The 57671-nt window shown below is 41.5% G+C and carries 53 protein-coding genes (1 of these 53 running past the window's edge); 36 read left to right on the forward strand and 17 right to left on the reverse strand.

Going from position 1 to position 57671, the window contains the following annotated elements; translation table 11 throughout:
* Positions 1-242 precede the first annotated feature (242 nt).
* The 3 genes from yfiR to yfiB are packed head-to-tail and all read left to right on the forward strand — an operon-like array spanning position 243 to position 2472.
* Positions 243-755, forward strand: a complete 513-nt coding sequence (gene yfiR / locus F902_RS03160) for a regulatory sequestration protein YfiR (protein ID WP_478226938.1) — start codon at positions 243-245, stop codon at positions 753-755.
* 5 nt (positions 756-760) lie between these two features.
* On the forward strand, positions 761-1984 hold the full coding sequence (gene dgcN / locus F902_RS03165; RefSeq protein ID WP_005201070.1) for a diguanylate cyclase DgcN/YfiN: 1224 nt from the start codon (positions 761-763) through the stop codon (positions 1982-1984).
* 8 nt (positions 1985-1992) lie between these two features.
* On the forward strand, positions 1993-2472 hold the full coding sequence (yfiB, locus tag F902_RS03170) for an outer membrane lipoprotein YfiB (RefSeq protein WP_004804266.1): 480 nt from the start codon (positions 1993-1995) through the stop codon (positions 2470-2472).
* A gap of 50 nt (positions 2473-2522) precedes the next feature.
* On the opposite strand, the gene F902_RS03175 is transcribed toward yfiB, so the two are convergent.
* Complete coding sequence (locus F902_RS03175; RefSeq protein WP_005201073.1) at positions 2523-3533, reverse strand: metallophosphoesterase; 1011 nt, start codon at positions 3531-3533, stop codon at positions 2523-2525.
* Positions 3534-3702: 169 nt separating this feature from the next.
* On the opposite strand from F902_RS03175, the gene F902_RS03180 reads away from it, so the two are divergent.
* Positions 3703-5265 carry a phospholipase D family protein gene (locus F902_RS03180; RefSeq protein WP_017401946.1) on the forward strand — a complete coding sequence of 521 codons (1563 nt, stop codon included), beginning with the start codon at positions 3703-3705 and terminating at the stop codon, positions 5263-5265.
* Here F902_RS03180 and F902_RS03185 read toward each other — a convergent pair.
* Complete coding sequence (locus F902_RS03185) at positions 5258-6088, reverse strand: lysophospholipid acyltransferase family protein (protein WP_005201075.1); 831 nt, start codon at positions 6086-6088, stop codon at positions 5258-5260. The genes F902_RS03180 and F902_RS03185 overlap by 8 nt on opposite strands.
* 190 nt (positions 6089-6278) lie before the next feature.
* Between F902_RS03185 and F902_RS22580 the strand changes: the two genes are divergently transcribed.
* The 6 genes from F902_RS22580 (at position 6279) to F902_RS03210 (ending at position 10128) form a co-directional block, all read left to right on the forward strand.
* Entirely contained in the window at positions 6279-6419 is a 141-nt protein-coding gene (locus F902_RS22580) for a hypothetical protein (RefSeq protein ID WP_004804260.1), read from the forward strand.
* 74 nt (positions 6420-6493) lie between these two features.
* Positions 6494-7837, forward strand: coding sequence for a ribosome rescue GTPase HflX (hflX, locus tag F902_RS03190; RefSeq protein WP_005201076.1), 1344 nt, complete (start codon positions 6494-6496; stop codon positions 7835-7837).
* Positions 7838-7880: 43 nt separating this feature from the next.
* A complete protein-coding gene (locus F902_RS03195) occupies positions 7881-8243 on the forward strand; it encodes a hypothetical protein (protein WP_005201085.1) in 363 nt (120 codons plus the stop codon).
* 11 nt (positions 8244-8254) lie between these two features.
* Positions 8255-8923: an LrgB family protein gene (locus tag F902_RS03200; RefSeq protein WP_005201086.1), complete on the forward strand. Its 669-nt coding sequence runs from the start codon at positions 8255-8257 to the stop codon at positions 8921-8923.
* A gap of 87 nt (positions 8924-9010) precedes the next feature.
* Positions 9011-9454: a DUF2147 domain-containing protein gene (locus F902_RS03205; RefSeq protein WP_017401947.1), complete on the forward strand. Its 444-nt coding sequence runs from the start codon at positions 9011-9013 to the stop codon at positions 9452-9454.
* A gap of 224 nt (positions 9455-9678) precedes the next feature.
* A complete protein-coding gene (locus F902_RS03210) occupies positions 9679-10128 on the forward strand; it encodes a DUF2147 domain-containing protein (RefSeq protein ID WP_004804251.1) in 450 nt (149 codons plus the stop codon).
* A gap of 68 nt (positions 10129-10196) precedes the next feature.
* Here the strand turns inward: F902_RS03210 and F902_RS03215 are convergent, their stop codons facing one another.
* Positions 10197-12380, reverse strand: a complete 2184-nt coding sequence (locus F902_RS03215) for a carboxy terminal-processing peptidase (RefSeq protein ID WP_005201088.1) — start codon at positions 12378-12380, stop codon at positions 10197-10199.
* Between the two features lie 249 nt (positions 12381-12629).
* Here F902_RS03215 and nagZ point away from each other — a divergent pair, with 249 nt between their 5' ends.
* Together nagZ and F902_RS03225 are read left to right on the forward strand one after the other, a co-directional pair.
* Positions 12630-13652: a beta-N-acetylhexosaminidase gene (gene nagZ, locus F902_RS03220; protein WP_005201090.1), complete on the forward strand. Its 1023-nt coding sequence runs from the start codon at positions 12630-12632 to the stop codon at positions 13650-13652.
* Positions 13653-13932: 280 nt separating this feature from the next.
* Entirely contained in the window at positions 13933-14775 is an 843-nt protein-coding gene (locus F902_RS03225; protein ID WP_005201091.1) for a class I SAM-dependent methyltransferase, read from the forward strand.
* A 60-nt stretch (positions 14776-14835) separates the two neighbouring features.
* Here the strand turns inward: F902_RS03225 and F902_RS03230 are convergent, their stop codons facing one another.
* Positions 14836-16146 (reverse strand): alpha/beta fold hydrolase, encoded by a 1311-nt coding sequence (locus F902_RS03230; protein WP_005201098.1) that lies wholly within the window; start codon positions 16144-16146, stop codon positions 14836-14838.
* 354 nt (positions 16147-16500) lie between these two features.
* Between F902_RS03230 and F902_RS03235 the strand changes: the two genes are divergently transcribed.
* The 3 genes from F902_RS03235 (at position 16501) to pta (ending at position 21403) form a co-directional block, all read left to right on the forward strand.
* The gene (locus tag F902_RS03235) at positions 16501-17766 is read left to right on the forward strand and encodes a glutamate-5-semialdehyde dehydrogenase (protein ID WP_005201100.1); all 1266 of its coding nucleotides are present in this window, start codon (positions 16501-16503) and stop codon (positions 17764-17766) included.
* A gap of 296 nt (positions 17767-18062) precedes the next feature.
* Positions 18063-19238: an acetate/propionate family kinase gene (locus F902_RS03240; protein WP_005201101.1), complete on the forward strand. Its 1176-nt coding sequence runs from the start codon at positions 18063-18065 to the stop codon at positions 19236-19238.
* A gap of 29 nt (positions 19239-19267) precedes the next feature.
* Positions 19268-21403, forward strand: a complete 2136-nt coding sequence (pta, locus tag F902_RS03245) for a phosphate acetyltransferase (protein ID WP_005201102.1) — start codon at positions 19268-19270, stop codon at positions 21401-21403.
* A 54-nt stretch (positions 21404-21457) separates the two neighbouring features.
* Here pta and F902_RS03250 read toward each other — a convergent pair whose 3' ends face one another.
* Both F902_RS03250 and F902_RS03255 read right to left on the reverse strand, forming a co-directional pair.
* Positions 21458-22066: a class I SAM-dependent methyltransferase gene (locus tag F902_RS03250; RefSeq protein WP_005201103.1), complete on the reverse strand. Its 609-nt coding sequence runs from the start codon at positions 22064-22066 to the stop codon at positions 21458-21460.
* A 33-nt stretch (positions 22067-22099) separates the two neighbouring features.
* Entirely contained in the window at positions 22100-23014 is a 915-nt protein-coding gene (locus F902_RS03255; RefSeq protein ID WP_005201105.1) for a DMT family transporter, read from the reverse strand.
* 183 nt (positions 23015-23197) lie between these two features.
* Between F902_RS03255 and F902_RS03260 the strand changes: the two genes are divergently transcribed.
* The 3 genes from F902_RS03260 (at position 23198) to F902_RS03270 (ending at position 26383) form a co-directional block, all read left to right on the forward strand.
* Positions 23198-24058, forward strand: coding sequence for an AraC family transcriptional regulator (locus tag F902_RS03260; protein ID WP_005201106.1), 861 nt, complete (start codon positions 23198-23200; stop codon positions 24056-24058).
* A gap of 148 nt (positions 24059-24206) precedes the next feature.
* The gene (locus F902_RS03265) at positions 24207-25733 is read left to right on the forward strand and encodes a fumarate hydratase (RefSeq protein WP_004657827.1); all 1527 of its coding nucleotides are present in this window, start codon (positions 24207-24209) and stop codon (positions 25731-25733) included.
* Positions 25734-25840: 107 nt separating this feature from the next.
* Positions 25841-26383, forward strand: coding sequence for a DUF2059 domain-containing protein (locus F902_RS03270; protein WP_005201108.1), 543 nt, complete (start codon positions 25841-25843; stop codon positions 26381-26383).
* Positions 26384-26397: 14 nt separating this feature from the next.
* Here the strand turns inward: F902_RS03270 and F902_RS03275 are convergent, their stop codons facing one another.
* From F902_RS03275 to tig, 4 genes are all read right to left on the reverse strand, one after another.
* Positions 26398-27114, reverse strand: a complete 717-nt coding sequence (locus tag F902_RS03275; RefSeq protein WP_005201110.1) for a DUF2846 domain-containing protein — start codon at positions 27112-27114, stop codon at positions 26398-26400.
* Positions 27115-27267: 153 nt separating this feature from the next.
* Positions 27268-28578 carry an ATP-dependent Clp protease ATP-binding subunit ClpX gene (gene clpX / locus F902_RS03280; RefSeq protein ID WP_005185075.1) on the reverse strand — a complete coding sequence of 437 codons (1311 nt, stop codon included), beginning with the start codon at positions 28576-28578 and terminating at the stop codon, positions 27268-27270.
* A 42-nt stretch (positions 28579-28620) separates the two neighbouring features.
* Positions 28621-29226: an ATP-dependent Clp endopeptidase proteolytic subunit ClpP gene (gene clpP, locus F902_RS03285; protein ID WP_004775790.1), complete on the reverse strand. Its 606-nt coding sequence runs from the start codon at positions 29224-29226 to the stop codon at positions 28621-28623.
* A gap of 352 nt (positions 29227-29578) precedes the next feature.
* Positions 29579-30910, reverse strand: coding sequence for a trigger factor (gene tig, locus F902_RS03290; protein WP_004804222.1), 1332 nt, complete (start codon positions 30908-30910; stop codon positions 29579-29581).
* Positions 30911-31158: 248 nt separating this feature from the next.
* Here tig and F902_RS03295 point away from each other — a divergent pair, with 248 nt between their 5' ends.
* From F902_RS03295 to rdgB, 10 genes are all read left to right on the forward strand, one after another.
* Entirely contained in the window at positions 31159-33363 is a 2205-nt protein-coding gene (locus F902_RS03295; protein WP_004804220.1) for a TonB-dependent receptor domain-containing protein, read from the forward strand.
* 272 nt (positions 33364-33635) lie between these two features.
* The gene (locus F902_RS03300; RefSeq protein WP_005201112.1) at positions 33636-35930 is read left to right on the forward strand and encodes a TonB-dependent receptor; all 2295 of its coding nucleotides are present in this window, start codon (positions 33636-33638) and stop codon (positions 35928-35930) included.
* A gap of 105 nt (positions 35931-36035) precedes the next feature.
* A complete protein-coding gene (locus tag F902_RS03305; protein ID WP_005201113.1) occupies positions 36036-36719 on the forward strand; it encodes a Fe2+-dependent dioxygenase in 684 nt (227 codons plus the stop codon).
* Positions 36720-37176: 457 nt separating this feature from the next.
* Positions 37177-38874 (forward strand): 2-isopropylmalate synthase, encoded by a 1698-nt coding sequence (gene leuA / locus F902_RS03310; RefSeq protein WP_004804214.1) that lies wholly within the window; start codon positions 37177-37179, stop codon positions 38872-38874.
* Between the two features lie 126 nt (positions 38875-39000).
* Complete coding sequence (gene metX, locus F902_RS03315) at positions 39001-40161, forward strand: homoserine O-succinyltransferase MetX (protein ID WP_005201115.1); 1161 nt, start codon at positions 39001-39003, stop codon at positions 40159-40161.
* Positions 40161-40754 carry a methionine biosynthesis protein MetW gene (gene metW / locus F902_RS03320; protein WP_004804210.1) on the forward strand — a complete coding sequence of 198 codons (594 nt, stop codon included), beginning with the start codon at positions 40161-40163 and terminating at the stop codon, positions 40752-40754. The genes metX and metW overlap by 1 nt, the downstream gene beginning before the upstream one ends.
* Positions 40751-41338 carry a tetratricopeptide repeat protein gene (locus F902_RS03325; protein ID WP_004804208.1) on the forward strand — a complete coding sequence of 196 codons (588 nt, stop codon included), beginning with the start codon at positions 40751-40753 and terminating at the stop codon, positions 41336-41338. Before metW ends, F902_RS03325 begins: the two co-directional genes overlap by 4 nt.
* 155 nt (positions 41339-41493) lie before the next feature.
* Positions 41494-42075, forward strand: a complete 582-nt coding sequence (locus F902_RS03330) for a class I SAM-dependent methyltransferase (protein ID WP_005201117.1) — start codon at positions 41494-41496, stop codon at positions 42073-42075.
* Between the two features lies 1 nt (position 42076).
* Positions 42077-42517, forward strand: coding sequence for a hypothetical protein (locus F902_RS03335; protein WP_017402427.1), 441 nt, complete (start codon positions 42077-42079; stop codon positions 42515-42517).
* A 76-nt stretch (positions 42518-42593) separates the two neighbouring features.
* On the forward strand, positions 42594-43217 hold the full coding sequence (gene rdgB / locus F902_RS03340; RefSeq protein ID WP_005201121.1) for an RdgB/HAM1 family non-canonical purine NTP pyrophosphatase: 624 nt from the start codon (positions 42594-42596) through the stop codon (positions 43215-43217).
* A gap of 17 nt (positions 43218-43234) precedes the next feature.
* On the opposite strand, the gene F902_RS03345 is transcribed toward rdgB, so the two are convergent.
* Positions 43235-44122, reverse strand: coding sequence for an AEC family transporter (locus tag F902_RS03345; protein ID WP_005201124.1), 888 nt, complete (start codon positions 44120-44122; stop codon positions 43235-43237).
* Positions 44123-44274: 152 nt separating this feature from the next.
* Here F902_RS03345 and tatA point away from each other — a divergent pair, with 152 nt between their 5' ends.
* From tatA to F902_RS03365, 4 genes are all read left to right on the forward strand, one after another.
* A complete protein-coding gene (gene tatA, locus F902_RS03350) occupies positions 44275-44490 on the forward strand; it encodes a Sec-independent protein translocase subunit TatA (RefSeq protein ID WP_004678519.1) in 216 nt (71 codons plus the stop codon).
* A gap of 12 nt (positions 44491-44502) precedes the next feature.
* Complete coding sequence (gene tatB / locus F902_RS03355) at positions 44503-44943, forward strand: Sec-independent protein translocase protein TatB (protein ID WP_005201127.1); 441 nt, start codon at positions 44503-44505, stop codon at positions 44941-44943.
* Positions 44940-45704 (forward strand): twin-arginine translocase subunit TatC, encoded by a 765-nt coding sequence (tatC, locus tag F902_RS03360; protein WP_004804196.1) that lies wholly within the window; start codon positions 44940-44942, stop codon positions 45702-45704. Before tatB ends, tatC begins: the two co-directional genes overlap by 4 nt.
* A 183-nt stretch (positions 45705-45887) precedes the next feature.
* Positions 45888-47873, forward strand: a complete 1986-nt coding sequence (locus tag F902_RS03365) for a PhoX family protein (RefSeq protein WP_005201129.1) — start codon at positions 45888-45890, stop codon at positions 47871-47873.
* Positions 47874-48102: 229 nt separating this feature from the next.
* Here F902_RS03365 and F902_RS03370 read toward each other — a convergent pair whose 3' ends face one another.
* From F902_RS03370 to F902_RS03385, 4 genes are all read right to left on the reverse strand, one after another.
* Complete coding sequence (locus F902_RS03370; RefSeq protein ID WP_005201132.1) at positions 48103-48753, reverse strand: hypothetical protein; 651 nt, start codon at positions 48751-48753, stop codon at positions 48103-48105.
* 78 nt (positions 48754-48831) lie between these two features.
* Positions 48832-50367 (reverse strand): alkaline phosphatase, encoded by a 1536-nt coding sequence (locus tag F902_RS03375; RefSeq protein ID WP_005201133.1) that lies wholly within the window; start codon positions 50365-50367, stop codon positions 48832-48834.
* 20 nt (positions 50368-50387) lie between these two features.
* Entirely contained in the window at positions 50388-51980 is a 1593-nt protein-coding gene (locus tag F902_RS03380; protein WP_005201135.1) for an alkaline phosphatase, read from the reverse strand.
* Between the two features lie 142 nt (positions 51981-52122).
* On the reverse strand, positions 52123-52905 hold the full coding sequence (locus tag F902_RS03385; protein ID WP_005201137.1) for an NRDE family protein: 783 nt from the start codon (positions 52903-52905) through the stop codon (positions 52123-52125).
* A gap of 110 nt (positions 52906-53015) precedes the next feature.
* Between F902_RS03385 and lgt the strand changes: the two genes are divergently transcribed.
* On the forward strand, positions 53016-53828 hold the full coding sequence (lgt, locus tag F902_RS03390) for a prolipoprotein diacylglyceryl transferase (protein WP_005201138.1): 813 nt from the start codon (positions 53016-53018) through the stop codon (positions 53826-53828).
* Positions 53829-53933: 105 nt separating this feature from the next.
* Positions 53934-54308: a hypothetical protein gene (locus tag F902_RS03395; RefSeq protein ID WP_005201139.1), complete on the forward strand. Its 375-nt coding sequence runs from the start codon at positions 53934-53936 to the stop codon at positions 54306-54308.
* Here the strand turns inward: F902_RS03395 and wrbA are convergent.
* Complete coding sequence (gene wrbA / locus F902_RS03400; protein WP_005201140.1) at positions 54305-54904, reverse strand: NAD(P)H:quinone oxidoreductase; 600 nt, start codon at positions 54902-54904, stop codon at positions 54305-54307. The genes F902_RS03395 and wrbA overlap by 4 nt on opposite strands.
* Before the next feature lie 113 nt (positions 54905-55017).
* Here wrbA and F902_RS03405 point away from each other — a divergent pair, with 113 nt between their 5' ends.
* The gene (locus tag F902_RS03405; RefSeq protein ID WP_005201141.1) at positions 55018-56268 is read left to right on the forward strand and encodes a YihY family inner membrane protein; all 1251 of its coding nucleotides are present in this window, start codon (positions 55018-55020) and stop codon (positions 56266-56268) included.
* Between the two features lie 26 nt (positions 56269-56294).
* On the opposite strand, the gene F902_RS03410 is transcribed toward F902_RS03405, so the two are convergent.
* Positions 56295-57200 carry a DMT family transporter gene (locus F902_RS03410; protein ID WP_005201142.1) on the reverse strand — a complete coding sequence of 302 codons (906 nt, stop codon included), beginning with the start codon at positions 57198-57200 and terminating at the stop codon, positions 56295-56297.
* 107 nt (positions 57201-57307) lie between these two features.
* Here F902_RS03410 and F902_RS03415 point away from each other — a divergent pair, with 107 nt between their 5' ends.
* Positions 57308-57671, forward strand: the 5' portion of a protein-coding gene (locus F902_RS03415; RefSeq protein ID WP_005201145.1) for an AraC family transcriptional regulator. The gene runs 437 nt beyond the window's last position; the window shows 364 of its 801 coding nt (coding positions 1-364); it begins with the start codon at positions 57308-57310; the stop codon falls past the right edge of the window.

Consider the following 57671-nt stretch of genomic DNA (forward strand, 5'->3'; position numbering starts at 1 on the left):
TAGCCAAATCCTTGTTTCTCAACAAGTTTTTATCTGCATCACCGCCGATGGATGTGCATTCTACAGCATTTCACATCAGACACAACCCCCTTTTTTAAATTATCTTAATTTATTGCTTCGACCGCTTATTTTTTGAACTGAACAGTTACTTTTAATGCTTTTTCTTTGTGTTTAAGAACTTTTTTTAAACAATTAAGTCCAGTAGAATATGTCTCTTGCTTCACATTTTTTGGCACTTTTGATTGAAAATACGGTTTGCTGGTAAAAAGGCTCGATATTTATTGCTTGCTGCATCTTTTGCTGCGAGCCCGCTTTGCTATGCCATATCAACGCATAACTTCTATGAATTGGCCTTATCAATATTAAGTTATAGCAAATGGTCGAATACAAATCGGCCAACCATTTGTGTCATAGATAATCAAGATGCTGCGAATCAGTTCCAAAGCAATATTCGTCAGCTTGCTTATGAATATCAAGTTCAGGCAGTCAGCGCTAAAGACTTCCCGAAAACAGAATGTCATGTTGCCTATTTCACAACAACGTCACCGCAACAACAGCAAAACTTGATTCAAGCCTATCCGTCCCGATCGTTGCTTTCATTGAGCACCAATAACCCAGCCTGTGAAATTGGCAGTATTTTCTGCTTATATAACAAGAAGACCTTTTCTACATTTAAGGTAAATTTGGATGCGTTAAGTTATTCCAAAGTGCATATTGATCCTCGTGTTTTACTTTTAGCAAAGAATGCAGGGTGAACAGGATGATTTCTAATTTATATCAATCAACGTCCTTACACGCCTTATTCCGTAAGTCGCAGTTTGCGATCTTTGCAATTACTTTCGTAATTTGTTCTTTTACATTCGCCACAATTTCCATGTTCACTATGGAAACCTATGCGAAACAAAATTTACAGTTATTAAGCCAAACGGTTCTGGAACGTGTTCAACCTGCAGTGGTGTTTAGAGATAAAGGTGCAATTGATCAGATCCTTGATGATTACACCAGTGAACATGCTATCCGCAGTATTCATGTTTATGATCCACAGCAACAACTATTGGCTGAAAGTACCAAAAAAGTTGCACATACATCAGTGATGCAAGATTTAATGGATCGTTGGTTTTTGCATGATCCCGTTAAACTCATGGTAGTCCATCATAAGAAAAAAGTAGGCGAACTGGTGCTCTATGGTAGCTCCGAGAATATTTTGCACTTTTTAAAGACCATTATTATTGGTCTTGCAATTTCAATGTTCTTCATTGTGATTGCTTTATTGTGGTCGGTGAATATTACCTATCGCCAAATTATGCAAGCAATCAAGCCACTCACCCATATTGCACAATTGGTCAGTGATCAAAAGGCCTATAACTTACGCTTCCCCAACAACCATATTCACGAATTTCAAAATTTAAATACCGTATTTAATGAACTGTTAGAAGAAATCCAAATTTGGCATACTCATTTGCAAAAAGAAAATCGTCAACTGTCATTCCAAGCCCATCATGATCAACTGACGAGCTTGCCAAATCGTCATTATTTTTATCAAGAATTATTCAATATCTTCGAAAACCCGCAATATCGTCACAACTCGGCCTTATTATTTATCGATAATAACAAGTTTAAAATGATTAATGATGAGTATGGGCATTTAGCCGGTGATGCGGTTTTAAAAGAAATGGCGTCTCGTTTAAGGCTATCGGTCCGCCATGAGGATTTTATTGCGCGTTTAGGTGGTGACGAGTTTGCCATCATTCTACATGCAATCCATCACACTGATCATTTAACAACAATCGCTGAAGGCGTTCTCGCAAGTTGTGAGCAGCCTTTAGAGTTTAACGGACAAATGATTCATTTCGGTTTTAGCTTAGGGGTTGCTTTTTCTCAGTTTGCAGAGAATCCAGAGGATTTAATTATGCAAGCCGATCAAGCCATGTATAAAGCTAAAAATTTAAACCCACATTGGTTTCTTTATAAACCAGAAATTTAGGACATGTTATGCGCACTCACACCATTAAAATTTCATTTATTGCGTTGCTCTGCCTAACATTGGCTGGCTGCTTGAGTTTTGGCCCGTTGAAATATCGTCAGGTCAAAATGCTGAAGAAAGAAGGTTTCGTGCTGACAGATGAAGGCTGGACACTGGGCCTACCTGAACGTTTATTATTTGATTTTAATAAGGCAGAGATCAAACCTGAACATCAAAAAGAGATTGTTCGTTTGGCCACGCAATTAAATAAATATGACCTACAAAAATTAAAAATTGTGGGTCATACCGATGATATTGGTAATCCAGAATACAATCAGAAACTCTCTGAAGAACGTGCTCAAAGTGTTTCAACAATTTTTGTCGCTCAAGGCTTTAAGCAAAATAACCTAACTGTAGTGGGTCGCGGCTCAAGCCAACCTTTTGTAGCCAATACATCAGATGAAAACCGTGCCAGCAACCGTCGAGTGAATGTCATCATTATCCCATAAATGCTCATCACGATAAAAAAAACCGACTTTATTAAGTCGGTTTTTTTTATTTAAATCAGTTCAATGATATCAATCGTTGGTGGCACCCGAAATCGAAAAGGTACACCAACCATCCCCGTTCCCACCGTGACAAAAACATCCGCAAGTTCATGGGTATAGAAACCTTTCTTGTGTCCCAAAATTGAAACGCGTTTCATAATATAACTGGTAATCCACGGTAATTCGATCTGCCCACCATGTGTATGTCCCGACAGCATTAATGGACGCGTTGGTAACTCAGGCACCATATCTACAGTGTCGGGATTATGTGACAAAATCAACCAAGGCTTATCTTGTGGTAAATCTGGCATAAAACGCATATTCGCCTTCCCTGCCCACAAATCTCCAATCCCGATCAAACGGAACTCATCAAAATCAACAATTTTCCCTTCGATATCTATGACATTATTCTGTTCGAGTGCCTGACTTAATAATGCCTGAATTGGAGGACCTGGATATTGTTCATCATGATTACCTGGTACCGAATAAACAGGTGCCTGAATTTGCTTTAAAACCTCAAGCTCCTGTATCAAGCGATTTTCAGGTTCATAGGTCCAATCACCAGCAACCACAACCAAATCAGGTTGCGCTTGATTGAGTTTCTTTACAATGCTTTTTAATTGTCGCTCATGTCCTGAAAATAAACCCACATGCATATCAGCAACTAAAGCGACTTTAATCGGTCGGGTAAATTCACGTTCTGAATTGAGTCGATACTGATGATGTTGAACATGAATTTTGTGTGGCTCAATAAAACGCGCATAGATCAACACACTGCTGAGTAAAAATACAAATCCTGCTTGATGAAGGCTGTAATATTCAACCCAACCGGCATATAGACTAAAAAACCAGAGTGGGACTAATAAATAAGACAGATAAAACGCCAATAAATGTACAAAGGCTTTAAATGGATGGATGGTTTCTGTACGTGCTTGATGAACCCAAGCTTGAATCAATGCCCAAAATGCCAAAACGGCAAAAATAAGGTAAAAACCAAAAATAATAGTATCCGAATTCGACATTACAGCCCTCATTAACTTTACCTTAGGGACATACATCTCATCTTATATTTATCTTTTTCGATGAAGTGGTATACTCGAGCCCAACTTTTAATCAGTAACGATTATGACGCAATTTTCTCATTTAAATAGCAAACATACAAAGATAAGTACAAGTACTTACAATAAAAGTATGCTTGCGATTTATTGCTCAATTGCACTGACCGTTACAGGTTGTAGCACCCTACCTAAACATAAAATTGAACCTGTCATTCAAACAACCACACAAATCGACACCTCACAAACATCTTTAGCACAGGTGATTCGCCCCCTACAAGAACAGCACCCCGAGCTCACGGGTTATCACGTTTTATATGAGCCTTTAGAAGCACTTGCAGCTCGACTTCGTTTAATTGATAAAGCCGAAAAAACCTTAGATTTACAATACTATATTTGGGACAATGACAAAGTTGGGGCTTTGGCCTTGCATGCACTGATCCGTGCTGCAGATCGCGGTGTTCGCGTTCGACTATTGATTGATGATAATAATGCCAAGCATACCGAAGGTATTTTTTTAGCTTTGGCACAACATCCCAATATCGAGGTAAAACTATTCAATCCTTACCGTTTCCGAAAATATCGTGCAATTGATATGGTACTGGATCTAAAGCGCATTAACCGTCGTATGCATAATAAGAGCTTTATTGCCGACCATCAGGTGGCTTTGATTGGCGGGCGAAATATGACCAACCAATACTACAATGTCAGTGATACCTATCAGTTTTCTGACGTGGATGTGATGCTATTCGGTACCGCTGTAAATGATATTTCCAAATCATTTGATGATTACTGGAACCATGAATATGCCTACGATGTCCGAGAAGTGGTTAAACAAAGTGCTCACCGTTTAAGCTATGAGAGTCTTAAAGAGCAACTTGATGAGCACTATAAACGAATCACGGTACAAAACTATGTTGATTTAACCAGCCACTCTCAAGCCGTCGACGCACTCATGGATCGGGATATTTCACTCGATTGGGTCAAAGCAGAAGTGGTCAAAGACTCACCAGATAAAATCAAATCTAAAGCTAAAAAAGAAGAACATCTCAACTTCCAGTTAATTAACCACCTCGAACAACCCGAAAAGAATATCGATTTAATTTCTGCTTATTTTGTTCCTGAAAAGAAAGGAACAAAAATTTTAAGTGATTTGGCAAAAGATGGTATCGAAGTCAGAGTATTGACCAACTCATTTAAAGCCAATGACGTAGCAGTGGTACATGCTTTTTATGGGAAATACCGCCAAGAACTGCTGGAAAATGGCGTACAACTGTATGAGTTTTTACCTGCTTTAGATAAAAGTGATCTGGATAAACATACCGAAGATCTGGCAAAAAAAGCCAAGGTCAATATCAAAGGTTTAAGTCGTTCGAGTCTGCATGCCAAACTGATGGCACTCGATGAAAAACAGGTCTTTATTGGTTCTTTTAATTTTGACCCGCGTTCCGCTTATTTGAACACCGAGATTGGCGTATTACTGAATAGCCCGCCATTGGCACAAGCAGTGCATGCGACCATGGATCAAAACTTAAAGACTTATGCCTATCGCTTGGTTTTAGATGCCAACAAGAACATTAATTGGCAGCGAGAAACACCACAAGGTCCTTTGATCTATACCAAAGAACCGAAAATGAAATGGTGGCAAAGAGCAGGCATGAAAATGATTTCATGGTTACCAATTGAAGGGTTTATGTAGTTTCCAAGCTTTCTGGTAGCACGGATAGTACTTTTCGCTGCAAGCGCTCTAGACCTGCTCGCATTTGACGGTCCACTTCCTTGGTGAGTGTTTCTACCGTATGCCCTTCGACTGGAATGGCAGGTAATGTCATTAAATGTGCAGTGACTTGAGGCATCTCCAAAACACGTTGCACATGCTCTGCAAATGTCATTTCGCCGATAAACGGCGCAACCAAATCTAGTTCACCTTGTTGGTTCACATAGCAAATCACACAAATCTGCACAGGTCGTTGCGCTTCAATTGCAGCACCTAATAAGCGGCCATGTACTTTTTTAACTTTACTGCCATCGGTGGTGGTTGCCTCAGGAAAGAACAGTACAGGAATATCTTGTTTTAAGAATTCAGTAATTTGCTCACGAATGCGAATCGAATCACCTGAACCACGCTTAATAAATAAAGTGCCGCCGCCTTTTGCTAAGCTCCCTAAAATAGGCCATTTTTCAACTTCGGCTTTGGCCAAGAAAAAGATGCGTGCACCCGAGCCCAACACTGCTACATCTAACCAAGAAATATGGTTACTCACCCATAAGGCAGGCTCACGCGGAATGGTGCCATGAACTTGGACTTCAATATTAAAGACTTCACACAAACGACGACAGAAATACTGTACATAACGGGTATTTACTGGATTATTTGGATCTTTATATAAACCATGCCGGTAAATGAGATAGAAGCCTTCACCAATCGTCTCCAGACCTGAGGCTAATTTTTTACTGTATAAACTAAACTTCGAAAACAAACTTAAAGGTGTGTTATTTACTGTTGTTGCTTGTTGAGTCATAAATTCTTAAAACCGTACGCATGTATGCACGTGTGCATTGAATTAACTCTGTTATATCATGTCGATATTGCCTTATAGAAGTTTCCTTCATAACAAAAAACGAATGTGAGCATAAATTTTTTCAATTTTAAAAGATTTATCAGATCAAATATTATAAATAAATCGAATTTACAGATCAAAAGGTGATGTGATGAACCAGCAAAGCACGACATCTGAGCCACAAACCACTATTCCTTATGGCTATGCCTTAAGAATGTTTCTAGGGTGGTCAATTTTGTATATGGGAACATTAGTCGGATTCATAGAACTTTTACGTCGTAATGTCATATAAGTCGAGTAAGTCTTTGCCCTTTGCCTGAAGTTTATTCTAGAATAAGACTTTAAGTATAAGGATTACATAACAGCGTGGAAAATTTTGAGCAGCGTCAAAGTGGTGAACGGGCAATATTAGTCAGTGTGTCTGTTCAACTCCTCGATGATCTTGATGCTGAAGAGTTTCGATTGCTCGCTCAATCCGCAGGCGCTGAAATCCTTGAACATCTCTCAGTCCAACGTAATAAACCTGATCCGAAGTTTTTCATCGGTTTAGGTAAAGTGGATGAGATTGCAGAACTGGTCCAGACTCTCGAAGCGGAATTGGTGATTTTCGACCATTCACTCTCACCCGCGCAAGAACGTAATCTAGAACGAATTCTCAAGTGTCGAGTGATTGACCGTACTGGTTTAATTCTGGATATCTTTGCGCTCCGTGCACGTACCCATGAAGGGAAATTACAGGTTGAGTTAGCTCAACTTAAACATTTATCCACCCGTTTAATTCGAGGTTTTACGGGCAATTTAGAACAACAAAAAGGTGGTATCGGCCTACGTGGCCCTGGTGAATCACAACTAGAAACAGACCGCCGCTTGATTCGAGTGCGTATTACTCAACTCAAAGACAAACTGGTTAAAGTACAGCAAACTCGCTTACAGGGACGTGCCGCACGCCAAAAAGCTGCTATTCCAACAATTTCGCTAGTGGGATATACCAACGCGGGCAAATCGACTTTATTTAATATTTTAGCCAAAAGCGATGTCTATGCTGCCGATCAACTGTTTGCGACCCTCGATCCTACCTTACGTCGCTTAGATTGGGACGGTATTGGTACCGTTGTACTGGCAGATACCGTTGGATTCGTTCGTAACCTGCAACATGATTTGGTTGAATCGTTCAAAGCCACCTTAGAAGAAACATTAGAAGCGACCTTGCTGCTACACGTCATTGATAGCAGCAGTCCGAATATGCCTGAACAGATTGAAGCGGTAGAATCGGTACTGAAAGAAATCGGTGCAGATGCCCCGATTTTGCATGTCTACAATAAAATTGATCTCAGCGGTGATGCCGCCAAAATCATTTATAAAACATCTGACGTCCCTGATCGGGTCTATGTTTCAGCCCATGCTGGGCAAGGCCTTGAATTACTCAGTCAAGCCGTACAACAATGTCTGATGGGACAATTGCAACAGTTTGACTTAGTGCTAAAACCCGCTTACGGTAAATTACGCACACAACTTTATACGCTGAACGTGATTCAATCGGAACAGTATGATGAGCAAGGCGACCTCCATATATCCGTATGTATTGCACCACATAAACTGGAACAAATCATTAAACAAGCCCATTTACCATTAGACGAAATTCTTGGAAAAAAAGCTTCCTTATTTCAACGCCCTTTGGAAGAATTTGAAATAGATCATCCGTCCCTATAATTACGATCAGCCATCGTTCCGATAAACGAGAGTTAGAAAGAAAATGAAAAATATTGATTGGACAGCTTGGTTTGGCACGATTTTATTAATTATCGTCTATCGTGAAGGAGCTGTCGCAATCACGCAAGCTTTTGGTCATCCTGAATTGGGCAATCTGGCTGGGCTGATTAGCTTATTAGCAACATTGTTAATCTGGAGACGTTTTAGAAAAATCTCCAATCGCCTGATTGATACCAACAACAAAATCTTAAAAGAAAGTGCATTTGCTTTTCTACCGATCTGTGCAGGTTCATTAATCATGCTGGTACATATGGGCAAAGAAATTCCTGCATTTTTATTTATTCTAACTTTCAGTACATTATTGCCATTATGGATTTATGCCAAAATGGCGAAACGTTGGTTATAAGGAGCTGATCTATGTCAATGGTTATCTATGGCTTCATCATTACCTTCGTTAGTTATCTTCTTGCCAAACCACTGAATCAAAAATTCCCACAAATTCCACTGATTGTGTTTGGCATGTTTATTGTGATTGCTTTCTTGGCAATCTTCGGCATTCCTTACCAACAGTATATGGATAACGTGAATGGCGTTTTCAACCATCTACTCGGCTATGTCACGGTTGCCTTGGCAATTCCCTTAGCCGCAATGCGCTATGATGATCTACCGCTAAAATCGATGATTGGGATTTTATGCTTTGCCAGTATTAGTGCGGTTGCCCTACCAATGGGACTGGCCTATTTACTGCACATGTCTGAGCCAACGATTATGGCTTTTGCAACGCGTGCTGTGACTACTCCAATTGCCTTGAACATCGCAACCCTACTGCATGCTCCTTTGATGATGGTGACACTGATTGTGATTTTATCAGGTGTGATTGGTGCGGCATTCTCCCCTTGGATTTTAAAACATATCCATGACGAACGTGCTTCTGGTCTGGCGCTAGGTTTAGCTGCGCATGCAATTGGTACAGCTCAAGCATGGCAACGCGGTCCTGTCACAGGTCGTTATGCAGCCTTTGGCATGGCAGTAAATGGTGTATTTACAGCCATTTGGCTCCCGACCTTTATTCTATCTTTATCTTAAAATTTGCCGCAGATATCACATAAAGATTGAACTAGTTGTCATATATCCGCCATAATGTAAGCTTAAACGTTAAAAGGATTTTTAATGATGGGCAAACAATTATTAAGTGCGTTACTTTTATCTGCGGTGAGCAGTTTTACTTTTGCAGAGGATATTACGGGGCTCTGGCAAAGTATTGATGACAAGACGGGGGCGCCTAAAGCATTGGTTGAAATTCGTAAAGAAGCGAATGGAACATATGCAGGCAAAGTAGTTAAAATTACGCCACGTACAGGTTATACACCTAAAGAAACCTGTGTGGATTGTCCTGCGCCCTATACCAATAAGCCAATCATTGGTTTAGACGTAGTAACGGGTTTGAAATATAGCGAAGGCTTGAACTATACCAATGGTCGTATTCTCGATCCAAATTCAGGCAAAATTTATAGTATGAAGGCCAAACTCAGCGCCAATGGTAAGCGTTTGCACTTACGTGGTTATCTCGGTGTATCGGCATTGGGTCGTAATCAGATCTGGATTCGTGCTGAGTAAAATCAATAAAATTTAGAGCCATTATACGCACTTCTCTCTGATCAAATTGATCTCGGTTCTAGCTAAAAGCTTCTTCATATCGTGAAGAAGCTTTTTTAATTTCAACATAAAAAATAATTGAAATTTCAAATATTAAAAATATACAACCGTAAAATAATGATTGAATCTCGAATTAGAAATCCGAAATAATAGCAGGACAGCCATGGCAGCAAGGAGGCTTTAACATGAACATGTCGACAAAACTGATCTCTTCTCTCTTCTTATTTACACTCAGTCATTCTGCTTTTGCTCAAGACATTGCTGGGATTTGGCAAAGCGTTGATGATGTAACAGGTGCCCCTAAAGGACAGGTTGAAATCATACAAGAAGCCGATGGCTCCTATACGGGTAAAATTATCAAAATTACCCCACGTACAGGCTATACCCCCAAAGAATTATGTACGGGCTGCCCTGCACCTTATACCAATAAGCCAATTTTAGGTTTAAATGCGATTACCAAGCTAAAACATAAAAAGGACCTCACCTACACAGGTGGGAAAATCTTGGATCCGAACAGTGGCCGTGTCTATAGCTTGACTGCAAAACTCAGTAGCAATGGGCAACGCTTACATTTACGTGGCTATGTTGGCGTCTCTGTACTTGGCCGTAGCCAAATCTGGATTCGGGTCAATTAAGTTGATTGAATCAGTAATAAAAAAGCCCTGTGATACAGGGCTTTTTTATTAATCAAATCAAGTCAGTCTTAACGCGTTTGCAACTTCGAATAATCTAACAAGACATTCGCTGCTTCATTGATGAAGGTTTCCTCTTCAGGCAATGGTGGGCGCAAGTGTGCTTTCATTTTGGCACGAGATTCAACCAATGCATCAATAGATGCCTGATAACTTTCCCAGTTTGCATACGGCGCTAAACCTGTTGCAGTGCGGCGTTGATTTTCTGCATTCAAGGTTTGTTTCTCAAGATCAATCAACTCGGCACGGCGCTGATTAATATCGAGCACCACTTTCTTTTGATCCGAAGTTTTCTTGGCAATTGCTTTACGTGCTTCTAAATATTTAAATTGAGAATCTGCCGCAACACGTTGTTCAGATGATTGAGCCAATTTAGCAACATACGGTTGCACTGAACCTTCACGTTTGAATGGTGCTGTTGGAATGGTATCCCACTTCAAGGCATTTTTCGCTTTACGCTCACCAAACTCCTCATTGTAAATATCAACCAACTTGATATCTGGGATCACACCTTTATTTTGGGTACTACCACCAGTGATACGGTAAAACTTACGCTGCGTCAATGTTGCCTGACCATAAGCCAAAGAGTCTAATTGAACCTGTGCCGTCCCTTTACCTGTCGTGGTACTACCAATGATAATCCCACGCTCATAATCTTGAATCGCCGCAGAGTAAATCTCACTTGCAGAAGCCGATGCTAAGTTAACCAATACCGCCATTGGGCCTGCATAGATTTGCTCACCACCATCGGTATCTTCAAATACATTGACATTACCGTTGCCGTCACGGATTTGCACCACAGGACCAGACTTGATCACCTGACCGAGCATACGCGCAACTTCTTCTAGAGAACCACCTGGGTCATTACGCAAATCAACCAAGATACCTTCTACTTTTTGTGCCTTAAGTGAATCTAATGCTTTGGCTGTATCTTCAGAAACTGAACGGTATTCAGTACCTGCACGACGAGAGCGATAGTCAAAATAGAACGATGGAATTTCAATCACCCCAAACAGATGTTTTTTACCATCACGGGTGATTTCAACCGTACGTGAACGCACACCCGCATCTTCTTCTTGAATAATATCGCGGGTTAAAGTCACATTACGTGCTTGACTCATCGATGCACCCGCACCCAATAAGCGGACCACAACTTTGGTACCACGTTTACCACGAATTAACCCGACGATTTCCGAACTCGGCCAACCAATCACATCCACCATTTTCTCGCCATCTTGCGCGACACCAATGATACGATCACCTGATTTTACCTGACCCGATTTACTGGCTGGACCACCCTCAACGATGGTCTCAATTTTGGTGTAGTCTTCATTACCACGTTCAGGACGGATCGAAACACCAATTCCCTCTAATTGTAGCGTGGTCTGACGGTTCAACTCCATCGCATCAATTGGTGGGTAATAGTTACTGTGCGGATCGTAAGTCGCCAACATTGCATTCAATGTTTTCTCTAACACGTCATCACTTTTCACACGTCCAATACGCTCTAACTGACGGGTATAACGCTTGGTTAAGGTTTGCACTGGGGTTAGATCTTCAGGTCCAGTCAAATCCTGACCATTAGCTAGCGATGGGTCTGCTTTTAAAGCTTTTTGCTTCGCCTGCTCTTCTTCTTTACTAATAGTTAAATTGATCAACTGCGACACTAGCATTTGCTGCCAATGTTGTTGCTGCTCAGCCGTCGTTTTGAAATACGGTGCTTTTTCACGATCGGTATCGAGATAAACATCTTTTTGATTTAAATTCTGCGGCTTTTTCAGCTCTGCCAACATAAACTCATAAAATTGTTTCAAACGATCACGGTATTGCGCATGAATCGCGAAAGGTCCAGTTAAGTTACCCGCTTTTAACGAACTACCAAAATTCGAACCATATTTCTTTTGATATTCTTCAACTTCACCATTTAGAAATAATGAATGATCTGGATCAAGACTATCCAAATACATATTCAAAACACGGTTTGAAGTTGCTGCATCTAGGCGCATATTTAAATAATGTTGACGATCTACCAATGTGGCTAACTGACGTGCAACCAATGCCTGCTCTTGTGATGGCTTGATTACCGTTGAAACGACAGGTGCCTCAGTCGCCGCAAATGCCTCATTTATGGTATGAGAGAAAAATAAACCACCAGTCGCGATTGCAACTGCACACGCTATCATTTGAAGTTTCATAAAATTTTGGTACTTCCTTGGATATGGCAATTATTACATGCAGATGTGATTAAGATGAATATATTTCACTCAACCACTTCGCTACATGTAAAACTCATCGGTCATCATAAATAAATAACCAACAAGCACTTATCATCAATATCATGTAGTTTTATCATATTCTGTACTGACAAAATGTAGCAAATCATTGCACAATTTAGCTATCGTTTTTTTCATCAAATTTTTTATCAAAAATCAAACGGAATCCTTATGATCGGCGCGTTGATGCTGGATATTGCTGGCACAGAACTTACTCAAGAAGATATTGAACTATTACAAGCTCCGCAAGTCGGTGGCATGATTTTATTTGCACGAAATATTGAATCCCCTCAACAAGTACGTGCCTTAACCGACCATATGCGTCAAATCCGCCCAGAGATCCTTATTGCGGTGGATCAGGAAGGTGGCCGCGTACAACGTTTAAGACAAGGTTTTACCTTACTCCCAGCCATGGGACGTCTAGGTGAACATTACCTGAGCCATCCACAACAAGCGCTCGAACTGGCTGAACAATGCGGCTGGTTAATGGCAATTGAAGTCCTCGCGGTTGGTATTGATTTTAGCTTTGCGCCTGTTTTAGACCTGAATGATGTCAGTGATGTGATCGGTGACCGCGGCTTTGCCAAAAACATGCAAGACATCGTGCCACTAGCGGATGCCTTTATGCGTGGTATGAAAAAAGCAGGCATGGCAACCACGGGCAAACATTTCCCTGGCCATGGTTCAGTCAAAGCGGATTCGCATGTTGCCGCTGCAATTGACAGCCGCTCGTATCAAGAAATCTATGACAAAGACATGCAGAGCTTTATCAAGTTAATGCCTCAGCTTGATGCGCTAATGCCAGCCCATGTGATCTATGATCAAGTCGATCCAAATCCAGCAGGCTTCTCACCTTTCTGGTTACAAGAAATCTTACGTAAGCAGCTTAAATTTGATGGCGTACTATTTTCAGATGACTTGAGCATGCAGGCTGCCTGTGTTGCAGGCGGTGCGGACGCACGTATTCAAGCTGCTTTAAATGCGGGTTGTGATATGGGCTTAGTCTGCAATGACCGTGCAGCTGCATGTACCGCATTGGATGGAATCCAAACATTAGCGTTACCAAACCAAGAGCGTTTAGAACGTATGCGCGGTAAAATTCCGAATATTCAGGTTGGTACCACATTGACGTTAGACGATGAAAACTGGCACAGCGTCAGAAAAGTCATTGAAGAGTTTAAGAATTCGTTCTAACTTACTTCACATCAAAAGATGTTTTTGCCGATATACGATACTCGGTAATGTCATCCGCAACCTGCGTGATTTCAAAAAGATAGATATAGTCTGTCAATATGCTGAAATTAATCACATGCAAGGAATGAACAGGTTTTGCGGATGACAATGCCTTTGGTTACTTTGGGCGAAACCAAAGTAACTCCAGCTGAAAGCTTATCCTGATATCAGATGAGGACTCAGCAAGACACCGTTATAGATATCGTTAAAAATAAGAATTAGGGAAAAGAGTCTAGGACAGATGACACAACAACTTTCGAAACATCGCCACATTTCATTTACCGCACACTACACTGGCTACATCTGGTATCAAATGGGGATCTCACATCCAGCACTGGCAACAGCAAAAGGAAAAACGCTGGCAGCCTTAGTTCATCCAATTGAAAGCTGGGCAGAAAAATATGTCGGTGGCAGTATGCGCACCACTCTTAAACAACGCCACAGCATCTTGGATAGCCATTTAAAAGAATTAATTGAACAACACCCTAATCTTCAAGTACTAGAAATTGCATGTGGCCTATCACCACGAGGCTGGTGGTTTAGACAACATTATCCAAATATCACTTACCGTGAACTGGATTTACCCGATATGGCAGCCACCAAACAAGCTGCACTACAACAAATTGAAAGCAATGTAGATGAAGTTCTGTCTGTCGACTTATTTACCGATGCCTTTGCTGCTGCATTTGAAGTATTTGATCCGCAACGTCCATTGGTGATCATTAGTGAAGGACTCATCAATTACTTTGAAAAGCCATTATTACAACAATTGATTCAAGCCATTGCCAACTATGGTCAAGACTTTAAAGAGCTGCATTACTTAACAGACATCTATCCAGAACCTACCCAAAACAAACTGGCAACCATTATCTGGAACAGCAGCCGTTTATTAAAATGGATGTCACGCAGTGCATTTAGTTTTCATTTTAAAAACCCAGCCGAGGTCGAAAACTTCTTTCAAGAGGCAGGCTTTAATCAAGTTGAAGTCCTGCAGCCAAAGCAGTTTTTTGAACAAGCAACTTTAGAAAATACGCAGCAACACTTAGGTGACTTGGTCTGGGTGATTCAGGCGAGCAATAAATAGGTAGCATAAAAAAAGGGAAATGGTCATTGACCACTTCCCTTTTCAAATCTTCGGTTTTCATTAAGCCTGTTTTTGACGCTCAATAAAACGCGTTAAACGATCAGCAATCTCAAAACTGCCATGTTTAAACAAGATGCGCAGTCCTTGCTCAGTTGCATCAAAGTTTAAACATTCAATTTTAAACTCACCTTCTTCATCAGCTAAATGTAGAGCTAAATCACGAGGATGTTGGCTAACAAAATCAAGCTGTTCAAGATCATTAAGTTTTAAATAAACGCCAAAGAATGTGATATCGACAACGTTCACTGCCACTTCTGTCGCTAAATGACGGTGAGTCAATTTAGTCTGTGGTTGTAAAACAGCAATACGTTCCTCGCCCCGACGTTCAATTTTTTGCATTTGTTCACGCGTCATCGGGATAATACCATCCAGATTCTCGATAGATTCCCCTTTCAAGAATGAGGTAAACAAATTCATGGTTTCTTTACGGCGTTGTAGTTGCGGCACATGATCTGCGTTTGCAATTAAAGCAAACTGCATATCTTGGCATTGCAAAGCAAAATCAGCATTTTCATGTGGCAAAGTAAAGCTATCGTACTGTCCAGCAGCCACCAAAGTTTTACATTGGGGTACTGGCACGTCGCTTAAACGCAATAAGCGGTTGCAGTTAATTTCATAACGTTCACGTTCAGTTGCACTAAATTCTGCCATTTGTCTGAAGAATAAACGCTTTGCTGTTGGCGACATACGCGTTTTATCAAGCTTGGCATGATTCACTAAATAGAGGATCACCGCTTGACCAAACTCATCCATGCGATCTTCGCGCATTAAATGCAATGATTCTTCCAACAGCATCCGCCAGCTTTTACGCGTCTTCTGCATCACACCCATCAATACCATACGGTCAATCAATTCAGGGCGTTGGTGTGCAAATGACGATGCAACCACCGATCCAAGTGACATCCCCATCATTGAAACTTTTTCAAGTCCAACAATATCGAGCCATTGACCAAGCATTTTAGACAGTTCAGGCAGTTCTAGGATTCCAGCAGATTCACCTGTATCAACATTACGAATCTGTTGATTCGCTCCCATTGACGGTAAATCAATGAGAATAACGGGACCACTCTCAAAGAGTTGCTCGACACAATACTTGTAAGAGTTAAAATTTTGAAATGCGCCCCCGACAATTACAATCGGCGTGTTGTAGATCGTTTTCGGATCTGCAATTGCCATATATTCAATTTTCCAACCATCGATCCACGTGGTACGCGCTGGCTGTTTAAAACTGTTTTTATTGTAAATGTCGAAAAAACCAAAGCCTGTGTAGGTATGATTTATATCCGAGTCCATTTGGATAATGGAATTCATGTCCTTCCTCCATCCTTGTTTATTTTTTTGTTGCAAGAATCTCATTTTCAGCGATTTCTACTTGCAAGTTAACAAATTTATAAAATTTGTATTACATTTATCCTATACTTTTTCATTCTATACATATGCACGTTTTATACGCAATCATTTCCTTAACCACTTATCTTGTTTAGAACATTAATCTTTTGCAAAATATGTAATCTCAGCTTTAGATTCAATATCTTCATCGCATTAAAATAAAAACTTTTGCGCCAATTAACGCTTCATAATTTTTTGAATTGTCAGTTCAGCCTATTCATTGTTCAGCCGTTGACTGTTACTATCTTTATAAATACATGCAAATCTCAAACTGCTATGCAAGATTCTATTCAAAATTATATGCAACAGGTCGGTGCTCAAGCGCGTCAAGCTTCTCGTGTATTAACGAGCGCATCGACGCATTTGAAAAACCATGCCCTATCTGCAATCTATACGGCTTTGGAAAATAATCAAGCCCAAATTTTAGCAGCCAATCAAATTGATATGGACAGTGGTCGTCAACGTCAACTCGACAGTGCTTTGCTTGACCGTTTAGAACTTACCCCCGCACGTTTCAAAGGCATGCTGCAAGGCTTGAAAGATGTGATTGCCTTGATTGATCCAATTGGAGAAATTACCGATTTGGCCTATCGCCCATCAGGCATTCAGCTTGGAAAAATGCGTGTTCCTTTGGGTGTGATTGGCATGATCTATGAATCAAGACCCAATGTAACCCTTGAAGCCGCTTCATTGGCTTTAAAATCTGGCAACGCGATTATTTTACGTGGTGGATCAGAAGCACTTGAATCGAATAAAGCTATTGCAACTGCGATTCAACATGGCCTACAAATTTCAGGCTTGCCTGAACATGCGGTTCAAGTGATTGATACCCCTGATCGCGCCGCAGTGGGTCACCTGATTACCATGACTGAATTCGTGGATGTAATTGTGCCGCGTGGTGGTAAAAGCTTGATCGAACGAATCAGCAATGAAGCGCGTATTCCAGTCATTAAACATCTAGATGGCAATTGCCATGTATTTGTTGAAGCACAAGCGGATTTGCAAAAAGCTTTACCGATTGCACTGAATGCAAAAACGCATCGCTATGGTGTCTGTAATGCCATGGAAACATTATTGGTCGATGAAGCGATTGCTGAGGAATTCTTGCCACGCATTGCCGAACTTTATGCTGAAAAACAGGTTGAATTGCGCGGTTGCGCGGAAACTCAACGTATTTTAGGCGTATCCGTGAAAACAGCGACGGAGGAAGATTGGTATACCGAATATCTCGGTCCAATTCTTGCGATTAAAGTAGTCACTGGCATGGATGAAGCGATTGAACATATCAATAAGTATGGTTCACACCATACCGATGCGATTATTACTGAAAACTTTAGTCTAGCCCGTGAGTTCTTGGCACGTGTGGATTCTAGTTCGGTGATGATCAATGCTTCAACCCGCTTCGCTGATGGCTTTGAATATGGTTTAGGTGCAGAAATCGGTATTTCAACCGATAAAATCCATGCCCGTGGTCCAGTTGGCCTTGAAGGCCTAACCTCACAAAAATGGATCGTTTTTGGTGACGGTCAAATCCGCCAATAACAAAATCGAGCATTCGGACACAGAAACACGATAAAGGCCATTCATTTGATCTTTATCGTGTTTTTATATATTTACATACAAAAAATAATGACAAAATCAACAGATCAATCAAAACAACTGCTCATTTCCTCACTATACTGAATAGGTTGATTTATAAACGGGTTGTATAGGCTAAAGTCTATCTTCGCCAAGATGACATCCCATGTTAAAACATTGCGCTTGATTCCACTGCCTCATGCGTTGCAGCAAGATCAAAGTGTTCATCATAAAATTTAAAATCTGTTAGGTGTTCAAACGTGGCTATATCTGTATTAGTAATTAACTGTGGTTCATCATCAATCAAGTACGCGCTCATCTCGGAACGTCGTGAAGACCGTATTTATGGTTTGGCAGAGAATTTAGGGGCTGCCGACGCCCGTATTAAAGGAGTCACACTGGGTGGCGAACCACTGGAACTTTCGATTCCGTATGCAGATCACGCCAAAGCACTTGAAACCTTATTGGCCCGTTTAGCCAATTATAACCCACAGGCGATTGGACACCGTGTCGTTCACGGCGGTAACATCACCAAAGCAGAATTACTCACACCAGAGTTGGTTGAGCGTATTGAAGCCGCAACGCCTCTCGCCCCTCTACACAATCCAGCACATTTGATTGGGATCGAAGCAACCATGCGCTTGTTCCCACAATTACCACAAGTTGCTGTATTCGATACTGCCTTCCACCAAACCATGCCCGAACGCGCCTACCGTTATGCCTTGCCACAATTTTTATATACAGCACACCAAGTACGTCGCTATGGTTTTCATGGCACCAGCCATGCCTATGTCACTGAACGTGCCAGCGAATTGGCAGGTCATAAAAATGAAGGTGGCTGGCTCAGCGCACACTTGGGCAATGGTAGTTCGACTTGTGCAGTATGGAATGGTCATAGCGTCGATACGTCAATGGGCATGACCCCACTTGAAGGTGTGGTGATGGGAACCCGTAGTGGTGATGTCGATCCGAGTTTGCATTTATTCCTTGCCAGTAACCTCGGCTGGGATATCCAAAAAATTGACAGCATGTTAAATAAAGAAAGTGGCTTATTGGGCTTATCTGGTTTATCCAATGATATGCGCACCTTGGTTGAAGCCTCTGAAAATGGTCATGATGGTGCAACCCTTGCCATTGAAGTATTCTGCTATCGCCTCGCCAAATCTTTATCGGCAATGAGTTGCGGTCTACCACGTCTGGATGGTTTAGTATTTACAGGTGGTATTGGTGAAAACTCGGCTTATGTCCGTGAAAAGACTTTAGGCTATTTGGCACATTTCGGTTTTCAATTTAGTAAAGAGAAAAATAATGCATTGCCGCGTGGCACAGAAGGTCGTATCGATAATGGTACAGGACCACAAATTTGGGTGATTCCAACCGATGAAGAAGGCCGTATTGCCAAAGAAACCCGTCAAGTACTTGAACCAACAGCTTAATCAACCTATTAAAAGAATTTAAGGTCACTATGAATACGATTTTACTCATTCCCACAGGTGAAGGTGTTGGCTTAACTTCAGCCTGCTTAGGTATGATCTACGCGCTGGATTGTAAAGGGATTAATGCGGGTTTCTTAAAACCTTATTCTCAAATTGCAGACACCACGGTTGACCGTACCACGACACTCTATCGCCATTTATTTCAGCATAAATCTGCCGAGCCAATCACCTATGAAAGACTGACACAACTGATTGCCTTGGGTGAAACAGATGAATTGCTTGAAGAAGCCGTTGCGCTACACCGTCAAATTTCAGCTGATCATGATGTGATTATCGTTGAAGGTTTGGTTCCGAATGGACAAGATCATTTTGTCAGTGAAATTAATGCCGCGCTTGCCCAAGCACTAGATGCGCAAGTGGTTTTGGTCAGCACCGCAGATTTAGCTGATCCACGTAAAACAGCAGAAAGAGTCGATGCGCACTTACGTCAATTCGGTGGCGCGGCCTCAGCACGCACGACAGGCGTGTTGTTTATGCGAACCAAAGGCTTGCCTGAGGGCACGGCCGAAATTCCAGTCACACTTGATCCAAGTCTACGCCTAGACCAGCACATCGATGCGTTTGCCTTAGAGTTACAACGTTATAACCGCTTTATGGGAACCGATGAACTCCCGATTATTGGATTGGTGCCATTCAGCAATACCCTCAGCGTGCCACGTAGTTTAGATATCGCTTCGATCATCAATGGCACATGGTTGCATCAAGGTGAGGCTAAACAACGTCGTATTCTACATACCAGTTTAATTGCATCCAATATCGAATCAGAATTGCATAAATTTGTTGCGGGCGAATTGATTATTAGCGCATCACAACGCACCGATGCGATCTTGGCAGCCAGTCTTGCCAGCAGCAATGGTACACCGCTGGCGGGTCTGGTTTTAACCGAGCAAGCTGCGCCTGCAAGCAATGTACTCGAATTTTGCCAAAGTGCGATTAAGCAAGGGCTCCCGATCTTACACACACCTTTAGATACCTTAGAAACGGCACAACTGCTGCATCGCTTTGGCAATGAAATTCCAATTGATGATACTGAACGTGCCGAGCAAGTGACCCGTTTCGTATCCAGTCATTTAGATAGTAATTGGCTGGATCAACATACCCAGAACAACTTGCATCCTCGCTTATCACCATCTGCTTTCCGTTACGAGCTGGTACAAAAATCCATTGCTGCGAAAAAACGTATTGTCCTGCCTGAGGGGGATGAGCCACGTACGGTACAAGCGGCTGTGATCTGTCAAACCCGTGGCATTGCACAGTGTATTCTATTGGCAAAACCTGAATCGGTTGCCGAAGTAGCTAAAGCACGCGGTATTCAGTTACCCGATGATTTACAAATCATTGATCCAGATACCATCCGTGACCAATATATCGAACCGATGGTGGAACTGCGTAAAGGTAAGCTTGATGCACTACAAGCCAAAGCACAGCTACAAGATACCGTGGTGCTCGGCACCATGATGTTAGCACTCGATCAAGTCGATGGTTTGGTGTCTGGTGCGATTCATACCACTGCTAACACCGTACGCCCTGCATTCCAACTCATTAAAACTGCACCAAATTACTCACTGGTATCATCGATTTTCTTTATGTTGTTGCCTGATGAAGTCTATGTCTATGGTGACTGTGCCATCAATCCTGACCCAAATGCAGAACAACTTGCCGAGATTGCGATTCAGTCTGCGGATTCAGCCAAAGCCTTTGGTCTCGATCCACGTATCGCCATGATCAGTTATTCAACGGGAACCTCAGGTACCGGTGCAGATGTTGAGAAAGTAGCTGAAGCCACCAAAATCGCACAGCAACGCCGTCCAGATTTATTGATTGATGGGCCCTTACAATACGATGCTGCTTCGGTTGAAAGCGTCGGTCGCCAAAAAGCACCAGACTCGCAAGTGGCGGGACGTGCCAATGTATTTATTTTCCCTGATTTAAATACAGGTAATACCACCTATAAAGCGGTACAACGTGCTGCCAATGTTGTGAGTGTCGGGCCAATGCTACAAGGTTTAAATAAACCTGTGAATGACTTGTCTCGCGGCGCATTGGTGGATGATATTGTGTTTACCATTGCTCTGACGGCGATTCAGGCGAAGCAACAAGATTAAATCCACTATTCGATTGAAATTGAAAAAGCCCTTTAGATTGAAAGGGCTTTTTCATTAGCAGTATTGAGCTAACCAGACCGTATGCCCCGTACATTCAACATCTTCAGCAATCATTTTAATCAGCTTAAACCCATTGTGTTGCAGCAAAGTCTGATATTCCTGCGCTGAGAGACTGGCATGGTACAGTGGCTCTCCACATAACGAACCAATCGCCTCGCCCTGTGCAGGACCACTGCTAAACATTAAAGCTGTACCTGATTGTGCATATTCAGCAAAACGTTTAAACATGTTGCGTTGATCATCTTGGGTTAAATGGAAGAAACTATCCCACGCAACAATGCCCTGAAACTTTTGTTCAGTAAAGTACTCCCGAAAATCTTGCTGCACCCAGACTTGTTCAGGGAAAGACTGCCGTGCCATTTCAATCATGTATTCCGAAGCATCTACCCCTGTTACCTGATGTCCTTGCGCAATAAAATAGGCAGCTATCGGCTGCCCTGGGCCACAGCCCAAATCCAAAATACTGGCCGAGCTTGGGAGCAACGTTAGAAAACGATCAAGCCAAACTTTCTCAATTAGTACCTTGCCTCGTTGTTCAATCCATTCACGCGCATGCTGCTGGTAGAGTTCAATAATATGCTGTGCTAGATATTCCTGTACCATGTCATTGCTTTTTTAAAGCCATTGAGCAAAATCTTAACAAGATTCTGGCTTATTTAATGTCTGAATTTTCTTGGTTTGTGGCCCTTTTACAAAAAAAATCGCATTGCCACATAGGATCAAAATCACCCCAATCACCGCATTCATTTGCCAATGATAATCCTCCCATACCGTCGAAATCACCAATGCGACCAAAGGAAATAGCAAGGTACTATAGGCTGCCTTACCCGCACCAATCCGTCCGACCAGATAGAAATAGGCAGTGAAACCGATCACTGAACCAAAGATCGCGAGATACAGTAAAGCACTCACTGCACTGAATTGCATACTCGGGAAAAACTGATCCTGTCTAAACCATGAAATCAACGCCATCAACAGTGAGCCATACAACATACCGTAGGCATTGGTGGTAAAAATATCCAAGCCATGTTTTTGATGACGCGTACTGATCATATTGCCCAAAGAGAAACCATAAGTCCCTAAAATACAGAGTCCAATACCGATCAATGTATTGCGATTTAACGTTGTTCCCACCACGTCATGCCAAAACAAGGCAATAATCCCGAGTACACCTAATAAGGCCGCAGGATAAAAGCGCGAAGAAACCTGCTGAGAGAAAAATAATCGGGCATTGATGGTATTAAAAATCACCGCCATGGAAAAAATCACGGCCTCTAAACCACTACTGATATATTGCACTGCATAATAAAAACAGACAAAGTTAAAGCCAAAAATACAGCAGGCCTGCAACATACAGAACAGATGATCTTTGCCTGCCAGTTTCTGCAACTTTCGGCTCAAAGCAACGAAAGCAAATAACACCATTGCAGAAATAAAAAAACGCCAGAACACCGCAACATTGGCTGAAATCCCACTTTGTTGTTGCAGCGTAATCGCAATCCATGTGGTTCCCCAGATCACCACCACCAAAGCATATAACAGCGCATTCATATCATTAGAACCAAACTCAATTACCTCGACGACTATTTTGCTGCTTTTGAGGTCATGATTACTTGCACCATCTTGCGATGATTATCATGGATTTGCGTTTTTCTAGAAATTTTTTGACCAGATGACAAAACTGGCTGAAAGTTCTACACTAAACTGGATCATATTTGGCACTGCGTATAGAAGATGAAATATCAGATTCTAGATCAATTACAGCAATATAAAGCGCAATTGCTCGACTCGGTAGAACTGGGTTCGGGTATGCAGTTGGCCATGTGGCAAAATAACCAAGACCGTGTCAGCGTCTGTAGCAATCACCATACCCTAAGTATGTATATTCAGGGTGGTTATGAAAGCTATCAAAAAACCCAACAGGGCTGGCACAATGGCGGTGGCCCTGACCGTATGTGTCTGATGCCACAAGACTTTGAGTCGACTTGGGACTTACGTGATCCCCTCACCTTCGTACATCTTTACTATACTGAACAGCACTTACAACGTGTGGCCGAACAAGTCTGGGATCGCGAACCGAGTCAAATTATTTTAAATCCACAAATTTTTGTGGCTGACCCACAAATTTCGATGATCTATCGACACTTTTTACTCAATGGCGCATGGCAAGATCGTGAAAACCATTTGCAGATGAGTACCGCAACAACGCTATTACTCAATCATCTGATCAAAAATTATAGTCATGCCCGATGGCAAGCACCTGAAGTCAAAGGGGGGCTCTCGCCTTATGTGCTTAAGCAGTTATTGGAATGGATTGATCAACATCTCCATTTGAGTTTGACCTTGTCTGATCTGGCACAACAAGCGCAACTCAGCGAGTATCATTTTGCGCATATGTTTAAACAATCGATGCAGATGCCACCGCATCAATATGTGATGCAACGCCGTCTTGAGCGTGCCCATCAAGCACTAGAACAGACCACAACGAATCTGACAGAGATTGCTGGGCAATATGGATTTAGCTCAAGCAGCCATTTTAGCCATCGCTTTAAGAAACAGTTTGGCTATAGCCCATCTCAACTGAGAAAAAACTAAAATCCAAAGCGCACCTTTGGTTGATGCAATTTAGATCAAAGGCTTACTTTAGACCTTTAGCCAAATCTAAGCTAAAACTCCCACATTCATTCCTTTTTGTCATATAATTTAGCCCGCCAGCTAATCGCCCGCTCAAGAGAAATTTGATATGACAACGATCATCAAACAAGATGACTTGATTACATCAATCAAGGATGCCCTGCAGTTTATTTCTTACTATCACCCACAAGACTTCATCCAAGCGATGAGCCGTGCTTATGATCGTGAAGAAAACAAAGCTGCAAAAGATGCTATTGCCCAAATCCTTATCAACTCACGTATGTGTGCTGAAGGTCACCGACCAATCTGTCAGGATACAGGGATCGTTAACGTTTTCCTTGAAGTCGGCTTAGATGTTAAATTTGATTTAACCATGAGCTTGGATGATGCTGTAAATGAAGGTGTACGCCAAGGTTACCTAGAGAACTCAAACGTACTCCGTGCTTCTGTTTTAGCAGATCCAGCTTTTGGTCGTAAAAATACCAAAGACAACACCCCTGCCGTGATTCATTACAAACTCGTTCCTGGTAATAAAGTTGATATTACCGTTGCAGCGAAAGGTGGCGGTTCAGAAAATAAATCTAAACTTGCGATGTTAAATCCATCTGATTCAATCGTGGATTGGGTACTTAAAACTGTCCCAACTATGGGTGCAGGTTGGTGCCCACCAGGTATGCTCGGTATTGGTATCGGTGGTACTGCAGAAAAAGCCATGATGCTTGCAAAAGAAGCACTTATGGAAGAAATCAACATGGACGAATTACTTCGTCGTGGCCCACAAAGCAAAATGGAAGAACTCCGTATCGAGATCTTCGAGAAAGTGAATGCATTGGGTATTGGCGCACAAGGTCTTGGTGGTTTAACCACAGTACTTGATATTAAAATCAAGGATTACCCATGTCATGCGGCAGGTAAGCCAGTCGGTATGATTCCAAACTGTGCTGCGACTCGTCACGCACACTTCCAGTTAGATGGTACTGGTGTTGCACATATTCAAGCACCAAAACTTGAAGACTACCCTGCTGTAACATGGGATTCGTCTCAATCGAAGCGTGTCAACCTTGATACCATTACTCAAGAAGAAATGAATGCTTGGAAGCCAGGCGATACATTATTATTGAACGGTACCATTTATACAGGCCGTGATGCTGCACATAAGCGCATGGTTGACATGTTAAATAATGGTGAAGAACTTCCAGTGGATCTAAAAGGTAAATTCATTTACTACGTAGGTCCAGTCGATCCAGTTGGCGATGAAGTGGTTGGTCCTGCTGGCCCAACAACAGCAACCCGTATGGATAAGTTCACTCGTCAAGTTTTAGAAGCAACTGGCTTATTCGGCATGATTGGTAAAGCGGATCGTGGTCCTGCTGCAATTGAAGCGATCAAAGACAATCAAGCAACTTATTTGATGGCTGTTGGTGGTGCTGCTTACCTCGTGTCTAAAGCAGTTCGTGAAGCTGAAGTCGTTGCTTTTGCAGACTTAGGTATGGAAGCAATCTACAAATTCGTAGTTGAAGATATGCCTGTTTCTGTTGCAGTTGATGTGAATGGTACTTCGATCCATGCAACAGCACCAAAAATCTGGCAAGCGAAAATCGGTAAGATTCCAGTAGTTGATGCTGCTGCGTCATAAATAATACTCATACAATAATCATAGCCGAATCATCGTATTCGGCTATTTTTTTGCCTGCGGCTTCTGCTAAATTATAAAAAAGACGAGAACAATAAGGCGGTCTATAGATGAATAAATACATGTTCAACATGGTGATTGGACTTTGCCTTCTCGTTGGCATGCAAAATACCTTTGCATCCCCAGCCCAGAGTAAATCCGTCAAAGAACTGATCAAACTGAGCGAGCTCGAGAATGTTTTAAACACCTCACTCGATGAAATGCAACCGACACTCGATCTTGAAGCGGAAAATATTTTATTAAGAGTCTTAGGAAAAGAAGAACTGACCACAACACAAGAACATCTTGCTGTGTTGGAATTGAGCCAGTTACTGAAAGATACCAGTTCAAAAGTCTTTGCTCGCCCCGAAACTATTCGGGCAATCGAGAAGATTTATGCAGACACCTTGAGTGAAGAAGAAATACAAGCCTATTTGAAATTCTTAAAAACACCGGAAGGTAAATCCATTAATCAAAAAACATTGCAAATCAGTACGCATATTTTTCAATATATGAATAACTTAAGCCAAAAAAACTTAAATGATCCAGAGCAGAGCTCGCAATTAAAAGAGCAGTTCCTCACCATCATCAAACCTTTAATTCAGGATGAGTAACTGCTCAAGTAAACCTACCAAGTTAATGGATTCCAAAGTTTAAATGGCTTAACCAAATGCACTTCTGACTTTTCATCATACTTTGCTGGTTTTAATTCTTGAGGTTTTGAACGAACCTTACCCGATGCATCTTGAGCGACAAAGTTATAGCTAGAAGATTTTAACCGTGTGAATGCGATTTCCTGATGTGCCACCTTGTCAGGCGTAATCATAAATGGGCCTGTATGCTCACTACGTGAAATCTTATTTTCTTCATCGTATTTAATAAAATAAGTTTGTGCAGCATCTACAGTAAAATCGAGATATTTCGGCTTTTGGAAATGTAATCCTGCCAAAGGACGGCTTACACTCAAGCGATAAGTCCCAGCAGGTAGTTCCACCCAGTAATAATGATTATGTAATAAGCTCGGAATACGATGCCCATTGATAAATAAATTGGCCGCAGCAATTTCCTGACGGTTCCAACGTGTATCTGGACGATATAAATAAACCACCGCAGCTTGTTCATTTTGCGGTTTGACTGGGGCGTAATATTGGCCTAACTTTTGATTAACCCAACCACCAACAGAGAAGCCACCCACATGATATTGATCCAATAGACCTGGTTCTTTTTCAGTATCGACAGCTGGTAAGGTTGCAGTCAGTGCGGTTGGTTTTTCTTCAACTGTCTTATGACTTTGACAGCCAGCCAATACCCCAGCACAACATAATGACAATATTAAATAACGCATGACATCCCTCAAGGCGTTTTCTTGGATTTATTTTTAACAGCGCAAAACTATGCACATTTTTTCAATTTTTTAAGATTAACACCTCAACGCCTAATTGCAAATAAAAAAAGCATGAAAAGCCAAGCCTTTCATGCTTTTTTAGATGAATGAGAATTAGGCTGATTTAGAATCAATCACCTTCAAATCCTTCTTTTCAGTTGCTTCTGGCGTACCCACTTGTGGTAAACGCTCTGCTTTGAATGTTGGCTTAGCCGTGCCATTAATGACAGCTTCATTCAAAATAACAGTACCAACATCCGTACGACTCGGTAAGTCATACATCGTTTCAAGTAATACGTTTTCCAGAATAGAACGTAAACCACGCGCACCAGTATTACGTTCAAGTGCTTTCTTCGCCACAGCACGTAACGCAGACTCATCAAAGACAAGGTCTACATTTTCCATGGTGAAAAGATATTGGTATTGACGTGTTAATGCATTTTTAGGCTCTGTCAGAATCTGCATTAATGCTTCTTCATCCAGCTCTTCCAATGTTGCAATCACTGGCAAACGACCGATAAATTCAGGAATCAAACCGAATTTAACCAGATCCGTTGCTTCTACTTGACGGAACAACTCAGAGACTTTTTTACTGTCATCTTTATTCTTCACATCTGCTGTAAAACCAATCCCACCTTTCTCTTGGCGCTGTTGTACGATTTTTTCCAAGCCAGAGAATGCACCACCACAGATGAACAGGATGTTGGCTGTATCAATCTGGATGAATTCTTGCTGTGGATGCTTACGGCCACCTTGTGGTGGAATAGACGCAACTGTACCTTCAATCATTTTTAACAATGCTTGTTGTACGCCCTCACCAGACACATCACGCGTAATTGAAGGATTTTCAGATTTACGGGTAATCTTATCAATCTCATCAATATAGATAATGCCTTTTTGTGCTTTCTCTACATCGTAATCCGCTTTCTGCAATAATTTCTGCACGATGTTTTCAACATCTTCACCCACATAACCTGCTTCGGTTAAAGTGGTTGCATCTGCCATCGCAAATGGAACATCAAGCAAACGCGCAAGTGTTTGTGCAAGTAATGTTTTACCTGAACCTGTCGGTCCAATCAGCAAAATATTACTTTTTGCGATTTCAATCTCTTGATGCCCGTGAGTCGACTGGCCTACTTTTAAACGCTTATAGTGGTTATAGACCGCAACAGATAAGGTTTTCTTCGCAACATCTTGTCCAATCACATATTGGTCCAAGGCAGCACGTATTTCATGTGGTTTTGGCAGGGCTTTAGTTGCCCAATCACCTGCTTCAACTTGTTGACTGGTTTGAACGAGATCTAAGCAGACATCTACACACTCATTACAAATATATGCGTCCTCACCAGCAATCAATTTTCCAACTTCAGATTGCGTTTTACCACAAAATGAACAATGTTTTTGTCCTTGAGGATGTTCGGACATATTTACTCCACAACTTAAATCTTAAACTTAGGTCCTAAAAAATCAGGGACGTTTGCTTAGCACTTCATCGACTAAACCATACTCTTTGGCTGCTTGTGCCGTCATGAAATTATCACGATCTGTATCACGTGCAACGGTCTCATAATCTTGACCACTATGTTCAGCCATTAAGCGATTTAAACGCTCTTTTATGAACAGAATTTCACGTGCGTGAATTTCAATATCAGAAGCCTGACCACGGAAACCACCTAATGGTTGGTGGATCATCACACGCGCATTTTCAAGACAGTAACGTTTACCTTTTGCACCCGCATTCAATAAGAATGCACCCATTGATGCGGCTTGTCCCATACAGTAGGTCACAACATCTGGTTTAATAAACTGCATGGTGTCGTAAATCGCCATACCCGCAGTGACTGAACCGCCTGGTGAATTGATATAAAGGTGAATATCTTTTTCTGGATTTTCTGCTTCAAGAAATAACATCTGCGCAACGATTAAGTTCGCCATGTTATCTTCAACTTCACCCGTTAAGAAAATAACACGCTCACGTAATAGACGTGAAAAAATATCGAATGAACGCTCACCGCGAGATGATTGTTCAACGACAACAGGAACTAAAGCATTTTCAATTGTTGGAACATACATACGTTTACTTATTCCTAAATTATTGTGACTCGATCTATGCCAACAATATGAGGGATAATCAATGAAATTGCAAAAGGTTCAATCTTAAATATTCGATTATTTAGACTAAAATCTGGCAATTTTTCGACAAATTAACACTTTGCTAACAGAGGGTTTGCAGACTTTACATCGATACTTTAAGCAAGGGAGATTTTCTGATGATGCACAACATGGTTTATGAAATTTCACACCTATGCTTAAAGCTCTGCAAGCCAAAGTCTTACTGTTTTAAATCAGAATGAAATACAAAATTCTAAACCCTAAAGAAAAAGGCGCATTAAGCGCCTTTTTCTTGAATCAACTTTTTAAAAGATTAGCCACGGCGAGCTTGTTGTTCTTTCAATAAGTCTTCATAGCTGATCGCAACATCTTTTACTTTAGCTGCAGCTAAGATGTGATCAACAACTTGATCTTCTAACACAACAGCTTCGATTTGAGCACGTTGTTGTTGGTCATTTTTGAAGTATTCAACAACTTCTGTTGGATCTTCATAAGAAGAAGCCATGTCATCGATATAAGCATCAACACGTGCTTGGTCAACTTCAAGTTTAGCGTCAGCCAATACTTTGCTTACCAATACGCCAAGCTTAACTGATTTTTCAGCTTGTTCTTTGAACAATTCATCCGGAAGCATGCTGCTGTCAAATGCGCCTGCACCTTGAGCACCAAACTGTTGAGTGAACTGTTGGATCATTTGTTGACGTTGACGGTCAATTTCTTGAGCAACCATTGAAGCAGGAACTTCAATTTCGTTTGCAGCAACAAGCGCATCAAATGCAGCTTGTTTAACTTGGTTACGAAGACCGTTGCGAACTTCACGTTCCATATTCTTACGAACGTCAGCTTTTAACTTGTCTAAGCCTTCTTCTTCAGTTAAACCAAAGATTTTTAAGAATTCAGCATCGATTTCTGGAAGTTTTGCTTTTTCAACTTGCTTCACAGTGATTTTGAATTGAGCTGCTTTACCCGCTAAGTTTTCAGCTTGGTAATCTTCAGGGAAAGTCACGTCAATCACTTTCTCTTCGCCAGCTTTCATACCAACGATACCGTCTTCAAAGCCTGGAATCATACGACCTGAACCAAGTACGAGTTTAAAGTCTTCAGCAGCACCGCCTTCAAACTTCTCACCATCAACAGTACCTTCAAAGTCGAAAGTTACTTGCATGTCTTTCTTCGCCATACCTTTAGTTACAGCCCAAGTTTGACGTTGTTTTTGCAAGTTTTCGATCATGACATCAACGTCTTTGTCGTTGATTTCTGATGCTTTACGTTCAACTTCCAAGTCAGCAAAAGCTTTAACTTCTACTTCAGGATAAACTTCAACAGTCGCTTCAAAAACTAAAGCATCATCTTTGTTTTCAACTTTTTCAATGTTCGGCATACCGACCGCATTGATTTTTTCTTGTTGAATTGCTTCAAATACTGTGTCGCGAATGATGTCATTCACAACTTCTTGATAAATGCCCGCACCATATTCACGGCGAACAACATTCAAAGGCACTTTACCTGGACGGAAGCCGTTGATCTTCACAGTTTTGGCAGTGCGTTGTAAGCGAGCTTCAAACTGCTCGTTAACACGGCTCGTCGGTACAGAAACATTTAAACGACGGGCAACGCCCGAAACCGCTTCAGTCGTTACTTGCATGGCTTCCTCGATATTAGTTAGTAATAACAATTTTTAAAGTGCCACATTATATGACAACTTTCTGGATATACAAAATCGGATGCTAAAAAAGCAAATATATTTCTCATTTTAGCCAAAAACATAGATTTCTTAAAATAACCTTAAATCAAATGTTACCTTTTGTTGTTAATGATAAGTATTATCACTATACTTTGTGCTGTTTTTAAGCATTTGTTCTTTTTTTCTCGTCCAGCTTTGGAACTCTAGTTATGAGTAAATTTAATTTGAATCCCCTTTCATTTGCATTACTTGGGGCAATGACCACATCCGCTTTCGCAGATACAACGACAGCATCTGAAAATACCAACACACACCAACTTGCAACCATTGTGGTATCGGCAGCTGGTTTTGAACAAGATATTAAAAATGCACCAGCAAGTATCACAGTCATTACTGCTCAAGATTTGAAAGATAAAAGAATTAATTCCATTGCAGATGCATTAATTGATGTAGAAGGCGTTGATATCAGCCCAACAGCAGGTAAAACAGGTGGTTTGAATATTCGTATTCGAGGAATGGATTCTGAATACACACTTGTATTAGTAGATGGTAGAAGACAAAACAGTACAGGCGACATTACGCCAAATGGTTTTGGTGAATCCAATAACAGTTTTATTCCCCCAATATCTGCAATTGAGCGAATCGAGGTAATTCGAGGGCCTGCTTCTACACTTTATGGTTCTGATGCTATGGGTGGCGTAGTCAATATTATTACTAAAAAAGTAACTGATGAATGGACAGGCTCAGTAACTTTAGAAGGCACAATTCTACCAAACTCATCTGATTTTGGTAATCAACGCTCTGTCGATGCATTTATTACGGGTCCACTTATAAAAAATCTACTAGGTTTACAATTAAGAGGCAGAAAGGCTGAGAGAGACCAATCCAATGTTGTTAGGAAGGATGATGAGTCAACTGATGAATCATTGAATATGGGAAATAACCCAACCAAATCCGATATTGAAACCATTGGTGCACGCTTAACTCTTACACCGACAGATAACCATGACTTATCTGTGGAATACGAGCAAACACAGCAATGGTACGATAACAGCAAGGGACAACTGGGTACTTTAGGTGCCAATGGAGGCTATGCAGAGTCTCAAAAATATAATCGTGAAAAATATATTTTAGCGCATACATGGAGAAGCGATTTTGGTAATTTAGAATCCAGTATTAGTAATATTCAGACCGAAACTATTGGTCGTCTAATTCCTTCTCGCGCGCAAAACGGATCTAAAGCCATTACTCCAAGACTTCTAGAAAGTGAAGATACAACTTTTGATACCAAATTTACGACTGAACATTTCTCGGGTCATAAAATCACTCTAGGTGGCCAATGGTGGGAAGCTAATATCAAAGATGGTTTACGTGCCAATAAAGAAATCTCCTTTAAACAGCTAGGTCTTTTCGCTGAAGATACATGGTCAATCACAGATAGTCTGGCACTTACGCTTGGTTTACGATACGACGACCATGATACCTTTGGAGACTTCTGGACTCCACGTGCTTATCTAGTCTGGAATGCGAATGACAACTGGACATTTAAAGGTGGATATAACGAGGGCTACAAAGCACCTAGACTTGAGCGTTTAACCGATGGTATCTATAACGTTGGTGGACAAGGCCGAACTCCTCTCTTTGGAAATCCAAATTTAAAACCTGAAAAAAGTAATAACTTCGAAATCGGAACATATTTTAGTAATGGCTCTAATTTTGATGCCAATATGACGGCTTTTTATAGCCAAGTTAAAGACAAAATCGTAACTGGGGCAATTGAAAGAACTTGTGATGCTGCCAGTAGTGATGCTTTCGGAGGAAAAGTTGCCTGTGAAAACTTTATGGCAAGCGTTGGCACACCTTGGCTAATGGAAAATGGAGATACAGGGACTCGCTCATGGAACGTTACACGACCAACCAATGCTGAAAAAGCTGAAATTTATGGAATAGAAACAGGATTTAACTGGGAATTTGTACCTGATTGGAAATTTGGTATCAACTACACGTGGACAAACACAGAGATTAAAGATAAGAGCATTGGAAATCCACCACTTAACGATACGCCTGAACATATTGCAAATGCTTCACTTAAATGGCAGGCAGATGACAATATCCAACTTTGGGCTCGTGGTGAATACCGCAGTGAAAGGGCTCGCTACCTCAAAACTTATCAAAATATGAGCACTGCAGAAAAAAATGCTTACGATGCTTTGGGTGATTATAAAGAATATGCCTTATTACATGTAGGCTCTAATTTTAATATCACACCAAACTGGAACTTGGGCGTTGCTTTGTATAATGTTTTTGATAAGAATTTCAATGACTATGAGCGTGTTGGTACCAGCTATTATAACCGCTACAGCAATACCCAAGAAGGTCGTCGCGTTCAATTAAGCACAACTTTCTCTTTCTAAACACAATCTTTTCACTAGTTATTAGAAATCATCTAATGACTAGTGAAACACTTATCTAAATTAAAAGTCAAACCTTAAAAAACAATCGTTTTTTTAGATTAAATAAAAAAATCAACAAATTAACAACATTATTGAACAATTAAGGATGAAAAATTATTTAAGTTTCCATTGTAATAATTAGAAACAATTGAAAAAAACAATCCAAAACAAATGAATATAGAAATGACAATGATTATCCTTTGCATAAATTTTTACACTGTTAGGCGTGTCCCATGTCTTTTATTAAATCACGGAAGAAGCTCGTTTCTTCTGCAATTGCATCTTCACTCTCAGTAATTGCAGTACCAGCGATTGCACAAGATCAGGCAGTTCAGCTTCCAACAATTCATGCGCATGCTGCTCAAGAAGAATCTTTAAAAGTAGATCAGTCTGCAAATGCAAAATTTGTAGCACCACTGAAAGACACGCCGAAGTCAGTTTCAATTCTGTCGCAAAAATTAATTAAAGATACAAACTCAAATACCTTACTTGAAGCACTTCGTTATGAACCAGGTATTACTTTAGGTGCTGGTGAAGGTGGTACACCATTTACAGATATGCCTTATATTCGCGGTTATAGCGGCCAATCTTCTATTTATGTAGACGGCGTACGTAACACCACCTCTCAAAGCCGCGATATGTTTGCAATTGAACAAGTTGAAGTCATTAAAGGCTCTTCTTCTACCCTTGGTGGTGGCGGTAGTGTGGGTGGTAGTATCAACCTCGTACCTAAAGTGGCACATCAAGGTGATGTCTATCAAGGCAGTATTCAAGGTGGGACCGATAACTATCGCCATATCCAACTTGATGCAAATAAAGATTTTGGCAATGGCGTTGCAGGCCGTGTCGTAGTGATGGGACATGAAAATGAAAAGCCTGGTCAACACAACGGTGCAGAATTTGCTCGTGCGGGTCTCGCATCAAGCCTTGCTTTTGGCTTAGATACAGCAACACGTGGCACATTGAGTTATTACTACCTACGTAGCAATGACGAACCAGATGCAGGAATTCCTTTCAACAACCCAACCCGCGCTCCTGCTGGTGTGACGCTTAACCCAGGTGATGGCCGTCCAGTGAGTGTCAAAGCTGGAACTTACTATGGTTGGAAAGATCGTGATTTTGACAAACGTGAAAATCATATTGGTACATTTAAGTTAGAGCATGATTTCAATGAAAATCTAACCTTGTCAAACGTGGCAACTTACAACAAGTCGAAGTCTGACTATGTGTATACCAATGCGGATGATTCGAATGGAAATATTTACCGTGGTACGGTTGCTCGTCGTGCTTTAAGCCGTATTTTAGATACTGACGCATATAGTGACCAACTTTCTTTAAGAGGTAAGTTCAACACAGGTGCATTCAAACATTCATTTAATCTGGGTACTGAGTGGAGCTATCAAAATACTGATCAAGGTATGCATACGTTTACCAATGCTGCAGGTCAAACCACATCAACCATTTTGGCATCTAATGTTAGTGGTTGTAATTCAACTGCAGCAATCGCAAATGGTTGGTGTACCAGTTTAAATAACCCTGGTAATGGTGTGTTTACCGACACAATGGGCAGTATCAAAGGGCAATCAACTACACGTAGCCGTACAGCTTCTGTTTATGCCTTAGATAGCATCGAATTTAATCCACAGTGGTTACTTAACTTAGGTGTCCGTTGGGATAAATTTGAAACAGAGAAGAAATACAATAAAGACGTATATGGTGCAACTGGTGGAGCTTATAACTCAACCATTACAATTCCTAAAGGAACGAAATACGAAAGTGATTCAGACTTCTTCACTTACCAAGCTGGTTTAGTATTTAAGCCAACTGAATCAGGTAGCATCTATGCAAGTTATGCAACCTCAGCAAACCCAGTGGGTGTTTTAGCTGAAGGCGATAGCAGCGATAACGCTCTAGGTACTACAGATATTGTAAATAACCTTAAGCCTGAAGAAGCACGTACTTTTGAAATCGGAACCAAATGGGATTTGTTTAATGACCGTGCAAATTTAACGGCTGCAATTTTCCGTACTGAAAAGCAAAATACACGTATTCAAATTGATCCTACGACTACAACCAATGCTGGTGAAAGTAAAGTGGATGGCTTTGAAGTCAGCTTAAACGGCAAAGTTACTAACAAATGGGATATCTCTGCAGGCTATAGCTACTTAGACAGTGAAATTACTAAAGCGGCTTATAATGCAGTTGCTCAAGAAGGTAAACCATTACCATTTGTCGCCAAAAACAGCGCAACATTATGGTCAACTTATCGCGTATTACCGAACTTGACTCTAGGTGCTGGCGCAGAATATCGTGATCAAGTTTTTGTAAACACCACTGCACCAAAATATTTACCAACTTATACCATCTATAATGCGATGGCAAAATATGATGTAAATAAGAACGTGAATGTTCAGCTAAATGTAAATAACATTGGTGATAAACGTTACTTCACCAGCGCACATGCAGCACATTATGCCTTTGAAGGTAATGGACGTAATGCAGTCTTAGCGATTAACTTTAAATACTAAGCCAAAATCCATAAAATATTTATGGAATTAAACTCAGTTCGTATAAAATAGCCTCGACATGAGGCTATTTTTACATATGAAGCAAATACTCAAAAGGTGTTCACAGTGATTCATCATATTCCCAATGTATTAACGAAAGAACAAGTTGCAGAGTTCCGTCGCTTGATGGCAGATGCAGATTGGGTGGGTGGAAAAGTCACCGCAGGTACACTCTCTGCTTCCGTGAAAAAAAATCAGCAGTTATCTGAGCAAGATCCACTCACTCACGCGCTCAGTGATATCGTGATCAAAGCAATTTGGCAAAACCCACTTTTTCAAGCAGCAGCGCTTCCTCATAAAATCATTCCTCCCCTATTTAATCGTTATGATGAATCTGAAAGCTTTGGCTTCCATGTCGACAACTCGATTCGCCTGATTCGTGGCACATCTGAGCAAATCCGCACTGATTTATCATGCACCTTATTCTTAAGCGAACCAGAAGAATATGAAGGTGGTGAACTGGTCATTGAAGACACTTATGGCTACCATGAGATTAAACTCCCTGCTGGTGATGTGGTGCTTTACCCATCAACCAGTTTGCATGAAGTCAGCAGTATTAGCATGGGAACCCGTTTTGCCTCATTTTTTTGGGTACAAAGCTTAATTCGGGATGACAGTAAACGCCACCTATTATTTACTTTAGATGAAAGTATTCGTGAATTACGGAAAACCCATGGCGATGCTTATCCAGAAGTGATGAAACTCACCAACATTTACCATAACCTGATTCGGATGTGGTCTGAACTCTAAATCACACACTTTTCAAAGCTTAGAGATAAAAACAACTTTTTTATCTCTAATTGATAAAATTACGGAAATTTTTCCCCATTAAAATTTAAATAGTGCAAAAAACAGGGAAATATTTCCCATTCATTCAAATTAAAATGTTTTATAGACCTTTGCAGTCGTCTGTATTTTCGCCTAGACTGAATATCGTTAGATGATTAATATAACTGCAAAATTAAATACCCCATATGAATGGTAGATGATGAAAACAAATCGCGGCTTTACCCACCCGTCTCATATAACACATCTCGCTGCACTTCTCCTGATGCTGCGCCTCGCGCGCGTATAAATTTTTTCGCCTACATTTTTAGGCGCTCGATCCCCGAATTCGCTTTAAATTAATTCTTATAGACACCATATATATCTGTAGCACGTTGCTTTTATTTGACTCAGCAACCATGCTACGACAAGGAGTTTTCTCATGATGTTGGCTGACCCAAGCAAAAAATACCGCCGTATGTACCAGCGAGTGGATTTACCAGATCGTCAATGGCCGAATAATGAAATCAATCAAGCACCGATTTGGATGAGTACCGACCTTCGTGATGGGAACCAAGCGATTTTTGAACCGATGGATATGGATCAAAAATTAAAAATGTTCCACATGTTGGTTAAAATCGGCTTTAAGCACATCGAAATTGGCTTTCCATCAGCTTCTCAAATTGACTTTGATTTTACTCGTAAATTGATTGAAGAAAATTTGATTCCCGACGATGTCTATATCGAAGTGTTGGTGCAAGCACGTGATCATTTGATTGAACGTACCTTCGAAGCGTTGGTTGATGCAAAGCGTGCCATTGTGCATATCTATAATTCAAACTCTCCAACCTTCCGCCAGAAAGTCTTAAACGTCGATGCCAATGGTTCAAAGCAACTTGCCATTAATGCAGCAACAAAAGTCAAAGAATATGCAGCGCAGTACCCTGCTACAGACTGGATTTTCCAGTACAGCCCAGAATGTTTCTCTGCAACTGAATTAGAAGTTGCCAAAGATGTCTGTGATGCTGTGACTGAAATCTGGGAAGCGTCACCAACCAATAAAGTCATCTTGAACTTGCCTGCAACAGTTGAAGTGTCTACACCGAATGTCTATGCCGATCAAATCGAATGGATGCACCGTAACTTGGCGCGTCGTGATGGCGTGATTATCTCAGTTCACTGTCACAACGACCGTGGTTGTGGTATCGCAGCCTCTGAATTGGCAATTATGGCGGGTGCTGACCGTGTTGAAGGTTGTGTATTTGGTAATGGTGAACGTACAGGTAATGTGGACGTTGCTGCGATTGCCTTGAACATGTACACCCAAGGTGTTGCACCAAACTTAGACTTTTCAAATATCAATGAAATCATTGCAACAGTTGAAGAATGTACCGGTTTACCTGTGCATCCTCGTCATCCATATGCAGGTGATTTAGTCTTTACCGCATTCTCTGGTTCACACCAAGATGCGATTAAAAAAGGCTTCGAATTCCAGAAAAATGAAGAAATCTGGGATATGCCATATTTACCAATCGATCCGAAAGACTTGGGTCGTGACTACGATGCAGTAATTCGCGTGAATAGCCAATCAGGTAAAGGCGGTATCGCCTACTTATTGGAATCGAATTATAACGTTGCCTTACCACGTCGTGTGCAAATCGAATTCAGTCAGATCGTACAACAACATACCGATGAAAATGGTACAGAAATCAGTGCACATGAAATCTGGACATTATTTGAAAATACCTATGTGGATGTGAAGAACAGCCATTATCAAACCAAACATTATCAATTGTCAGATATCAATGGTACACAAATCATTGAATTAGACGTTGAAATTGACGGTGAAATTCAACGTCTCCGCGGAGAAGGAAATGGCCCGATCTCAGCTATGTTGAATGCCTTACAGTTACCAATTGATGTGGTGAACTATGAAGAGCGCAGTATCAGTTCAGGTGCCAATGCCAAAGCACTTGCCTTGATTGAGCTTCAAGTGAAAGGCACAGGTAAGAGCGCATTTGGTGCGGGTGTACATGACAACATCGTGACTTCATCAATCGAAGCCATTATTGCATGTACCAATCGTTTAATTGAACAAGGTGTATTAACCACCGATCAAGTGGCTGCTGCAGCTGTTTAGATAGGTGAAATATCACATAATCGTCAGTAAAGCTGAGTTGTAATATCAGAAAAAATGACTTTTGAAAGGATACCTGAATTGGTATCCTTTTATTATTAATGATTTATTATAGGGCGAATCATTCCAGTGTCTTTTCCATCGGATTCAGTGGGTTTAGTCACACCACAAAATTTTCAGTTTGAACAACCTTTAGAACTTGAATGTGGCCGCGTATTGCCACGTTTCGATTTAATGGTTGAAACCTATGGAACCCTCAATGCAGATCAATCCAATGCCATTCTGATTTGCCATGCGCTGTCAGGACATCACCATGCTGCAGGCTATCATCATGAAGATGATAAGAAGGCAGGCTGGTGGGACAGTTGTATTGGCCCTGGAAAAGCGATTGATACCAATCACTTCTTTGTTGTTTCCTTAAATAATATCGGTGGATGCAGTGGTTCAACTGGTCCCACCTCACCAAATCCTGAAAATGAAAATCGCCCTTACGGTCCTGACTTCCCATTAGTCACAGTGCGTGACTGGGTCAAAACTCAAGCAATGCTGTCTGACCGTTTAGGCGTTAAAGTTTGGTATTCTGTGATTGGCGGCTCTCTGGGCGGTATGCAAGCTCTACAATGGTCTTTGGATTATCCAGACCGATTACAAAAATGCGCCATCATCGCTAGTGCACCCAAATTATCAGCCCAAAATATTGCCTTTAACGAAGTTGCACGCCAATCGATTCTATCTGATCCTGATTTCCATCATGGTCGCTATCTGGAAAATGACAGTTATCCAAAACGTGGTTTGATTTTAGCGCGTATGGTGGGTCATATTACCTACTTGTCAGAAGAAGCCATGAAACAGAAATTTGGTCGCGATTTAAAATCGGGCAAATTTATGTATGGTTTTGATGTCGAATTCCAAGTAGAAAGCTATTTGCGTTACCAAGGCGAACAATTTAGCCGCAATTTCGATGCAAATACTTACTTGATTATGACCAAGGCCTTGGATTATTTTGACCCTTCGCGTGAATACGAACATTCTTTGACGAAGGCAATGAGTCAACCGAAGTGCCAATTTTTGGTGATTTCATTTACTACAGACTGGCGCTTTAGTCCAAGCCGTTCTCAAGAACTGGTGGATGCTTTGATTGATAATCATAAGCCTGTCAGCTACTTAGATATTGATGCTGAACAAGGTCATGACTCATTCTTATTTCCTATTCCACTGTATGTAAAAACGCTACGCGCATTTTTAGGTGGAGAACAACAGTTGCAATCGACATCGCAGGAGCAGCACTAATGCGTATAGATCAACGACTCGCCGAAAAATGGATTAACCCGAACTCTAGCGTGCTAGACTTAGGCTGTGGTGATGGTGAATTGCTGGCTCATATGAGCAAACAGCACAATATTCGTGCCTATGGTCTAGAAATTGATCAAGAAAAGATTGCAATTGCCATCAGTCGGGGGTTAAATATTATCCAACAGGACTTAAACCTCGGTTTAAGCCGTTTTGCCGACCAGTCTTTTGACTCTGTGGTTATGGCACAAGCTTTGCAAGCTGTAGATGCACCAGATGTATTACTTCGTGATATGGTGCGTGTCGGCAAACAGGCCATTATTACTTTTCCAAATTTTGCATATTGGAAGACACGTTCTTTTCTTGCATTGAAAGGGAAAATGCCTGTTTCGGAAGCTTTACCGTATATGTGGTATAACACCCCGAATATTCATTTATGTACTTTCCGTGACTTTGAAGCCTTATGTGCTGAGAATCGGATTAAAATTATTAATCGACTTGCCGTTAATGGTGACCAACAAGGTAGTGTGCTCAGTAAGCATATGCCGAACCTATTTGGTGAAGTCGCAATTTATCGAGTGAGCGCTCTATGAAAAAGACATTAATCAGCACATTTTTATTTGGTCTGATCAGTATACAAGCGCACGCTGACTATGTTGCTCAACCTCAATCGGTTGCAACACAGGCAGCGCGATATTCAGTGATGGGTATCAACGAACTACAAAGCGCAGCAAAATCTGGTCAAGCTGGGGCACAGTTTTACTTAGCAACCCGTTACCAGTTTGGTAAAGACGTTGCTAAAGATGAAAAACAAGCATTTTCTTTATTCAAAGCAGCAGCAGATCAAGGTTTATCTGCAGCACAATTGAATGTTGGTCGTATGTATGCCGATGGTATTGGTGTAAAGAAAGACGATGCTTTAGCGCGTAAATATTTCGAGAAAGCAGCAAGCAATGGTGACAACCGTGCCAGCTTCAATCTTGCGATGATGGAAGAGCAGAAGAAAAACTTTGTTGGCGCTTACCAATGGTATGAGCTTTCAACCCGTGACGGTATGCTAGATACCAAAGTGATCAGTCTTTCTGAAGGTAAGAAAACTGCGTTGGCTGCAAACTTGACTCAAGATCAGATTCGTACTGCACGTGACCGTGCTGATAAATGGATTCAAGCGCAATAATCTTGCTTAGAGCTATTGAGTAATAAAAAACTGACTATCACAAGTCGGTTTTTTATTGGTTTTATTCTCAATTGATTTAAATGTAGTCTAATTTCTACTTTTACAAAAAGAACTTAAACTGCTATTTATATTAAATTCTTCATTCTTTAGCACTCATGCCCCAGATATTTGCTGAACTCACCCAAGATCAGCCCCATCGTCCGATCTTGGAATATGCACTCCAGTATGTTGACGAGACTCTCCCTCGTGTTGTGATCGATTGTGGATGCGGTGCGGGCAATGAGGCTGCCTTCTTACTCAAACATGATTATCAGGTTCACGCCTTTGATCCATCCGAAGCATCACAACAGGTGTGTCAGCATCGATTTAAAAATCATCCTAAATTCTTTTTCTCAAATCATATTTTTGAAGACTATCCATTTCCTTCAGCCAGCATTATCGTTGCTCTATTCAGTCTGTTCTTTTGTGCCCCCAGCCAAATTGATCATGTACTCGCAAAGATGAAACATGCCTTGCCCCAAGGCGGAATTTTATTAATACAACTTTTAGGTCAAGATGACCCTTGGTTATTACAACAGCCTCAGACTATGCAAGGATTTGATCGCAAGCAAATTGAACAACTGTTCATTGATGATTATGAAATTTTAATGAATGAAGAAACTGGAACAGAACATCCAAATGCTCACGGAAAAATGAAATTCTGGAATTTCCATACACTGATCTTGAAAAAAATTTAGCATGAAATTTTCTTTTACAGTTACGCCCTATTCAGATGGAATTTATGCAGGTCTTAACATGCAAATCATTCCTTATGATTTGCAACGAAATCCAAATTGTGATCATTCAATTGTCATTGATGAAATCGCATTTTCTTTAGTCGAGCACTTATTTTTAGGGAGTGAAAACCCTTGGTCACATTGGGGAAATACGTATCTTGATGCAGAAGAAATAGCACAAATTATTGCAAAACTTAATACCTATAAAATTTACTTAGAAGCTAAAAAATATTTACGCTATAACGATAATGTTCATCTTTTATTTAAACAAGAAACTAAACTTTTTAAGAAAAAATATCCGAGATACAAAACAGATGTGATCAAAATGATGGATGATCTTATACGCTTCTTAACCAATCGATTAGAACAAGATGTTGATGGTTTCACTATTATTGGCGTTTAATCATAAAGACATACAACCGACTTAGACCACCAAATCTAGTACAATTCATTTTATTTAAAATATTGAGATTTTCAGCATGTCTACTCAATCATGGCTCAACCAAGGCAGTCTTGTCCTTGCAAGTAATAACAAAGGCAAAGTGATGGAATTTGAACATCTCTTTCAACAACTTAATCTTCCTGTCGAGATCATTCCTCAAGGTAAACTCGATATTGAAGATGCGATTGAAGACGGTCTCAGCTTTGTTGAAAATGCCATTATCAAAGCACGCCATGCGTCTAAGCTTTCAGGTAAACCTGCACTCGCAGATGACTCTGGACTGTGTGTACCCATTTTAGGCGGTGCACCTGGGATTTACTCGGCGCGCTATGCAGGTGAGCATGGTAATGATGCTGCCAATAATCAAAAATTACTGACTGATCTTGCGCCTTTGCGTAAAGACGGCGAAGCCATTGAAGGCATGTTTGTCTGCGTATTGGCGTTGGTCACGCATGCAGAAGATCCACTCCCACAAATTTTCCAAGGCATCTGGAAAGGTGAGATTTTAGAAGCAGCACGTGGTGAAAACGGTTTTGGTTATGATCCTTTATTCTGGCTGCCTGAACTCAATGTTTCGAGTGCTGAACTGAGCAAAGTTGAGAAAAATAAGATCAGCCATCGTGGTCAAGCCATGCAGCTGTTTAAAGCCAGTTTGGTTTAACCAATCAAAGTGCCCTCCTAGATGAGGGCACTTTTTATATGCAGCAATAGACCATAGAGCACAATCACCACGCAGCTCACGATGGTTCCCGCCGCAATATAGCGGGCTGAAACACCTGTACCTTGATAATGCGTTTCCAACGCGACAATATTGGCGGCAGGAGGTAAACAAAATAAGAAAAACAGAACAGGGAGCAATAATTCAATCTGCGGAATCGCAATAAAATAATAGGTCAACGTACAGATCATGACGCCAGACAAGAGCTTGAACATTAAGGTTCGCGTACTCAGCCACAAATCAGCCATATGTACACGGGTATGTCTCAGCCACATTCCCAAAATACACATGCCCGCAAAGCTCATCCCAAATTTGGCAATATCATACAGCCCTTCTACAACCCCATTACCCTGCAAATGATGAGCCCCCAATAACCATAGAATCAAGGCTGCAAACAAGGCCAAGACCGGTGGTGACTTGAGAACTTTATGCAGTGTTGCAACGTAATTAGTCTGCCCTTCTGAAACCGCAGCAACTGCCCAAATATTGCCAAACAGTGACCCCCCGATATATAGCGCGATCATAGCCCCACTGACCTGCTCTCCAAATAAGGCGATGGCAAATGGAAAGCCTAACCAACCAATATTGCTATAACTCATACAGAGCGCTTGTAGGCGATCCTTTGAGAAGTGGAAAAAACCATAAAATAAAATAATCGATGTAATAAAACTAAATCCCATCAATGCAAAGCTACCTGCCTGATAAAACACCATGTTGTAGATGATCACCACAGGAATAAATAAGCGTGCCAATAATGAAGATAAGATTTTCTTCGCCTGTTCCGCGACTTTGAATTGAGCAAGCAACAGCCCGAAAATAAAGGCACTGATGGGGAGAATAAAGGTCATGTCGATCTGTTTTTATCATGTCTTGATATGCTGCATATGCTAGCACTATTTACCATTGGGTAAATGCGCTGTCTTAAAACTGCAATATAAGTGTCACATCTTTGTCATGCCAAGCTGTTGAGATATATCCAAAGTTTTATAGGAATAGAATGATGGCTGGTTTATCAATTTGGCATGTACTGATTTTTGCAATTGTGGTGATTCTACTGTTCGGTACATCGAAGCTAAAAAACCTGGGTAAAGATGTTGGCGGTGCAGTCAAAGACTTCAAAAAATCAATGAAAGAAGAAGAAGCTGCGACACCTTTAAATGAACCTCGTACCATTGATGCTCAAGTTAAAAATACTGAAAGCTCAGTAAAAAGCTAAGCGAGCACGATTATGCTGAATTTGGGAATGACCGAGATCTTTTGCTTTGCCGTGATTGCATTGCTGGTGCTCGGTCCTGATAAATTACCAGAAGCTGCACGATTCGTAGCGAAATGGTATGGAAAAATTAAAAAGTTTATCAACAACATTCAGAACGAAATTGATCGAGAATTACGCCTTTCTGAGTTCCGCGAAGAAATGCAAAAAGAAATTGATAAAATCACTGAACTTGAACGCAGGATGCAACAACAGTTAGACGCGCTTAAAAATACACAAACGTCTTCTGAAGTTGAAGAAGCAAAAACTGAGACTAAAGCCCCAATCATCTATACGCTTTTTTCTCAGCAAACGACCATTCCTTTCAGTCTTGAATATCAAAAGCAGTTACCTTTCAAACCTGAGCCGAAGCTACCGACTCAACAGTTTGATACAGAATTAAAGATTGCCGTATGAGCCAATTACCATCGACTTCAGTCACTACTGATGAACCCTTACAGCAAATGCCTGTGATGCAGCATTTGATTGTGCTGCGCCAATATCTATTTAAGATTGTTGGGGTAACGATTTTTCTTTTCTTCTGCTTATTGCCTTTTAGAAATACCACCTATCAATGGCTGTCTGAGCCATTAAGACAACAGCTGCCTGCAACCTCGACCATGATTGCAACCGATGTCACTGCAACATTTATGGCACCGTTTAAGCTGAATTTATTTGTCGCGTTTATGCTGGCAATGCCCTATATCATTTATCAGATTTGGTCATTCATCAAACCAGCACTTTATGAAAAAGAACGTCATTTAGCCATTCCCCTCTTATTAGGCAGTATTGTGCTGTTCTATTTAGGGGTGGCATTTGCTTATTTCATTACCTTACCTGCGATTCTACATTTCTTTATTAGTGTTTCCCCAGAAACAGTTGCACCAATGACAGACATCAACAGCTATCTAAGCTTCTGTCTAAAATTATTCTTGGTGTTCGGTTTTACCTTTGAAATCCCAATTATTACTTTAGTTTTGATTTTAATTGGCGTGGTCAGCACCCAAACGCTGATCGAAAAGCGTCGCTTCATCGTAGTCGGGTGTTTCTTTGTCGCGATGTTTGTGACGCCACCCGATGCCTTATCGATGATCATGCTGGCAGTTCCGATGTGGATGTTATTTGAGCTCGGCCTGCTATTTGGAAAAATACTAGAAAAAAGAAAAGCATCTGCTTAACTTGAATACTTGACAAATCTCCGAAATCCATCGGGGATTTTTTTATTACAACCCTATATTTATTAATTAGTTATAAAATCAAATTTGTCTTTAAACTGCCTTCAAACTGTCAGAAAACTGTCATCTCCGCTACATAGAATCTATCAGGATTTATTTATCATATATTACAGATACGGATTTACTATGACAGCCAATACCAATCAGCCAAGTCGTCGTGATATTTTAAAATGGTTCGCGGGTGTTCCGTTTTTACCACTGGGGGCAATGGGCACAGCAGCAGCTTTAACGGGTTGTAATGATGACAACGATAATAACGTTGTTACACCACCAGCAAAACTGGTTAAATTTAAAAATGCCAAATTTACGCCAATGGCGGCACCCACCACCACGGCAGAAATGGCAATAACTTCTGTTAAATCAAGTTTAACAGTGACTTGGGAAGACAATACCAGCACTGAATATAAATTAGGTTATCAAGAATTTTTCCGCACAGGTATGGAAGTTGACAATCTCAACGGCGGCAAAATTATCGCAGGTAGCTATTACGACATTAATAACAAAGCGATCAGAGATACATCTGTTGCAGGTCAAGAACGTCAATTCTTCTCTGACTGTCCAGATGGCTCTTCAATGATTCATCTCAAAGATGCAAAAGTTGACGGTGTCAACAACCCTGTCTTCCATGTGGTTCAGTTCGAATACACCACACAAAACTTAGCCAAACAAAGTATGTATGGTCAGTTACCCTCTCCTATTGCCGTACTCACTTTAGACCAAGATCAAAAAACCGGACATCTTGCATTGAAAAAATACTTCAATGTCGACATGTCTAAAGTTCATGGCCTATGGATTACTTGTGGTGCCAGTCTTTCTCCTTGGAATACACACCTTTCAAGTGAAGAATATGAACCAGATGCTTTTGATCAAATCGGTAGTACCTTAGCCACATTAAGAGCCTACAGTAAAAATCTATATGGCAATGAAAATACAGCCAATGCCTATAACTATGGTCATTTACCAGAAATCATTCTGGATGGTAAAGGTCGTGGAACTGCAGTTAAGCACTACTGTTTAGGCCGTATTTCACATGAGCTAATTCAAGTCATGCCAGACAACCGTACCGTGATCATGGGTGATGACTATACCAACGGCGGCTTCTTTATGTTTGTTGCAGATAAGGAAAAAGATTTATCTGCAGGAACGCTATATGTTGCAAAGTACACTGCTGAGCTGAATGAAACCTCTACAGCGCCAATTAAATGGATCAAACTGGGTCATACCGACAGTAAAACCATTGAAGACTTGGTCAATGTTCGCGGCATTAAAGCTGAAAACATTATGGAGAGCTTAACCACGGCACCTGCAGACTTAACGGGTTATACGCAGATTGTATTGGATAAGAAAACACTCTGGATCAAGTTAAAAGAAGCCAATAATGGTTTCAGCAAAGCAGAAATCGAATTAGCTGCTGCCTTCCTCGAAACGCACCGTTATGCAGCCCTCAAAGGCGGTAGTATGGCATTCACCAAGATGGAAGGAACTACCGTTAATATTAAGGATAAGGTTGCTTATTCTGCACTTGCCAATATTCAAGACTCGATGATCGAAGGTAAATCAGGTTGGGTTGCTGCACACAATGTTAAATTCAAGAGCACATTGAAAGCTGGTGGTGTACTTGCGCATGACTTGAAAGGCAGTCAAGTTGACCACTTAAACAATGTAATCAATAGTGAGTGGACGCCTTACCAAAGCCATATGGTTCTTATGGGCAAAGATATTCCAGCAGACAACTTGGGCAATACGGCTGATCCAAATAACATTGCCAGCCCAGACAACTTAAAATTCTCTGAAACTTTACGTACTTTGTTCATTGGTGAAGATAGTGGTAACCATACCAATAACTTCCTTTGGGCTTATAACGTTGAGACCAAGTCTTTAGACCGAATTCTGTCTACACCAGCAGGTGCAGAGTCGACTGGTCTACATGCAGTTGATTCGGTCAATGGCTGGACCTATATCATGAGCAACTTCCAACATGCGGGTGATAGCTCAAGCCTTCCTGCTGAATTAAAAGCAAAAGTATTAGCCAACTACAATGGTGGTTATAGTGCAAGTGTCGGCTATATCACCGCTGATCCAGTTGCACCATCAATTGAGAAAAAAGCTTAAATCTCAGCGCTATTAAAAAAACAAATGCCGACATCATGTCGGCATTTGCTTGTCTAAATCAATCACAATCCAACCATTCAGCTAGTGCTCGTGCTTATATAAAATAATAGAAAAGTGGGATCATTTTATTCAAAGATTGAAATGGCAGCGGCCACAGAGCAGATCTATTTCTCTGATAAAAAAGCCCCTTTAAATAAGGAGCTCAATTCAGCCAATCCAGCTTTAGCAATTAATCACCAAAGTCTGAATAATCTTTGCTGGTAAATTTACTGTAGCTTTTCCAAGGTTCTGCAATATTGACCTGTTGGATATTGGCTTTCAGAATGTCATAGCGCAAACCATCTAGACTGCGCACTTCAACCCGTTTGGCAATGTTATTGCGATTATCCCATTCAATATTCATTTTATTTTTCTTATTCTGGCTTTCATACCAAGTGCTGTTGCTGTCTTTTTTCTTGACGGTCATTCCCTTTAGACTTTTAGGGTCAATCAAAAAATAGACACAGTTCCAACAGTTGCTGAGTCCTAACATATCGACATCCGCATCTTGCAAATGGACGACAGTTTTATCTTCCATCAGCACCAAATTGAGTTTGGGTTGTTTTTTCTGATCAATAAAATAATGCTGGGCTGCTTCAGCTAAATCTAAATGTTTATGCCCACCCTTTTCATGTCCATGTTGGTGATGTTTAGGCAGTACGCGTTCAATCCAAATATTTTGAGTATTACGATACATGCGTTCCTGAAACACACTGGTACGTGTCACTCCATCATTGCCAATGGTTTGGGTCTCACGGGTAATATTGGCACTTAATATTGGGGCTGCATGCAAAGACGTCATTCCCACGCTCAGTAATACCGCACTCATCACTAGACGCATGTTATTTCCTACATAAAAAAACCTCAGTCATAGTGACTGAGGTTGTTTGCAATATGATGAAAATCTTCAATAAAGTGTTTATTTAAAACCAAAGGCTTCTTTTAACTTGCTGAATACCCATGCATTTTCACGTGTACCTTTAAATACTTGTGAACCCGCGCCTTCTGCAAATAACAGTACATCACCACCCCCATGGGTTTCGGAACCAGGATTGCCGAGTTTTACACCAACTTCTTGCAAGTAATCATCTGCAGCTGCGTCATTGTCAGTAATGTCGATGCGCGATGTTGGACGCGGGCCACCACCATTACCAAATACCAAGGTGGTTGAGGTTTTACCATTGACATCCAGATTCGGTGCATGCTTCTTGCCGTCAGCCAATACACGCGTACGGGCGTCTGTTGCTTTAGCTTCTTGATAGCTATAGCTCAAACCCAAAATACCCGGGTTGGTAGTCGTCGTTTTTCCAGTACGCGCGGTATAGCCATTAAAGGTCATGGTATGGTCGTGGTCGGCAGTAACAACGATTAAAGTATTCTTTAACTCAGGATCGGTTTTCTTGATTTTATCCAATGCCGTCTTAATCGCATTATCAAAAGCAATAGTGTCTTGCAATGCGCGTTTGGCATTGGTGCCGTGTAAAGCATGGTCAATACGTCCACCTTCCACCATCAAGAAAAAGCCTTTGCCCGCAGTATCTTGTGCTTGTAGCAGGTCAATTGATTTCGCAGTCATTTCCGCCAAACTAGGTTGGTTTGGCGCTGTTCTCGCGCGATCCAAATCATATTCCAGATGTGAAGTGGCAGAGTAAAGACCGATGTATTTTTTATTCAATGGTGCTGCATCCATCTCTGCTTTGGTCGCACCAACCGTGTAGTTTTTGGCTTTTAATTCATTCAGTAGGTTACGCCCATCAATACGCCCCTTCTTATTATCCGCCGCATTATAAGGGGTGAAATGATTGCGCCCGCCACCCATCAATACATCAACGCCATCTAACAGTTTAGTGTTATAACCTACTCCGCCAGGAATGATCTGACGTGCAATCTCAAACTGTGCATTACGATTACACACATGGGCAAAGGTTGCTGCAGGCGTTGCATGGGTCAATTCTGTGGTGGTAATCGCACCCACTTTTTTACCATTGGCTTTGGCCAATTCTAGAATTGTTTCTGCAGGGCTGCCCGCAGCCACACTCGAACCTGGGGTTGGACAATTATTGATGGCATTAGATACTTTAGTACCATCTGGTGCTGTACCCGCACTTGGTTCAACCGCGATCGTCCCAGGTGTCATCCCAATCACTTCATTACGGGTTTTCTTACCCGTCATATAAGCCGCCATTGATGGTGCGCTATCGGTGGTTTGACCATCTTCTGAATAGGTCTTGATGCGTACAGTACGACGCAAGGTGTCCATGGTTAATTTGCCAGATTCACCATAGCCATAAATACGGCTTGCGGTCACTGTGGTTGGGCCCATGCCATCACCCAAGAAAAAAATGATATTCTTGGCTTCGCCCGCAGCTTGTGCACCAGTGCTTGCAGCAACTAATGCAACAGTTAAAGCAGATGCTTTCATACCAAACTGACCTAATTTAAATTGTTTTAACATCATCGTTCTCCAGTCTGTTGTTATTTATCTAGGCCAATGGCTTTGCGAACTAAGTTAAAGACTTCGATATTTTCGAGGCTGCCGTGGAAGTTATCTGACCCCACACCAATTGCACCCAGAAATACATCGGTACCACCATGGGTTTCACTATCCGCAAAACCAGTTTGCACCACAGCTTCTTGCTGGAAGTCATCGGAAGCGGTACCTGTACACCAACCTTCTTTATCAATATCCGTACCACGACTATCGGTAAATTTACCCGCTGGACCTACGGCTGGATTACAGCTGTCGTTATCGGTCAATACCCCACGCGCTTCGATACGGTCATTGTCTAAACGCTTTTTACCTGTACCAAAACCGATAATTGGATATGGGTTGCCATTCACATCAGTTGAGAAACCTGCCTTGTTATAGTTTTTGACTAAACCGAGCACACTGGTCTCTGCCCCTTTCACATATTTACCTGTACGTTTTGCATAGCCATTCAAGACCATGGTGTGATCATGGTCAGCGGTGACCACGATCAAGGTATTTTTGAGCTCAGGATCGGTTTTTTTAACTTTATCAATTGCAGCTTTAATCGCATTATCAAAAGCAACCGTATCTTGTAAGGCACGCTTGGCATTGGTGTCATGCAGGGCATGGTCAATACGGCCCCCCTCAACCATCAAGAAGAAGCTTTTGTTTTTTGCTTGTAAGACATCAATCGCCTTGGTGGTCATATCGGCAAGACTTGGCTCATCAATTTTCTTATTGGTACGATCCAAGTCATAGTTCATATGGCTGGCATTGAATAAGCCCAATAATTTCTTGGTTTTGCTTGGATCAATTTTGGTTAAATCACTTCCGCTTGAAACAAAGCTATAGCCCTGATCTTGCATTTCTTTGACCAGATCACGACCATCCGCCCGTTTACCACCCGATACCGTCGTTGGTTTAAACTGGCGCAAGCCACCACCCAAGACCACATCCACACCATCGTTTAATTTAGTGTTATACGCACCCCATCCTGTTCCCTTACCTGCTGGAACCAATTGTGCTGCAATATCGTTCTCAGCATCACGATGGCACACATGCGCATAGGTCGTAGCAGGTGTTGCATGGGTAATACGGGTTGTGGTGACAAGCCCAGTGCCCATGCCTTGCGCTTTAGCAAGTTCAAGCAATGTTTCTGCGGGTTTCTTGCCTTTATTGGCTGCAACATCGTCACAGGTACTGGTACCATCTGCTTTCGGTGGGGATGCGATGGTACCTGACTGCATGGAAATGACTTCATTGTTCATTTTCACGCCGGTCATATACGCTGCCATAGATGGCGCACTGTCTGTCACTTGACCATCTTCTGAAAAGGTACGCACAAATGCAGTTTCTGGCAGCGTATCAATGGTCAAATCACCATCCTCGCCAACAGAGTAAATACGCGATGCAGTTAAGGTGGTAATCCCCATACCATCGCCCAAGAAGAAAATTACATTTTTTGCGGTTGGTGTTTTTGGTACTTCTGTTTCGTCATTATTATCACTATTGTTACAAGCAGTCATTCCAGCTGACAAAACTGCCATTAAACTGACCGCCAATAGCTTTTTGGAAAAGCCCGTCTTTGATAAGAACATAGAATATCCCCAGATGTATTGTTTGGACGTAACTTGATTGACTAGACCATAACAATGCTGGGTGACCCTTTTATGTCACCTTGATGACAGTATTATTTCATCTTGTTGTTTTATATGGATAATTATGTTATAACATACCAACTCAAAGATTCAAATTGACGTGTAGATCAATCACCTGTCCCTGCCGTTCTCCCTGTTGAGATTTCTCTAGCCATTGCCATTCGGCGTCCGTCAATCTTAAAAAATTAGAGCATCGTGTCCCATAAATTGGACTTTGAATAAAGGTGGACGACAATAAGGCCTCCATCTCTGGATTAATTCCCGTATCGGGTAACAGATTGGCGATGACTTTACGCTCATCTTCCAAAATATCCCAAGCGGCGGCATCGATTGCTGATTCTGCAATTTGTGGTTGCTGCAACATCGGTAAAAATTCTTGAGTAAAGCGTTTACGCAAATGTCTGGTTTTTTCCCAATCTTCTGACATGAGTCCATTTGAGACCACATAAACGCCATTGGCAAGCACTTGTGGGGCTTCACCTCGGTTACTCATATAAACGGCTTGCTTAGTATCTCCAACAAACAAATTAAAGCCCGCATAATCCTGTTGCTGTTGTTCCAATTGCCGAGCAAAACGAATCGGGGCTAAATCACTTTCCAAAAAAGATTGAATCAAATGCCCACGAGAAGTCGTATAACTTTTTTGATCGCGGCCATTACGGAAATTGGTGACAATCGCCCATCGACCTGATGCTGTCACGCCCATCCAGGTCCCGCCAGACTGTAAGTCCTGTCCTGCCACAATGCTGCTGTTTTGCCATGCATGCAAGGCAGCACTGGGCCGATGATAAAACTCATCCCGATTTGAAATTAAACACAGCGGCATTTCATCCAACACCTGCCATGCAAAAGCGACAATACACATAAGTCCTTTTTCTCCCACGTTTTGGGACATTGATCTTTCACATTGAATGTACAACATTTTTCACATCATTCCGCTACAATCTGCTCAAAATATAAAATTGAGGAGCAGCGATGCTGACCTATCCAAATATTGATCCAGTTGCGCTGAGCTTAGGACCAGTCAAAGTGCACTGGTACGGGCTGATGTATCTTCTGGCTTTTCTATGCGCATGGGGTTTAGCATCGTATCGCGCTAAACAACATGATGGCTGGACAGGTGACATGGTGTCAGATCTGGTCTTCTACGGCGCGTTGGGTGTTGTGCTCGGTGGCCGTGTCGGCTATGTGTTGTTCTACGAATTTGGTAAATTTTTAGAAAATCCATTGTGGTTATTCCAAGTCTGGACTGGAGGCATGAGCTTCCACGGCGGCTTCCTCGGTGTGATGATTGCGATGCTGTTTTGGTGTAAAAAATACCAAAAAACATGGTTCCAGACCTTGGACTTTATTGCACCCTGCGTACCAACAGGCTTAATGTTTGGCCGCTTTGGTAACTTTATTGGCGGTGAACTATATGGCCGCCCAGTACAAGACCCAAGCTATCCATTTGGAATGATTTTCCCAACAGATCCACTCGGTTTGGTGCGCCATCCCTCACAAATCTATCAAGCCCTCTGTGAAGGTTTGATCCTCTTTATCGTATTGTGGTGGTTTAGCTCTAAACCTCGTCCGCGTATGGCCGTTTCAGCTCTATTCCTTGTCGGCTATGGTATTGCTCGCTTCTTTATGGAATTCTTCCGCGAACCCGATGCAGACCAAGGCTACATTTTATTTGGCTGGATGACCAAAGGCCAGATTCTCAGCTTCCCAATGATTATTATTGGTCTGTGGATGATTTGGTACGCTTACCGTAAAAACATCTATGACTGGCAGTTAAAGAAATAATAAAAATGGGAGCGAATGCTCCCTTTTTTAGGCCAATAATTTAAGCTATTTATCAATCTTTCAAAAACAGCGTATATTGATTCTATTCCTTTCAGGAGAGAGTCGATGCAGCAACAACGTCAGCATCTCGCCCACTTTAAAGTGCATGAGCTGGTTCTTAGCCTCTCTCCCCTACAGTTCAATCCGCAACTGGTCTGCCAAATCGAAAAATCACTTGAACTCAGTTTCATCCACGACAATGAGCCGCATCGGGTATGTTTCGCCAACCAAAACACCGAATTACAAGATCCCTATAAACAGGTGTTTAGCGCAGTTGATCTACTCGATTATCTCTATGCAAGTTTAATCTCAGACCAGCAACGTGCAGAAAAAATACAACTACAGAATCCTGCCTTAGCTCCAATTCCCTCTCCAACTGATAATCTTACTTTCTGGAGATTGGTCGCAACTGGGCGGAAATATCGACTTTCGCTGAGTTAAAATTTTCCGGCCAACGCTTTCACCACTTCACCTAAACGCTTGCCTTGTGCTTCACACAAGATTTTCTCATCTTGACTTAAGCTCTGATCATGACGTGGCCCACTAACATGACTGGCACCATACGGTGTTCCACCGGTTTTGGTATTGGACAAGGCTGGAATCGAATTAGGTAGTCCCATAATCAGCATGCCGTGATGAAACAACGGCGGTAACATCGTTAGCAATGTGCTTTCCTGCCCACCATGCATCGAACCAGAAGATGTAAACACACAAGCAGGCTTATGATGCAAAGCACCATTCAGCCATAGGCTAGTGGTTTGATCCCAAAAGTATTTCATCTCACTGGCCATATTGCCGAAACGCGTTGGCGAACCCAAGGCCAAACCCGAACAATGGCTAAGATCTTCTAAAGTGCAATAAATGTCGCCATCTGCTGGAATACTCGGTGCCGCTTCAGTCACAACAGTGGCTAAATTCGGTACGGTGCGAATGCGCGCCGTCACCCCTGCAGCTTCAATTCCATCGGCAATCAGATGCGCCATTTGCTTGGTTGAACCGTATTTACTGTAATAAAGAACAAGAACGTAAGGTTGCATCACTTTCAAGAATTTTGTTAAAAAGGACACTATACGACATTTTTTACTTTTTGAGCTGTAGTAAATCCTGTGATTAGACAGGATTTTTATTAAAAATAACTAGGATAGAACCCATGATCTTAAATCGTTATCTAAAAAAACTGCCTTTTTTAGAGGAAACATGGTTTCAATTTATTGTATTTGTGTTACGACGTTTTGAAGCCGATCGCTGTCGGGAACAAGCAGGAGGTTTAACCTATACCACCCTGTTTGCAGTCGTGCCGATGCTGACGGTTTTTTTAGTGATTATCTCCTCGATTAAAGCACTTGAACCTGCCAGACAACAACTACAACAGCTGATCTATAGTAACTTTCTACCGAAAAGTACCATTGCCATTGATAAGGCATTAAGTGCTTTTACTGAGAAATCCAGTAACCTGACCATTATTGGTGTGCTGTTCCTGTTTGTCACCACCGTGCTGATGCTGACCTCGATTGAAAATGTATTTAACCGAATTTGGCGGGTTAAGGAGACTCGAACGGGCTTGGTCGGTTTTATGCGTTACTGGACCATTATTTCATTGGGACCGATTGTTTTGGGCAGTGCCTTTGTGCTGTCTTCGACCGTCGCATCAATCAATGTACTCAGTAATAACTTTGCGGGTTATCAACTCGATGGTGCTTTTATTCTGTGGTTGATTTCATTTTTATTAACCATTGTCGGTTTCTTTATTTTATATTGGACCATTCCCAATCGAACTGTGCCTGTTTTTTCTGCCTTCATTGCAGCCTGCTTTAGTGCCACCATCTTCGAAATTTTGAAGCGTTTTTTTGGTTGGGTGATGAGTAACTTTACCAGCTATGAAATCGTGTATGGCGCCTTTGCAGCGGTCCCAATTTTCCTGCTGTGGATATATTTATCTTGGAACATTATCTTACTCGGGGTCGAAATCAGTTATGCACTCACCGCCTTCCATTCAGGTAAAGAACAAAAGCGTCACCCGATATTAATGATGCTGGACATTCTGGAATTATTTTATAAAAAACAGCAAATCGGACAAAGTGTCAGCGAAAAAGAGCTGTTAAATATTATTGGTCGTGGTGAACTCGGTCGCTTACCGTCTTTTATCTTACAACTAGAAGCCCAAAACCTGATTATGCGTACGGACAAAGACGAATATGTCTTGGTCCGTAATCTGGCTCAGGTGGATTTTTGGAGTTTCTTCACCGCCCTGCCTTATCCACTACCGTTACGTCCCGATGTTGAGCACATCCATCAGGACGATGAATGGATGGAGCGACTCGGCCCTTCCTTGGTTGAAAGTAATGATTATTTAGCAGCCAAGCTTTCCATTCCACTGTCCACTCTGTTTGAACAGAAGTAAGAAAAAGACCTCTTTCGAGGTCTTTTTTATTTCCTTAACCAGCCCTGTAAACTCACCACTACAATGCCAAGCAAGACCAACGTAGAACCAATCACAAAGTTCAGTTCAATTTTTTCGCCCAATAACCAGACACCAAAAGCCATCCCGAATAAAGGGGTCAGGAAGGAAAAGACGCCCAGACGGGAAGCCAAATAATTTCGTAGCAACCAAAACCATGCCAAGAAACTGGCGAAAGAAACTACCAAGGTATGAAAAGCTAAACTGCCCATCACCAATGGGGTGAAATGAATCGTGCCTTGCCCAATAACCAGAGCCGCGCCAAACAACAGCACAAAACTACCCGCCAATTGATAAAACAAGGTTTGTGTTACGGCAGCTTGCGCCAGTGAGGATAAACGTACGGTAATCGTGGTCGCTGCCCAAGCAATACTGCCTGCCAAAGCGAGCAAATCACCCCACAACATCTGTCGATCCGCAATCGATCCACCTGAATTAGCACGTAAGAACGTCACTACGATCCCTAAAAAGGCAATCCCGATACCTGTCCATTGCAACAGACTGAGACGCTCTGAAGGAAGTTTCCAGTGTAAGCCCAAGGCGACAAAAATCGGTGCGGTATACAGCAGCACCACGGCATGTGAAGCCGAGGTTAGCTGTAAAGCTTGTGCCAATAAAAAAAATTCTAAAGAAAATAGAAAAGCGACCAGTGCACCTGCTTTTAAATTCTGGCGATTGAAAAGTTGACTGGTTTTATCGAGGTAAAGTAAGGGTAAAAGCAGTATGGCGGCAAGGCCCGAACGCAGCGCGATTTGCATTAAGGGCGAAATATCAGGAGCTGCCATTTTTAAAATGACTTGTTGTAGTCCCCAGATCATACACAGTACGATCATCAGACCCGATGCCGTTGCATCTAATGCTTTACGCTCATCCATTGCGCGCTCCTGATTTTATGGTTTGAGCACCAATATAAGACTGTCTTATTTTCATGATATAGTGAAATTACGACAATAGATGCGTATTTTCAGGCAATTCTCATGTTATGAAAAAATCAGCACAAAGAATTCAAGATTTTCAGCCAATCCCGACCTACAACGATATTCCTGCGCCGTTATGGCTTCAGATTCGGGACGCACCTGCAGAGACGTTTTACCCACAACACGCACACGCTTGGGGAGAATTTATCTATGCTTTTGATGGTGTGTTAGAAGTCAATATTGAGCAAATTCATTACTTAACCCCACCACCTTATGGGATTTGGCTACCACCGCATTTACAACACAGTGGCATCAATCGTAATGAGGTCACCCATTGCACCTTGTACGTGCATGAATCACTCTGTCAAAACATGCCTCAGCAGGCAGGTATCTTATTGTCTGCACCCTTGGTTTCTGCACTGCTCGAAC

The organism is Acinetobacter higginsii (genome assembly GCF_000369525.1).
GTDB classification, from domain to species: domain Bacteria; phylum Pseudomonadota; class Gammaproteobacteria; order Pseudomonadales; family Moraxellaceae; genus Acinetobacter; species Acinetobacter higginsii.

Coding starts and splice junctions, on each gene's coding strand:
- leuA (WP_004804214.1), top strand. CDS start 37,177: ATGATGTTGGCTGACCCAAGCAAAAAATACCGCCGTATGTACCAGCGA.
- F902_RS03195 (WP_005201085.1), top strand. CDS start 7,881: ATGAAAAATATTGATTGGACAGCTTGGTTTGGCACGATTTTATTAATT.
- F902_RS03180 (WP_017401946.1), top strand. CDS start 3,703: ATGCTTGCGATTTATTGCTCAATTGCACTGACCGTTACAGGTTGTAGC.
- clpP (WP_004775790.1), bottom strand. CDS start 29,226: ATGTATGTTCCAACAATTGAAAATGCTTTAGTTCCTGTTGTCGTTGAA.
- F902_RS03175 (WP_005201073.1), bottom strand. CDS start 3,533: ATGTCGAATTCGGATACTATTATTTTTGGTTTTTACCTTATTTTTGCC.
- lgt (WP_005201138.1), top strand. CDS start 53,016: ATGCTGACCTATCCAAATATTGATCCAGTTGCGCTGAGCTTAGGACCA.
- F902_RS03345 (WP_005201124.1), bottom strand. CDS start 44,122: ATGACCTTTATTCTCCCCATCAGTGCCTTTATTTTCGGGCTGTTGCTT.
- F902_RS03215 (WP_005201088.1), bottom strand. CDS start 12,380: ATGAAACTTCAAATGATAGCGTGTGCAGTTGCAATCGCGACTGGTGGT.
- F902_RS03370 (WP_005201132.1), bottom strand. CDS start 48,753: ATGCGTCTAGTGATGAGTGCGGTATTACTGAGCGTGGGAATGACGTCT.
- F902_RS03335 (WP_017402427.1), top strand. CDS start 42,077: ATGAAATTTTCTTTTACAGTTACGCCCTATTCAGATGGAATTTATGCA.
- F902_RS03375 (WP_005201133.1), bottom strand. CDS start 50,367: ATGTTAAAACAATTTAAATTAGGTCAGTTTGGTATGAAAGCATCTGCT.
- F902_RS03300 (WP_005201112.1), top strand. CDS start 33,636: ATGTCTTTTATTAAATCACGGAAGAAGCTCGTTTCTTCTGCAATTGCA.
- F902_RS03235 (WP_005201100.1), top strand. CDS start 16,501: ATGCAAGATTCTATTCAAAATTATATGCAACAGGTCGGTGCTCAAGCG.
- F902_RS03225 (WP_005201091.1), top strand. CDS start 13,933: ATGACACAACAACTTTCGAAACATCGCCACATTTCATTTACCGCACAC.
- F902_RS03380 (WP_005201135.1), bottom strand. CDS start 51,980: ATGTTCTTATCAAAGACGGGCTTTTCCAAAAAGCTATTGGCGGTCAGT.
- tatB (WP_005201127.1), top strand. CDS start 44,503: ATGCTGAATTTGGGAATGACCGAGATCTTTTGCTTTGCCGTGATTGCA.
- tig (WP_004804222.1), bottom strand. CDS start 30,910: ATGCAAGTAACGACTGAAGCGGTTTCGGGCGTTGCCCGTCGTTTAAAT.
- F902_RS03410 (WP_005201142.1), bottom strand. CDS start 57,200: ATGGATGAGCGTAAAGCATTAGATGCAACGGCATCGGGTCTGATGATC.
- wrbA (WP_005201140.1), bottom strand. CDS start 54,904: ATGCAACCTTACGTTCTTGTTCTTTATTACAGTAAATACGGTTCAACC.
- F902_RS03260 (WP_005201106.1), top strand. CDS start 23,198: ATGAAATATCAGATTCTAGATCAATTACAGCAATATAAAGCGCAATTG.
- tatA (WP_004678519.1), top strand. CDS start 44,275: ATGGCTGGTTTATCAATTTGGCATGTACTGATTTTTGCAATTGTGGTG.
- nagZ (WP_005201090.1), top strand. CDS start 12,630: ATGATCGGCGCGTTGATGCTGGATATTGCTGGCACAGAACTTACTCAA.
- F902_RS03250 (WP_005201103.1), bottom strand. CDS start 22,066: ATGGTACAGGAATATCTAGCACAGCATATTATTGAACTCTACCAGCAG.
- clpX (WP_005185075.1), bottom strand. CDS start 28,578: ATGTCCGAACATCCTCAAGGACAAAAACATTGTTCATTTTGTGGTAAA.
- F902_RS03270 (WP_005201108.1), top strand. CDS start 25,841: ATGAATAAATACATGTTCAACATGGTGATTGGACTTTGCCTTCTCGTT.
- F902_RS03255 (WP_005201105.1), bottom strand. CDS start 23,014: ATGAATGCGCTGTTATATGCTTTGGTGGTGGTGATCTGGGGAACCACA.
- F902_RS03405 (WP_005201141.1), top strand. CDS start 55,018: ATGATCTTAAATCGTTATCTAAAAAAACTGCCTTTTTTAGAGGAAACA.
- rdgB (WP_005201121.1), top strand. CDS start 42,594: ATGTCTACTCAATCATGGCTCAACCAAGGCAGTCTTGTCCTTGCAAGT.
- F902_RS03275 (WP_005201110.1), bottom strand. CDS start 27,114: ATGCGTTATTTAATATTGTCATTATGTTGTGCTGGGGTATTGGCTGGC.
- F902_RS03295 (WP_004804220.1), top strand. CDS start 31,159: ATGAGTAAATTTAATTTGAATCCCCTTTCATTTGCATTACTTGGGGCA.
- F902_RS03385 (WP_005201137.1), bottom strand. CDS start 52,905: ATGTGTATTGTCGCTTTTGCATGGCAGGTGTTGGATGAAATGCCGCTG.
- F902_RS03200 (WP_005201086.1), top strand. CDS start 8,255: ATGTCAATGGTTATCTATGGCTTCATCATTACCTTCGTTAGTTATCTT.
- F902_RS03185 (WP_005201075.1), bottom strand. CDS start 6,088: ATGACTCAACAAGCAACAACAGTAAATAACACACCTTTAAGTTTGTTT.
- F902_RS03230 (WP_005201098.1), bottom strand. CDS start 16,146: ATGAATTCCATTATCCAAATGGACTCGGATATAAATCATACCTACACA.
- F902_RS22580 (WP_004804260.1), top strand. CDS start 6,279: ATGAACCAGCAAAGCACGACATCTGAGCCACAAACCACTATTCCTTAT.
- metW (WP_004804210.1), top strand. CDS start 40,161: ATGCGTATAGATCAACGACTCGCCGAAAAATGGATTAACCCGAACTCT.
- F902_RS03205 (WP_017401947.1), top strand. CDS start 9,011: ATGGGCAAACAATTATTAAGTGCGTTACTTTTATCTGCGGTGAGCAGT.
- F902_RS03325 (WP_004804208.1), top strand. CDS start 40,751: ATGAAAAAGACATTAATCAGCACATTTTTATTTGGTCTGATCAGTATA.
- pta (WP_005201102.1), top strand. CDS start 19,268: ATGAATACGATTTTACTCATTCCCACAGGTGAAGGTGTTGGCTTAACT.
- F902_RS03395 (WP_005201139.1), top strand. CDS start 53,934: ATGCAGCAACAACGTCAGCATCTCGCCCACTTTAAAGTGCATGAGCTG.
- dgcN (WP_005201070.1), top strand. CDS start 761: ATGATTTCTAATTTATATCAATCAACGTCCTTACACGCCTTATTCCGT.
- F902_RS03210 (WP_004804251.1), top strand. CDS start 9,679: ATGAACATGTCGACAAAACTGATCTCTTCTCTCTTCTTATTTACACTC.
- F902_RS03265 (WP_004657827.1), top strand. CDS start 24,207: ATGACAACGATCATCAAACAAGATGACTTGATTACATCAATCAAGGAT.
- F902_RS03330 (WP_005201117.1), top strand. CDS start 41,494: ATGCCCCAGATATTTGCTGAACTCACCCAAGATCAGCCCCATCGTCCG.
- F902_RS03365 (WP_005201129.1), top strand. CDS start 45,888: ATGACAGCCAATACCAATCAGCCAAGTCGTCGTGATATTTTAAAATGG.
- tatC (WP_004804196.1), top strand. CDS start 44,940: ATGAGCCAATTACCATCGACTTCAGTCACTACTGATGAACCCTTACAG.
- yfiB (WP_004804266.1), top strand. CDS start 1,993: ATGCGCACTCACACCATTAAAATTTCATTTATTGCGTTGCTCTGCCTA.